Here is a 56,727-nt window from a genome sequence, read left to right on the forward strand (position 1 = left end):
TACGTGAAAAAGTAGAAACGTACATGTATTACTACAATTATTGTCGACCTTTTAAAAAACTAAACTGCCATACTCCAATTGAATTCAGAGTAATGGCAGCCTAGGTGTTTTATTGAGTCTTATTTAACTGTGTCACTCCAAAATGGCTCTGCGGCTTTTTTATTTGGGAAGGTCGTCGTTGGGGAGTGGAAAGAAGTCCCGTATGTAGCTGTAGTCTCCCGCCATTCGTCCAACAGGCTTCAGTTCGTAGGGATTCACTTTGTCTGTTTCTTCATAAACGTCGTCCTGGATATGGTAACCGACCAACCTTCCTAAAACCAGATTCCCTTCACCAATTTTTATGACTCGATCGAGCTCGCATTCCATGTGAACAGGCGATTGTTTCACCCTTGGCACAGGTATAAAATCACCGTCTTCGAAATCTGTACCTGCCCTCTCAAACTCATCAATATCAGCATCAAACCTTTTACTGCTTTCATGCATCTGGTTAGCCAACGATTCAGAAACGACATTGATAATAAACTGCTTTGTTTCCTTTATATTTTTCAGTGTGTCTTTATCTCTATCCGCTCTCCCTATCGAAAAACAAAGAGTAATTGGATTCATGGATGCGACCGTAAAAAAACTGAAAGGTGCCAGATTGCGGATGCCATCTCCACTTATAGTGGAGACCCAGGCGATCGGGCGCGGCACCACCGCCCCTTTGATTAACTTGCTCATGGAATGGTTTTGAAAATTTTCTTTACTAATATTCAATTGATCCCTCCTCTATTCCTCTAGTGTATGGCTTTTTCTCTCAAGGCTCATCTTCCCTGCTCATTATATGCGTTTAACATTTTATGTAAAGGGAATATATGGGTATCTTACAGTTTGTCGAAAGGGGATCTTTCATTGGGAGATTTATGGAATAGTATCAAAGAGGGGATCACCACGATTTCCGACTTTTTATGGACGTATCCATTAGCGATCATTTTAATTCTGGGCGGGATCTTCCTTACCATCCGAATTAAGTTTTTCCAATTCCGCTTTTTCGGTCACGTCCTCCACCAAACCATCGGACAAATCTTCAAGAAAACAGAAAAGAAAGGAACCATCACTCCATTCCAGGCTTTCACTTCAGCATTAGCCTCTACAGCGGGTGCAACGAATATCGTCGGTGTGCCTGTCGCGATTTCTCTAGGTGGACCAGGTGCTCTGTTTTGGATGTGGCTTGTCGCTTTAATCGGAATGGCTACAAAGTATAGTGAAATTTTATTAGGGATGAAGTACAGGGAAAAGAACGACAAAAACATTTGGGTCGGCGGACCACAATACTACATAAAAAAGGCCCTGGGTTGGAAGTGGGTCTCGACCGCCTTCGCATTCTTCCTAATGATTGAATTAATCCCAAGCACGATGGTGCAATCAAACTCTATCGCTACGCAGACAGAGGGGGCCTTTGGATGGCCGGTTGAGATTACGGGGATCGTCATGTGTGCAGCCATTGCCATCGTAGTTTTCGGAGGTATTAAACGGATCGCCAAGGTCACCGATAAGATGGTGCCGGGCATGGTGCTCATTTACCTCGCTGTCTGTTTGTACGTAATCTTTGCCAACATCGATCAAATCCCCAACGTATTTGGATTGATTTTCACCCACGCTTTCACACCCATTTCAGCTACTGGCGGTTTTGCCGGTGCGGCTGTTGCCCAAGCTTTACGCTGGGGGATTGCACGCGGTCTTTATTCTAACGAAGCCGGTCTTGGAACTGCATCGATCGCCCACGCGGCCGCAAAAACAGATCACCCGTCCCGCCAGGCATTATGGGGAATCTTCAGCGTTTTCGTTGATACAATTGTCATCTGTACGGTGTCCGGTTTGACCGTTCTCGTCACCGGCGCATGGCAGGAAGTCGGTGGAAGTGATGCATCGAATATGATCAACGTCGCCATCGGATCCGAATTCGGAGACGCGTTCGGAGGCAGTTTCATCACTGTATTTTTACTCTTTTTCGTAATTACTACCATCGGTGTCCTCGTCTTTTACGGAGAAAAACAAGCGGAATACCTGTTCAGCCTACGCGCAGCTAAAATCATGCGGATTGTCTACATTGTAGCCGTATTCGTAGGAGCGATCGGAGGACTTCAGTTCGTGTGGCAATTCCTCGACTTGATTTTAGCCTTCGTCCTACTTACAAACATTATTCCACTATTGTTCCTGCATAAGGAAATCGCTGCATTAACGGATGACTATGTGAACCGCGTGTACAAAAAGCGGACGAAGAAAAGGAAGGTCGAGCTGTTTCAGGAGGAAGAAGATGCAAGTTAACCCTATCGCACCGAAAAAGGAGATCCCTGTACAGGGATCTCCTTTTCATTTCTATGATCCACTTGTTCATGAACGCTCACATACAGAGCACCATCCGCTTTCGATCGCTCTAAATACCTTCTTCCACATTCACCACATCGTCCTGGATCGTATGTTCATCCGTTGATGAATGTATATTTCCACGCTCTTTCATTCATACGATCCATTGTAAAAATCCAAAAAAAACAAGCACCTATCAAAGGTGCTTGTTCAAGTGGTTTATCTCAAGAAAACGTGGTCGCCGATGACTGTTGTCACTTCTTTACTGCTCAAATAGTCACTTTGCGCTTTATCAGGATTATAGAAAAATAGAGACTCACGGTCATAGCCTTGATAAGCAATGGCTTCATTGACCGCACGTTTTGACTCAGCGCTTGCCGGCTGGTTAATCGTACCATTCAAAACAGGAGAGAACTGAATGCCGTCATAGATGACGCCATTCACGGAATCTGGGAAAAGATCACTTTCCACACGGTTTAAAACAACTGTGGCTACGGCAACCTTACCTGAATAACTTTCACCCTTCGCCTCTGCTTCAACTAGACGAGCGAGTAAATCTTTTTCAGATTCACTAAGAGCAACGGGAAGCTGCAACTGCTCCCCAGGATAAATTTCTGCGTTCGATTTATTGTTCATGGCCTGCAATTGTTGGGCAGAAACACCATGTTTCATAGCAATTTTATAAATAGAATCGCCCTTTTGGACGGTATGAGTGTTGGCGTGGGCAAAACTTTCGACAGGGAAGGAAAAAGCGAGCAAACTAACGGTAGCAATTCCTGTCAGCATCAATTTTTTGAACATTTAAAATCTACCTCCTTATCAGGTTCCCTAATAAGGTAACATAGGCGGATTAAGAGATTCATTATTAATTCTTTCCATCGTTTCCATGGAAATTTTCAGTATAAAAAAAGGCCCCCTAGAGGAGCCTCTTCCCATTTGTTAAGCTTTTTGCCAATCTACATTCAGGGTAACCCCTGCTGCTTTCAGTGTAGTGAAAACTGGGCAGCGTTGGTCAACGATTTCCTGAAGTTCTTCGATACGCTCTTGAGATTCTGACGTTTCTACTTCCGCTTTAATGTTCACCGTGTCAAAGTAAGGCTTTACATCCGCCGTCCCCATCAACCCTCGCATATCGAGAGTCCCGTTGATATCAAACGAAATACTTTGAAGGTCGAACTTCATTTCCTTCGCCACCATGTTCGCAACGACCGTTTCACAGCCTGCGAGCGAACCTAACAGCGTGGCAAGTGGGTCAGCACCTTCATCTGTTCCGCCCATTTGCTTCGGTTCATCAATCGTCAATGAATGTTTTCCTGCCTCGATTTCCGATTTCATCCCTTGAGACTTACTCGTGATCGCTACTTTATGTTCGGACATGTACAATTCCTCCTTGTTGTTGGTTACAGGGATACTATACACCCTGGCCATTTTCGGCAAACCTCATGTGCTCACCGTTGTAATCTGCCTTACAAAAGAAGCAAGGTGATTCTATTACCAGGGAACATATGCTATCGTCTAAAGGAAGACCAATTAGGGTAAAGTGGTAACAAGACGTTGATATTATTTGCTAAAGCAGGTGTTTTTTATGCTCGATACCCACGCAAGGAAATTCGTTCAACCATCCATTGAACGAACCGCTTCTTACTTTCTACAAAAAGGGCGCTCCGCCAATGAGATTACCGTGCTCGCTTTGTTTGTCGGGCTTGGTACAAGTGTGCTCTATGTGCTCGGTTTTCCGATATTAGCGGTCGTATTTTTGTGGCTTTCCGGATTTTTAGACGCCGTGGATGGGACAATGGCCAGGAATACCAAAACCTCCCCTTTCGGAACCGTCATGGATATTACATTCGATCGAATCGTTGAAATTGGGATGATCTTAGCCATTGCTTATATTCACCCCGAAGTCTTATGGCCACTTCTCCTTCTCAGTGTATCCATCATCGTGTCGATGACGATCTTCTTAGTTGTAGGAGCCGTTTCAGAAAAAGCAGGAATCAAATCCTTCTACTATCAAGCGGGACTTGCGGAGAGGACAGAAGGCTTCGTTCTGTTCAGTGTGATGCTCTTATTCCCTCCATTCCTCTTCTGGTCAACACTATTGTTCTTTACTGTAGAATTGTTTACAGGTATTCAAAGGTTCATGGAAGCCAAACGAATATTAAAATAAAACCCGTCCCGGCTTATGTCACCACTAAGCCGAGATGGGTTTTTGCTTTTTCTGCATCGATGGATAATACTTGATCCTTTTTCAAATAGCCTTCCTTGTTCAAACGACTGATTTCTGCACTCGTTGTCTCCCTAGTTGCACCGATCATCGTCGCGATGTCCTGATGGGTCAACTTCATCTCGACGGTTTGCCACTCCTGGTGACGACGGCCGCTTTTTTCACTAAGCATGAGCAGCAGATAAAGAATCCGCTCCCGCACCTCACCTAAAGCAATCTTCTCACTTCTTTTGTAAAAATCGTTCAATTTAGACGAAAGTAACTGAACGAGACGCAGCTTGATCTTCGGGTACTTTTCCATAAATCGTTCGAACTCTTCCCTGCTCATCAAACATACATATGTATCAGTCATCGCCTCTGCGTACATTTCATAATCTGTCAGAGTCAGCGTAGAGGCCTCCCCAAATAGATTTCCGTCTTTCAGTATGTCCAATGTGAACTGTTTCCCCTGCTGGTTGGTACGGTATAAACGGATCTGTCCTTTTTTCAAAATATATAAATGCTCAGCTGGATGTTCAGGCGTGAGGATTACTTCACCTTTCGCTACTTTTTTCATTTCACTGATGGCAGCTACGTCCATTAGTTCTTCTTTTGTTAATTCTTCAAACAAATTCACTTCGGATAAGAGGGTCTGTTTATCCATCATTCCACCCCTTTCAGTACCATCAATATACTTGATCCAAAGGCGGACGCAAAGTTAAACGTCCAAGGTCGCCTCCCCCACCCGTTTCACACCACGGATTTTCGAAAAATCTTCGACAAGTTTAGAAAGGGCGCGGTCCTTTTCTTTCGCTTCAATCATAAAATCTACAGGTGTGCCGAGATCCTTCAACTCTTTCAGGAGAGGGCGAATGAAATCAGCGTCCACAAAATCGGCATGACTCCTGTACGCCTTTTCCGACTTCGGCGACGAAATATGAATTTTTGGTGGAAGGCCCAGCCTGTCCCACGTTTTATAAAAGCGAGGCAGGATTTTAGAAAGAGGTTCATCTTCGGTGTGATTCGCCATGTAATGGTGGTAATCAAACATCATCGGAATGTCCTCTTTTTCACAGACATCAAGGGTTTCCGTTGTCGTATAGGTTTTGTCATCATTCTCAAGTGTCATCTGCTGTTTAATTGGACCCGGGAGCTTTTTAATATTTTCATGAAAACGAGAGACGGCTGCTTTTTTATCCCCATACGCGCCACCTACATGTAGATTGATATGTGATTCATTGTGCAGCCCCATCGCTTGAAGCATCGCATAATGGTACTCCATGTCCTGGACAGCGTTGTCCGTCACATGAGGACGGTCACTCGTGAAAAGGGTGAATTGGTTTGGGTGAAAACTCGTACGCATATTGTGCGCCTTTACCAGATCACCAATTTCCTCGAACAGATGGCGGAATGGCTCGATATAATCCCACTCCACTTCATCATGAGTAGCGAGTGGAATGATAGAAGAAGAAAACCGGTACAAATGGATTTCCCTCGCAATGTTATAGTGGATGATCCGACGTGTGCGCTCCAAGTTCATTTCCGCAATTTTATGAAGCTGCTCAATCGCAGTTTCGTGCCCCAGTTTCTTATAACGTGCAAATGTCATTGTCTTCGCTGGCGTCGCTTCCCATAAGTCGAGCGCATGCGATACGTAACCGAACCGGATGATCATACAAAAGCTCCTTTACCGAAAAAGTGATATCTTTATGTTCCCCATATTTGGTGGGAATAACATAAGGGTCGGTTTATGGAGTTTTGTTGGCGGGGCCTTCGCACTTTGCGCGCGACTCACCCTCCCTGCGCGCGACTCACCCTCCCTGCGCGCGACTCACTCTTCCTGCGCGCGACTCGCTCTTCCTGCGCGCGACTCACTCTTCCTGCGCGCGACTCACTCTTCCTGCGCGCGACTCGCTCTTCCTGCGCGCGACTCACTCTTCCTGCGCGCGACTCACTCTTCCTGCGCGCGGCTCACCCTCCCTGCGCGCGACTCGCTCTTCCTGCGCGCGACTCGCTTTTCTTGCGCGCGTAAAATGGCACTTAAGCTATTAAAACTAGAGCACATACCTTACATATCTTCCTCCACCCAAAGTACTCTCCGCATATGCAGACAAGATCCGGTAAACAACATGTCTGGAGCTTATCCTTAAAAAATCTTGCCCTTCTCTAATACTCATTGTTTTAGAAACCAGAACAGCATATTCTTTAAGGGCTAGTTCATAAGCATTTACGGAGGCACAACCGCAATGATCACACTTCCATCGCCTAGGTGTTTTCCTCATAAAATACTTGCCACACTCCGGACACCTCACACCTTTCTGCAAATCAGAGTAACTCAAATTGAACCGCTTCATATAATCAGGGACAAGCTCTTGATGGGCTTCAGCAAGCGCACGACCTATGCGCATCATATCAGCCCTAGTCAGAACTTCTTCCTTATAAAACTCCTTCTTCCTTTCAATCGCACCCACCAACGATGTGGCGCGTATGACTTTTTCATGAATGCTAGGGTCTGAAGAGTCAAATTCAAGAACGCACCTTCGATTCGTAAAAACAACTAAGAAATCTACCGGTACCTTAAGCCCCGTATGGTGAAGCAACCATTCTTCGAGTAAATCTTTTTGCCGTTCCGCCTGCTCCACGGGATCCTGAAAACCTTCCAGGTCGCGACGCATTTCCTTTTTCTCGCGGTGTATGGATATTTGACCTTTCATATTTTTTGCTTCAATGATCAGGAAGAACGAAGGGAACAGGAGAAGGGTGTCCATTTGGAAAAAGTGGTGGCCATCATGAAGGCGGATATTGTGAAGGATGATAGGAGAGTCTTTCAAGTAGTCCAGGTGAAAGTCGAGGGATTGTTCGCCGTTCCAGCCGGCCTGTTTGGTAGAGAGCATTTCTTCTACTTGAGGGGTTGCAGGGTGGTTAGGTTTGAGACGTTTCAGCAGCATACTTAAATGGTTAATATCGGGTGGGATGACGCGGGGTTTTATGATCATGTATTCGCTCCTTTCTCCTATATTAAAGTTGATCCTCTTCCTTTTGTCCACAAAAAAAGACTGCCACTTCATGCGGCAGTCTTCCTGTATTTATCTTACGTTCATTTCAGATGGTTTCGGGCCTTTGCGCTCGCCGCGGTCCAGCTTGTTGATGGCAGCCATGTCGTCTGCTGTCAGGTCAAAATCAAACACGTCGAAGTTCTCTTCGATACGGGATGGCGTGACAGACTTCGGAATGACAACCGTATCGTTTTGCAGGTGCCAGCGGATGATAACTTGTGCCGGTGTTTTGCCGTGCTTTTCAGCGATTGACTGGATCGTATCATTTTCCAATACTTCTCCACCCTGCATCAGCGGGCTCCATGCTTCAAGCAGAATGCCATTGTCGCGGCAGAAGTCTTTCAGTTCATTTTGTGCCAGGAATGGGTGGCACTCGACCTGGTTGACTGCCGGCTTCACTTCACACTCGTCAAGCAGACGCTGCAAGTGATCGATATCAAAGTTACATACGCCGATCGCTTTGACTTTGCCGTCTTTTTGCAGCTGTTCAAGCGCTTTGTATGTTTCTACGTAATCATCATATTCTGGTGTCGGCCAGTGGATCAAGTAAAGGTCCACGTAGTCTAATCCAAGTTTATCAAGGCTTGTTTCAAAAGCCTTCAATGTATTTTCATATCCTTGATCTGTGTTCCAGACCTTTGTCGTAATGAACAATTCGTCTCGAGCTACACCGCTCTGGCGGATCGCTTCACCAACCTGTTTCTCGTTTCCGTAAATCGCAGCGGTATCAATTGCACGATAGCCTGTTTCAATCGCTTTTGTAACGGCTGGAACCGCATCTTTTTCTTCAACTTGCCAAACACCAAAGCCTAGTTGTGGCATTTCGATGGTGCTATGCAGCGTAACTGTCTTCATTGATCATTCTCCTTTTCTTATAAAGGTTTTCACATGGGTAAGTGTAGCACAGCGACTCCCCGCAAGCTTTTATTCTGCTCATAGACAAAAGAAAACTCCCCACAGAAGCGGGAAGTTATTTTTCAAACTGGATGGTCCAATTCGAACCTGTGCGGATATTGTAAGCTCTGGCAAATGAGCCTTGATTGATGGCCACCGCTAAGTTATCAAGGCTGTTCACATAGACGAGTGGCTCGCCTTTGTGGGTATCTGCGAATGAGCGTCCGAAGGTCATGGAATTATGATACACCTCATCACCATTATGCAAAATGAACACGTTCAGGGTATCTCCATAATGGATCCCCATCTGCTTAAAAAACTCACGCGGAATGTTCGTCCAAAGGTTGCCGAACCGTATATCAAGGATATCGATGATGCCGGAGACCGTGGATTCGTCCACATAAGGGTCTTTCACAGAGATACGCTCAATAGATCCGGGGTCGAGGGCAGGGCCTACTTCTTCAAAAGTGATGACACCGGCCGCCAAACGCGCTCCCGTGTAGGCATAAACATCTCGACCATGGAAAGTGTAGGATTCTCCAGAGCGTGGCAAGCGGTTCACTTTTTCATCAATTTCTCTTACTTCAACGATTCCCTCCGTACGGGCGATATGAGTCAATGTTCCATTGTCCGGAGTGATGACAAAATGCCCGGATCCTGTTTTTACACCGATACTCTTGCGTGTGGATCCTACGCCTGGATCGACCACAGATACGAATACTGTTCCTTCTGCCCAGTAAGCCATCGTCTGCCACAGCCTGTAAGACCCTTCCCAAATATTGAAAGGGGGGATGTCGTGCGTCAAATCGAAGATCGACAATTGATGATTAACAGAATGTGCCACCCCATGCATGGCACTTACAGCTCCATCACTGATTCCAAAATCTGATTGCAATACTAACGCTCTCGTCATCATACCCCCACCTTTTTTATTAAATAATGAATATTCTAACATATAAAAAAGATAAATAGAAAAAGTACCCGCAAGAACTCAAGGTTTTGCGGGTACTTTTGGATAAACCGTAATCATCCGATACATGTAGTATACGAAGATCGCCATAAAAATAAGAGCGCTGAGGGCGTTGGATACGGTCATATATTTTAATAATACGCTTAGAATTAATGGCAGTGTACAAGCATAGGCGGTCAACTTCCAAAGCTGCTGGTAGGCAAGCTTCCTGGAAAGAGCTTTTCGCATAAGCAGACTTCCCCCGGCAAGAATGGATACGCCGACAAGGATAAGGAAAACGATCAGCAAAGGATAGAAAACGAGAAACTGTGCAATGTACATCCCCCGCGATACCTCTGTCAGGTTCGTCTCTAAATACAAGATCGATGCAACCATATCCGGTAAAAAGAGGAGCAGCAGCAATACGAACAAATACCCAATCGTATGAGTGATGCCTTTCCGGTTTAAATGGAACATCGCTTCTTTTTTCGGCAAACGTAAGCTGTTGATCAGTGAATCAAAAAAACCCATGGTCTTCTCCTGCCTTATTCAGCGTAAATCGCTAATTCTTCTTCGATTTTTGTACGGATTTTCTGTAAAGCTTCTTCAGGTGTTTTTCCAAACACCCGCTGGTTATTGACTAGGGCGTACGGACGGAGAGCACACATGCCACAGAAGGACAGGCATTCACTGATGAGTACCGCCACTTCCGGGTATTCGGATTCAATGATGCTCTCGATATCCATTTCATTGATTAAGTTTCCATCACAAACTTCAACAACGACAATTCCCATGGTGCTTCCCCCTTTCTAAGATGTCAGTATCGTTTATATTCCTAAAATTGCACGAGCATTCTTTTCATCCTCATGCATTTGTTCAATTAATGCATCCATACCGTCGAAATTCTCTTCATCGCGCATGTGGCGCAGGAATTGGACGGTCACTTTCTGGTCGTACAGGTCACCGGAGAAATCCAGAAGATAAGCTTCCACTTTATAGGAATCACCGTTGACCGTTGGACGATAGCCGGCGCTGATTAACGTGTAATAGTATTCCGGTGCTTCCTGGACTTTTTTCACAAGCCCGAGATAGACCCCTGGTTTAACTTTGACATATTCTTCAATATCTCCGATGTTTAATGTCGGAAAGCCTAGTTGTCGTCCAAGCTGCTCGCCTTTTTCCACGACCCCTGTGATTTCAAAAGGTCGTCCGAGCATCGCTTGAGCGGCTTCCATCCGTCCTTGAGTCACATGAGTACGGATATCTGTACTGCTTACTTTTCGGTCGTGAAGCTGGACACCCGGGACAATCGAAACATCAGCACCGATTTGCTGGCACAGCTCGGCCAGCCCTTCAGCGTCGGATCCTCTCCCTTTACCGAAACGGAAGTCCTCCCCGACGATCACATGACGGACGTTCAACCGGTTCAAATGCTGAAGCACGAATTCTTCAGGAGATGTCTTTGCATATTCTTTTGTGAAATGGACGTGATAATAACGATCGACACCGAACTGCTCCAAGCGGGTTTGGCGATCTTCAATCGTTGATAATGAATATTTGTATGATTCATCACCTCGCAGCACCCATTTTGGGTGATCAGAAAAACCATACACAGCGATTTTATCTTCCTCTGTGGCCAGCCTTTCTGCCTCCTGTAGAAGAGACTGATGCCCTAAATGCACACCATCCATTTTCCCGATGATTAGAACGACGGGCTCTGAGTTGTGAGGCGGTTGTCCTTGTACTTCAATCATTTCCATTTGCAAAGCATCCCCTTCAACCTGTTGATTAAACCTATTAATTATATAATATCCATTCTTATTTAATCAAGCTTTATCACTTTTTGCAATCATTCTGCCCCTTTATTTGTTATGATGAACAAAAAAGGGCGTGTCGTCGATGATTGAGAAAGCGAAGGCATTTGCAGCTAAAGCCCACGAGGGGCAGAAGCGTAAAAACTCCACGGAAGACTATATCATCCATCCCATTCGGGTTGCGGACCTCTTAGAACAAGCAGGATTCCGTGAAGAAGTGATTTGTGCCGGCTACCTCCATGATGTGGTCGAAGATACCAACTACACCCTCCAGGATATTGAACGTGAATTCGGAAGAGACGTGAGAGGTTTCGTCGCTGCTCATACGGAAGATAAAAGCAAGTCATGGGTGGAAAGAAAACAGCACACGATTGAAACCGTGTGGAAAGCTCCGTTTGAATTGAAAGCGTTGATTGTAGCCGATAAGCTGGATAACTTACGCTCTCTCCAAAAAGACCTCGCCACCTACGGAAATGAGGTTTGGAAAAACTTCAACGCAGGTGCTGAAGACCAAAAGTGGTACAACGAATCCATCGTTGCCGCGATGATAAACGAACGGAATCATGATGATCTTCCGAATTACTTCTATGAGTACAAACAATTAGTTGAACAAACGTTTGATTAACGAGAAAAACATCCAGTCTCAGGACCTGAGACTGGATGTTTTATTGAGCGACAGATGGAAAAAAGCTTTCGATGATCTTTTCATCCGAGTGAGGAATTTCTTCACCCTTAACAATCTGCGAATTGTTGATGCAGCCACTTGTCAGCAGGATAATATCCCCTTCCTCTCCTAACTGCATGGATTTACGAACACCTTCTTCTCTTGTAAGGGTGGGGTGAATATTCAAAGCCGTTGGATTGCTAAACCCTGTCATCACCTGATCGACGATGGTTTGCGGGTCATGATAGCCGGGGTGATCGACCGTGACGATCACTTCATCCGCTTTTCCTTCAATCGCTTTCGCCATCTTCGGCATTTTGTTGAAATCACGAATTCCAATGCCTGCGATCATGACGATCAAGCGTTTGTGGTCAAGTTTCTTAACCTCTTCCAACAACCTGTTCAAAGCTACAGGGGTATGAGCATAATCCAAAATCACTTTCTGCTTGAGAGGTGTTTCAATAACCTGGAATCTTCCTTCCGGTCCTTTCAAAGTAGGAAGCACGTCCAACACTTCCTCCCAAGAATAGTGGAGATGGAAGGCTGTAGCAATCGCGGCCAGTACGTTTGCGACATTGTAGGTGCCATAGACGGGAATGAAGACTTTCTTCGTGTCTCCCTTATAGGTAAGGTCGAAAAGGGATCCTTTTTCCATAACCTCAATGTTTTCTGCTGACAAATCAGCCTCTGGGTGACCCTCAATACTGTATGTCAGAAGACCATCCTTCCCCATCGCCAACAGTTCCGATGCCATTCCGTCATCATCAATATTAACGACACGGTGGTTCGCCTGTTTGAACAAACGCATTTTACATTCCCTGTAATGTTCAATAGTCCGGTGGTATTCCAAATGCTCTTCAGAAAAATTCGTATGAACGGCCACATCATACTGAATGCCTTCTACCCTGCACTGATCGAGAGCAATCGATGAAACCTCCATGACCGCCCCTTCATCACCCACGTTTCTCAAGTCACGAAAAATCCGGTGCAGATCCAGAGACTCAGGTGTGGTTGGGGTGCTTTTCTTATATTGTAATTTCCGTTTTGATGACCAAATGCCTGTCGTACCGATTGAGCCGGTCGGAAGGCCCAATAAGGTCAATAGAGACCGGATATAGGCCGTAACCGTCGTCTTGCCATTCGTTCCGGTAACCCCAACGGTTTTCAGTTCATCATCTGCAAAGCCGTAGAAATCCTTTGAAAAAACAGACATGACGGAACGGACATTGTCTACAAGTAAGAACGTTGTGCGGTCATAGATCGTTGAAAGCTCCTCCAATACCTCTTCATCACTGCCAATGATTGTGGCAGCTCCCAGGCCTATAGCTTCTTCGATATATTCATGACCATCAAAGTTCTCCCCTTTCAAACAAAAAAAAGCGGCTGCTGGTTCAACTCTTTTTGAATGAAAAGCAAGAGTTCTCACCTCTTGTTGAAGGGGGCCGTATATCTGTCTGATATGAAGTTTTTTTATATGTTCAAAGTGTATCTTCATAGTCATTATCCTCACTCTTTATATATGGTTTATCGTCGTCTTTTCGAAGCAAAAGTATGTATGGGAGACGGGTGGTTTTGACGGAAACACAGCCACAATTTACCGTACGTCCATAAGGTCCTTTTCCCTTTATCCCCCTGCTCACAAACCCAAAAGACACACTCGAAATCAAAATGGTTCACCCTAACTAGTTTTCTTCCAAATAAAACCACACCAAGTCATCCAGTATTTGGATAACCTGGTGTGGGAAAATTGATGGATCTATATCATCATTTATCTTTCATGAGGAGGATGGTAAGGCTGATGAGAGTGACAAGAATCGTTGCGCCCATATCAGCCAGAATGGCGAACCATAAAGTGAGCCACCCTGGAATGGTTAGAAGAAGGGCAATCACTTTCAAACCAAGGGCAATTCCGATGTTCCATTTGACTACGGCATTCACCCGTTTCGCGATACGGAAGGCATTCGGCAGTTTACCGAGGTGATCCTGCATGAGCACGATATCGGCGGTTTCAATCGCACTATCCGTTCCTTTCCCCATCGCGATCCCTAAATCAGCCATCGCGAGAGCAGGCGCGTCATTGATCCCATCTCCAATCATGGCAAGCTTGGAATTTCTTTTTAATTCGTCGACTTTTTCTACTTTCTGATCGGGGAGAAGCTGCGCATGGACATCAGTGACGCCGATTTCTGCAGCCACTTTCCCAGCCGTTTTTTCGTGGTCACCCGTTAACATGATCGTGTGCTTAATCCCCAGAGAATGGAGACGCTTCATCAGGGTACGACTTTCTTCACGCACTTCATCTGCCACTCCGAACATACCCAGTACTTCTTTTTCATCCGAAACGATGACAAGGGTGAATCCATCTTCTTTCAGCTTGTCGATGTCTGCTTTTACATCCTCTGAAGGGTTGAGATGCGTAAGCGTCTGCTCGCTTCCCACGTAGTACGTCTTTTCCTCAATGACCGCTCGAACGCCTTTCCCGGGAATCGTATCCACAGAGGAAGGCTCCAAAGAATTTGCCTGTTGAACGCGTGAATTTTCTAAGATCGCTCTCGCAATTGGGTGAGAGGAATTTCTCTCCACGGCTTGAGCCACTGAAAAGAAGCGCTTCTCCTCATAAACATTCACAGCATGAACTTTTGGCTCTCCTTTTGTCAGCGTACCCGTCTTATCAAAAGCAATACTTTCAATTTTTCCAAGCTGTTCAAGAAAAGCTCCCCCTTTAATGAGAATGCCGTTTCGGGCATTTTTCGTGATTCCGGACAATATGGCAATGGGTGAGGACAGAATCAAGGCACATGGGCAGCCGACAATGAGAACCGCCAATCCCTGGTAAAATGAACCTCCCCAGGTGGCAGAGAAAAGCAATGGTGGAATGACCATGACAAGACCGGCAATCACCATGATTAATGGGGTGTAGTATTTAGCAAATCGATTGATGAAGAGCTCTGTCGGTGTCTTTCTTTCCTGCGCTTCCTCAACCAACTGTAGGATTTTAGCGAGAGAAGAGTCATTGTAGGCCTTTGATATTTCAACTTTCATCAATCCTTCATTATTGATGCTTCCTCCAAAAAGCTTTTCGCCAGGCTTTTTGTCTACCGGCAGAGATTCTCCTGTGATTGCTGCTTCGTTCACGGAACTGTAACCGGCCATGACCACACCGTCTGATGGGATTTTCTCGCCCGCTTTAACAAGGACAAGGTCTCCCTCTTGCAGTTGTTCAATCCCTACGATTTCTTCCGTCCCATCTGCGAGCAGGCGGGTCGCTTGTTTAGGGGCGACTTTCAATAATTGTTCCATCGAACTACGTGCCTTTTCCATGCCGAGACCTTCCAAGTATTCATTCAGGCCGAACAGAATCGCGACAAGAGTCGCTTCTTTCCATTCCCCGATCGCCACAGCTCCGACGAGAGCAATCGTCATCAGCGTATCAATATTAAACTTCAAACGGACTAAGTTTTTCAAACCTTTCCAGAATGTCTGGTAACCACTGATCGCAATCGCTGCCAAATACAGGCCGATCATAACGAAAGGAGCAACCCTTCCTTCCAATAAAAACGTCGCACCAAAGATGAGTGAGGAAATAATGACGAGCTGCTTCATGTTCGGACCATGACTGTGATCGTGTCTACCCTCGTCATCGACAAGAGAAGCTCCGTCGGATTTCAGAATCCGGCGTACTTTCTCCATATCAATTCCGTCATGAACTCTCAATTTACTCGATGAAAACTGAAGTTCAGAACCTTCCCCATGATGGAGCTTACGGATTTCGTCTTCCATCTCTGCTGCGCAGTTCGCGCAGGATAATCCTTGCAGTTTGTATTCCTTCATTCTCTTTCTCCCCTTTAATGGTGAAGAGCGTGGTTGATGGTCTGTTGCAATAGATCGATGACGTGTTCATCATCGTGGGAATAAAATAATGTCGTACCTGCTCTTCGATACTTCACTAAACGTAAATTCTTTAGAAACCGCAGCTGGTGGGAAACGGTCGATTGGCGAAGTTCTAATGTATCAGCGATTTGATTCACGGACATTTCTTGTTCACATAGTAAATGCAGGATTCTGATTCGTGTCGGATCAGAAAGCGCCTTGAACGTCTGGGAAACGACGAATAACGTTTCTTCATCCAGTTCACTGGCATGCTTTTTTTTCTGATCTTCTTTTTTATTTTTATCTTCACTCATGAATTCGACACCTTCCTTATATGCACATATATTCATATATACAATTATCGTATGCGCCGCATGCCATTTTGTCAATGTGTGCTCGCCCATGTTTGATTGATTTAAAAACGGGAAAATTATTTTATGTGCGACAAAGCAGAATGTTTGGCACTGTCAATTTTCACATATTACAATGACACCCACTACCAAAAAGGAGGACAATCATGTCTAAAAAAGTACTAATGGTCGTTACGAACCACGCAAAGATTACGGATGAACAGCCGACAGGGCTTTGGTTATCCGAATTCGGCGAAGCCTATAATGAGTTCCAAAAACACGGCTATGAAGTGACAGTAGCAAGTCCGGAAGGCGGCCGTGCACCTGTCGATCCAGGTAGTGTCAGCGAAGATGAACCACAGGAGATCTTAGATACAAAACCACATTTAGAAAATACCACACCGATTGCAGACGTCGAAGCCGATGACTACGATGCAATCTTCTTACCGGGTGGTCACGGAACCATGTTCGACTTTCCGGATAATGAAAAACTTCAAAAGCTGCTTCGTAACTTCTATGAAGCGGATAAAATTGTCGCAGCCGTCTGCCATGGTCCCGCAGGTCTTGTCGGAGCTACCTTGTCTAACGGTGAACCACTAGTCAAAGGAAAACGCGTCAATGCATTCACTGACGCCGAAGAAGTAGAAACAACGCTCGATCAACACATGCCATTCCTGCTTGAAAGTAAGCTGAATGAGCTGGGAGCAACCTTTGTGAGCGGTCCAAACTGGTCCGAGCATTTTGAAGTGGACGGCAACCTGATCACCGGTCAAAATCCTCAATCCACAGAAGTCGTTGCCAAAGAAGTCGTGAAACAATTGAATTAATAGGTAAAGGGGTCCTGTGTTGCAGGACCCCTTTTTCTTATTCATCGTCGTCTTTCCAACGGCCGAACAGATACGCGTACAGCTTTTGGGCTACACACACATATGAAACGAGCCAGAGGATCAACAAGCCGATGACGATCAACCCTTTGATCCACGTCAATCCAGTAACAATAGTATAGATCGATGTTCCGAATAAAAGTAGACTGACAACCACATGAAGAGCAGCGGATGACAGGATCTTAAAACTATTGCTGATCCAGGCAGGCATATAAAATCACCTCCTGCTCTACTTTATGTGATAGAGAAAAATCAGCTTGTACGTTTTGATAGATTCTATAAAAAAGGGCACTTTACGGAGACCCACCCATAAGTGTCTGGGCTATCGTTATGTTAAAATGGTTTGGAATTTGCTATAGAGGAGAATGAACGTGGAAAAGAAACTGGATCACATTGGAGTCGCTGTCCGCAACATCGAAGACAGCATCACTTTTTACACCAACGTCCTTGGAGGCACATTAATTGATCGTTACCGTAGTGAAGCTGAAGGAGTAGAGAGTGAAATTGCGATTATTGATATTAAAGGGGACCGTACAGAATTATTGATGCCGACGAATAATACGACCTCCCCCATCGCTCGTTTCATTAAGCAAAAAGGGAAAGGGGTTCACCACATCGCCTACGATGTCGGCGATTTGGACCAGGCGCTGAAAGACTTAGAGCAGGAAGGCATCCGCACCCTGGAATGGTCGTTACGGACAAATAAACACGGCCGACGCCTCATCTACTTAAACCCGGCGGATACAGAAGGAACGATTATCGAGTACTGTGACTACCCTGACAAACCATAAAAAAACCTTGCAGCTTTATCAGGCTGCAAGGTTTTTCAGTAGAGTCATCATTCAGATCCCAGTGCTTCGGATACATCATAATCTGCAGGATCAAGCTCGGTCTCTTTTCCAAGTACCAGCCGGGCAAGCTCCGCACCCACGTATGGACCGGATGTAAGTCCAGAAGCTCCGAGGCCATTGGCGACATATAAATTCGACCACTCAGGAATACCACCAAAAACAGGGAGAGACCCTGGTGTAAACGGCCGGAAGCCGACACGCGTTTCAGCAAACGTGCTGTCGTAAAGACCTGGCGCGACTCCTAGTGCCTTATCAAACACATAATGGAGACCACCTACAGTCGATCGCCCGTCAAAACCTGCATCCGTTTCATGTGTGGCACCAATGACAACACGACCGCCCCCGAAGGAAAGCATGTACTGATTATTCGGTGGCATAATGACAGGCCAATCTTCCGTTTCTGTATCAGGAAGGTCCAAATGGACAATCTGTGCTTTTTGAGGGTGGACCAGAAAGTCAATGCCCAACGGTTTCAGAATCGGTTTCGCCCATGCACCAGCTGTCACCAGCACTTCATCCGCTTCATAGCGGACGCCGTCCACCTCGACAGCGGTAACCTGCCGACCTTCATGAATCAGGCTAGCATCTCCTTGTATCCTTTGAACCCCAAGTTTCTCAGCTACTCGAAGAAGCGCATCTCTTAACTCACGCCCATTAACGCGGGCCGCACCACTGACGTGAATCGCATCGTACCCATCCGCGAGCGGTGGGAACATTTTCTTTGCTTCTTCCGAGGAGATTCTTGTGATTTCACCGATTTCAGGAGCCCCGTCTTCTCTTCGCTTCAACGCGCGCTCCATAGTTTTTTCTAATTTAGCTTCATCTCTTTGGAGACTGATTGCCCCTACGCGGCGATAGCCCGTCCGCGTTTCTCCTTCCGCTTCCAGCTCGCGAATCAATTCTGGATAGTACCGGGCACCGCCTTTGACAAGACGGTACCATCGCTTGTTGCGCCGTTGAGCCAGCCATGGACAGACAATTCCAGCTGCTGCTTCTGTCGCCTGTCCCTCATCTTTACGGTCGATGATTTTTACGTCGACGCCTTCTTTTGCTAAGTGATAAGCAGTGGATGCGCCCAGCACTCCACCGCCGACAACGATATATTTCTTCATAGGTAAACACCTTTTCATTCGTATTTTCATTTCCATGACCATTGTATAGAAAAAGAAACCTCCACTCAAATCCCTATTCAAGTGTATGGCAGGTTTCTTGAAGACTCAGTTTCGAGATGTTTTTTGAGTGGATGGGGGCTGCAGGGAATAACTCGCTTTCCGCGGGAGCGCGGTGAGCCTCCTCGGACTGCGTCCTGTGGGGTCTCACCATGCCCTTTTTTCCCGCAGGAGTCTCGCCATTCCCCTCCGCCCCTTAACCAAGGAAGGTTCTCGAAACCACAAATTAAAAAATCAGCTCGTATGGTTATCAGAAGTGAATGATGTAAACTCTACCTCATTGACGTTTAGCAAACGCAAATGCTTGATGCAACACGCTATATGCCGGCTTAGAGGAAAAGAATTGGAACCTTACTTATGAATACAGGTGTTCTAATCGTCCACTTCCCTCAACCATTCAAGCTTACCCTTTTAGAAGTGGTTTTGAGACACTTATAAGGTAAAGGGGCGGAGGGAAACGGTGAGACTCCTATGGGACGTGTGGGACAGGTGAGACCCCGGAAGGCATAGCCTGAGGAGGCTCACCGCCCACCTCATGGAAAGTGTTCAAATGCGGAATCGTCCTGGTAGACACGACTGGCATAAGCAGAACAGCAACGGAATGTGTTTTTTATTCCTTTGCTGTTCTGCTTATGACGCGAGTGTCTGGACGATGGAGCTAGACGAACCTTTTCCCGGAGCCCCTAGAATCACATGAACATCTCGAAACTGAATCTTTAAGAAAAGGGAGCTTTAGTGGAATAGGTAAAACCCCAGAGTGTGAACTCCGGGGTTTGGATTTGAGCTTATTTATTTAAGTTACACAAATACTTATAACAGGCTTCAAGATCGCTGACGCAATCATGAACCCCATCACTTTCAATTTCGATTAAAGCAAAAGGATTCAACGTGATGGTATAGGAGGCGATGCGTATGATAGGGTTCTCCTCCGTTAAATTCTGCAGTTCTTCATAAACCGGATCCCGCTCTTTTTCAACGAAATCAAACCAACTCGCTTGCTCCATACCGCCACTCCTTCGCGAATGTTCTACATAAGAACTATTCGCCATGGAGAAGAAAAATCCTCTTATTCTGTGATCACTTCTACTTCCCACTGGTCGTTGACGTATAAACCGATGGCATCCACTTTGAATCCCCAGGATTTCACAAGCTCTACAGATTCCTTGATTTGGCCGGCTTTGACATCACGGTCTACAGGGTTACCGGCGCAATTGTAGTGGCCGACAACAGCGACAACGCCGGATCCGTGCTTGTCTACGGAAATGCCAATTTTCGTTTTGACAGCGGCCAGCTGATCTTCAGAGCCTTCTAACAAGAACTTGGTCGGGCCTGCTTCTGTAATCATGTCGATATATTCCGTGCCGTAACGTTCCTGCATCCAGTGGATAACGGGAAGCTGCACACGTCCATCCATACAATTGATTGCTGTTGCAAATGTTTTTTCTGCCATTAAAAATCCCTCCAACTAGTAAATTCTATATATATTTTATCATAACAAAAAAGCAGCAGGAGCGGGTGTCCTGCTGCTTCTCATTAATTGATGCCCTGAATCTGCATCTCTTCTACTGTGGCTGTGCCATTCTCGCGGATACGTGCCTGAATATTCACTTGGTCTCCCTCTTTCAGGAAAATAGCGAGAGGGGCTTTGCTGGTGTTGACCGTATAGATGGTCGTTTCCCCTTCTAATAAAAATTGAACAGACTGCCTGGAGTCGGTGGAAGTCACAAGAACCCGGTTGATCGTTCCTGCCTTTTCGGTCAAGTCGACACCCTGGCTTCCCTCTACGCTGCTCGGATCCTGGGCAATTTGCAGTCGGTAGGCGTTCAACGTCTGCTTGGCTGTATCTCCGAAAACGGCAAAGTCTGAATCTGCTGCCTTAATGTATGCATATTGCTTGAACAATCCGTTTGGATCAAGGACGTTTACGATCCATGTCGGGTGGCCATCCACGTTATAGAGCACCGGCATCGTTCCTGTCCAGTTCTTCTCAGGATACTGTTTGTTGACGATCTGCACAGCTCCTTTACTATCCATAATTCCCTGATTCTGCTGGCCGTTGTAATAGGTAAGGTCGCCTGTCCGGGCATGGATTAACGTATAACCAAGGGCAGAATCGATATTTTCTTTCGGCGAAGCCATATCTGTGAAGTAGAACATTTCCCCTGCTTCATTGAAAATCGGTGTGACACTGCTCTCAGTGCCTGACTCATTCGGGATCTTCACATCTTTCTTCCCAAAGATCGAATTCAGCCAACCATTGACATATTTACCGAAGTACTCGTTTTCAATGGCGGCTAGTTCAGAGCTTACCGATCCTTCAACGAAATCGGGAGCATTGGCAGAGTCGAAGGTTTCGATGTCACCAGAGACCGGATCGACAATTGCCACTTTAATATCGTTCATGTCAGGGCGGTTGGAAAACAGTAGTGGCTTATAAATCGTTTGAACGTACCACGGTTTCCCTTCATCATCGACTTCAATCTGTGCGTCTCCACTCTGGATATAACCCGGATGCTTCCCATAAACGACCCGCTGCACATTATGATTGAAGAAGCTTGAGTTCGTGTATCTCATTTTGCTTTGAACAAACTCCGGCTGTGCATTGATGTTCGTAGCTGCAATCGTAAAGTACCCTTCCGTCTCTTTTCCTCGCAAATAACGCCAGAAGCTTGAAAACTCGACGGGCGCTACATAAGTGATCTCCCCATCAATTTGCTGGGCTTGCAGTTTTCCTAAATCATAGAATTGTGTATTCGGAACAACACTCATCGCTTTTTGCACTTTGTTCCTTGCTGACTCAGGTGCAACAGAGATCGGTGTATTTTCCTCATTCAAAGGACGGGCTTCCTCTTCCTCTGATTTCGAAATGCTGTCATAGCTATCCTGTAAAGCTAAAATGCTGTAAATGAAAACACCAATGACGGCGACCGCTACGCCTAAAATAACGATTCCTGACAGTGAGCGGTGCATCGTTTGATATTGCACCGGCACTTTGGCTCCTCCGTACACTAACGGTACAAAAAGAACAGCGACAATCACATTGAGAATCAACATATTCGGCACTGTAATCGTCGGCATGAATGCGTAAACGACGAAGAACATGACGATGACACCGAATACCAGGGCCCCCACTGTGGTTTTCATGATTTTCTTTCTTCTCATTCGATTTTTCACATAAACGATGATCGACAACGTCAAAAATAACAGAAAAGATAAGACCGTTGTCATAAGTATTCCAATCATTATGTATCCCCCTTCTTTCTCCATATTCCATACGTTTGAATACAGCGTTATGTTTCAATTATATGTGTAACCATGAGAAAAAGCAGAACAATTACGTTCTGCTTTTTCTTTTCAAATAGTCAGCGAGACCCATGGAACAAACTTCTATATCCAGTTTCAGAATGTCATAGACCTTGTGGGTCTGTGGAATTCCTTTTTCCTCTAAATAAGACGCCACTCGTTCATGAAGACGCTGTTGAACGCCCTCAAGCCCTTGGCCTTGTTCTAAAGCATCCTTCGCTACACTCACAAAAACAGGAATCCAGGCACTAACTTGGTCAAACGTTTGATCAGGAGCTTCTGTCTTCCCAAAATGACCGAAATAGAGACAAGAAGGATTCATATCTCGAAAACGATCGATGCATTCAAGCATCGCATCCGGATCGAACTGGTTGGGTGAAGTCGTTGGTAAGTAAAACGTCAATCCATGATCTTCTGTCTGATCATACCGAATCCCTGCCGTGTCCCCTGTGAAAATTCCGTTGCTGAGCGAATCATAAATGCCAAGATGGTGCTTGGCATGACCGGGAGTATCATAAAACGTGAGTGTACGTTTTTCTGAAAGCGTAAGCGTGTCTCCCTCTGTTTTTGCCTCCAGGCGATCTTCCGGTATAGGGAGAATGGGGTCAAACAATTCATCAAACGTTTCTCCATAAACCGCCTTCGCTCCTTGAATCAAACGCGAAGGATCGGCGAGATGCCCCTTGCCTTTTTCATGGACGATGACCTGTGCGTTCGGGCATTCCTGTAAAAGCAGTCCCGCTCCACCCGCATGATCCAAATGGATATGTGTCAAAATGACGTACGCTACTTTTTCTTTTGGAATCTTCAACTCTTCCAAACCAGCCAGGACTCTAGGAACCGAAGGACTCGGTCCTGTTTCTACTAGCGTAATGTCATCCCCTAACAACACATATGTACCTGTCCGTCCTTCAAACCCCATATCATACCCATCAATCAAAAACACATCATTTCCTAAATCCATCGGCGCTCTCTTTTTCAATTCCTTCACCTCACCTTATGAATTATCTCTAGTGTACTAGAATTTAACAAATAATGATAACGCTTTCTTGAACGGGCATGTTTCTTTTTGTTGATTCACATTAGCTTCCAATTGCGGAAGACTCAGTTTCGATACATTTTTAAGTGGATAGGGGCTGTGAGCATTAGCTCGCTTTCCCCGGGAGCACGGTGAGCTTCTCCGGCGCTCCCCACAGGAAAGTATTCAAATGCGGAAATCGCTTTGGCAGACACGACTGGCATACCCTTTAACAACTCATTTGAAATGGATGGTCACACTTTTGGGCTGGGTGAATATCATGGATTTTGAGGAGTTGGTTAAAATGACAGAAGAACGAAACATGCAACAAGGTCATATGCAGCCTTCCTATGAGCAGTGCAATAAAATGAAGTACTACCATGTTATGGTCCAAACTAAGGATGGACGCCGTTTTGATGGAATCATCACTGACGTGAATCATGATAAGATGACGATCTTAATAAGTGAAGACGTTATGGTCGATGAGGATGGCAATGCTATGGAGGAACGCCAATACGGATATGGACGCCGCCGGGCACGCCGTTTCCGTCGTGAAGTCCTTCCAATAGCGGGACTAACTACATTGGCGTTATTCCCCTACTTCGCACGCCCGTACCCCTATTACTACCCTTACGGATACGGATACCCTTACTACTACTAAGCGATCCATACTCCCATCGCAACCGGATGTTCACTTATCTCAATTACATGGAAAAAATCACCGTACCAGGTCATCCATATTATGGAATGTCCGGTACGGCATTTTTTATATGTGGAAAATATTTTTTTCGATTTGTTTCATTTCGTAGAAGTGTCCCCGCATTTGTATGAGTTCATCATAAGAACCCGCTTCTACGACTTTCCCTTCGGCCATGACGATGATCTGGTCCATCTTTTCCAATCCGCTCAAGCGGTGGCTGATGAGCACCACTGTATCTTGTGACGCGCGTTCATACAGGTGATCGAAAATCATTCGTTCGGTCAGAGCATCGACAGAAGATGTCGGTTCATCTAGCAACCAGAGACGTTTGCCTTTCAGAAAAGCTCTTGCTATGGACAGGCGTTGACGCTCCCCACCTGAAAGGTTCTCTCCTTTTTCAAAAACCGGTTGATCCAGGTCAAATTCCAATCCGACTTCTTTCAGCACGAGCTCCATCTCTTCATCTGAGAGATCTTCTCCAGCAAGTTTGAGGTTTTCACGTATGGTCCCATAAAAATAATGGTTTTCCTGAAGTACGACGTTGCTGTTCTCCCAAATGCTCTCTTCTGATAGATCCCGAATATCCATATCATTGACCATCAGCTCACCCGCAGACGGAAGTTGGAATTTCATGAACAGTTGCAAGAGTGTTGATTTTCCCGATCCACTGGCTCCGACGATGGCGGTCTTACTGCCTGCTGGAATCGACACGTTCACATCTGTCAGAGCCTCTCTTTCTTCGTCTGGAAAACGGTAACTGACATGAGATACTTCCATGCCAGGGGCAAGATTCGGATCTAGGTTACAGGATCCTGATCCATCATCTTCTTCCTCCACAATGGAAAAAAGACGCTCCGATGCCCGTTTGCTATCATCCAGGTAGCTTGGTAGAACAGCCATTGGTGCTGCGTTTTCAAAGACGGTCAAAGAAATCATCACGAGCATGGCAAGAAACAACCCGTTCAAATCTCCTTCCGCCACAAGAACAGCCCCAAGACCTGTAACAATCCATGAGACGAGGAGTGTCGCAAATGTGTTCCAGGAGTGACTGGAAAGCATCTGACGACTATCCCGCTCATCCTCTCGAATATACTCTTCGGACGATTGCTGCAGCTTTTCTTTCTTCTCTTCAAGCTGTTGATAGATTTTCAGATCGCGAAAACCGTACAGCCATTCCGCCGCTTCGGTCGATAACTCCCCGCGTGCCTGTCTTACACGACTGGCTAGTTTCCGCTGTTTCACCGTGTACCAGGCTGGAATCAGCAGCCCTGTAACGATGAGACCCAAAAGAAGAACGATGGCTATAGAAATAGAGAAGATGGATGTGAAAACAATTGTCCCAAGGAAGATGATGACAAGGACGACCGGTGGATAATACACACGCAAAAAGAAGTTTTGCAGACTCTCGACATCGCCCACAATACGTGAAAGCAAGTCCCCACTCCGGTACTTCTGAAAAATCCTAGGTGCATGCGGTTCTAATTTTTTATAAAAAGCAAGCCGCAGGTTACTTAAAATCGTAAAGGTAGCTCGGTGTGAGAAATACCTTTCCGCATAACGCCCGAGTGCTCTCGCAAATCCGAACAGCTTTAAAAAGGCGATGAGCACCGTCAAAGCATACAACGGAGGGATGAGTGCCGCTCTGGATATTAAATATCCGCTGGCACCAAACAGTCCGACCGCTGACATTCCGGCAAGAAAACCGAAGACGACGGATAGCACAATGTCCCTTTTTTCCAATACAACTAAACGGATGACTTCCTTCATTTCTTTCATGCGGAGTCCCCTCCTTGCTGTACAGTCACCATATCCCTGTACTCTTTCACCGTAGACAGCAGTTCTTCGTGTGTTCCTTTTCCGATAACGTGACCACGATCGAGCAGCAGAATCTGATCGGCCTTTTTGATTGTATGCAGACGGTGAGCAACAGTGATAATCGTCGCTGTCTTCGCAAGCTCTTCCATAGAAGCTTGGAGAACCCGTTCTGTTTTCAAATCCAGACCTGTCGTCGGTTCATCAAACAGAATGACGGAAGGCTTTTTCAGAAATGTACGCGCAAGAGCGAGGCGCTGTTTCTCACCTCCAGAAAGTCCACGTCCCGCTTCTCCCACCGGAGTGTCGTAGCCTTTTTCCAATGAAGCAATTAAATCAGCAATTCCCGCTTTCCGGGCGGCCTCGATAATTTCTTCCTTGGAATGATTCCCTCGTCCGCCAATGGCAATGTTCTCAGCAATCGTTCCGGAAAATAAATACGGATGCTGAGAAATGTAACTTACCTGAGAAAACCATTCTCTTTCCTCATAGTCAAAGAGAGAACGATTATTGATTTCGATAGCTCCTGAGGACGGTTTAGCAAGGCCTGCTAAAAGGTGGAGAAGCGTTGATTTTCCCGATCCGCTTTTACCGACGATGGCGACTTGATGATAAGGCGGGATGGTTGCTGCCAATCCCTCCATCGAAAAACCTTTATCGTAGGAAAAGCTCACTTGATCGAGCTTGATCTCAGGAGGCTGGCCCTCTTCAAGCTTTCTTCTTCCCCACTGAATCTGCTCTTCTTCTTTTTCAAGCTCTTCTGAAAGCAGGTTAGCCGCACCCGAAGCACCTCTCCCCGTATGAAAGGCGCTACCGAAGTCTTTCAACGTCAAATAAAATTCCGGCGCGAGAATGAGAATAAAAAAGGCAGTGAAAAAGGAAACACTCTCATAAACGACGAGTCGGATCGCAATTTCTAATGCGATCAGACCGATACTGAGCATGGAAATGAACTCAAGCATCAAGGAGGAGACAAAGGCGACTTTCAAGACTTCCATGGTGGCATCACGGAAGCCCAGGCTGCTCGATTCAATCTCTTCTTTTTGCTGCTTGGAACGTCCGAAAAGCTTTAATGTCGTCAAGCCTTGAAGTGTATCAAGAAACTTCCCGGAGAACGTGTTCAACTTCTCCATCTGTTCTTCTGATTTCTTTTTTGTCATCACACCGATAATCGCCATAAATAACGGGATGAACGGTGCGGTGATGACCATAATCAGTCCTGAATAGATATGCTGGGTGAAAACCACGACAAGAATCATCATTGGAATGATCATGGTCTGGATCATTTGTGGAATATAACTGCTGAAATACCCATCAATCTCGTCCACGGAATCCATCAGCACACTGACTTTCCGTCCCGACTGTCCTTGTAGAGAAGCTTGAACGGGATTGCGGGCGTACTTTTCAATAATCGATTGACGGAAATAACGCTTCGCTTTGGAAGCAAGCTTTACGCCGGTCCGGCCGTTCAGCCATGTAAACAGCGTCCTTCCAGCCAGCACAAAAAGCAATCCTCCAAGAAGGGGAAGGATATCCTGAAAACGTTCCTCACCAAGAAAAATCCGGTCGACGATCGCGACAAAAAAATAGGATTGACCAATGATCGCAGCACCAATCAACACGGACGTGAGGACCAACAGCATGAAAACTTTTCGATCTGAGAAAGCTAGTCTGCTGAGGTGCTTCATTTATTTAAAAACTCCTTAAAAGCCATTTTGTGAATTCATTCACATTATCATCATTATAATTCATGAAGCGGATCATTGCTAAAAATAAATCTGATGATTCTATGACAATTCTATATCATCGTCCCCTTAATAAACAGCTATCATACTAACCGGATGGGCACATTACCTCTATCTTTTCCCTCTATGTAATGATGGAGACATTTCAATGTGTGCGAAGGAATAGCCGCAGCTCTTTTCCTCTTTTGATCATCATCAAAAGTCCACATATTCGAATCTTTCGATGCCAGCGGAGAAAGTGGTCCTATTCCATACATTTTCACAAGAATTGATGATATAAAAAACTGCAGGAGGCTTGTCCTGAAGGGGTGGGGGTGTTGGATCGTGTGTAAGTGGGGCTTGTGCGTTTCGTTTCCTGCTCATGTTTCCATATGTGCTGCGGCCATAGGAAATGTAATGGACTCCAGGTCAGCCAGAGAGTTGTTTAATAAGGGAAGAAATTCTTAAATGAAGATGGATGCGGGGAGCGCTGAGCATTACTCTGCAGCGTTTAAGACGTATGGAGAATATCCTGTATTTTTCCAATGTTATCATTTTTCTTTTCACATTTACTTTCATAACTTTTGTGTTTAGAAATAATTTTGCGATGCAGAACGGGGCAAAATTTATCTGTTATACATTTTGTTTTTTGCGGTCGCTTGACCAGTGAGAACAAGCCAGACCATATATAATAGAGTGAGCAAGTAAGGCGTCCTCCTCTTTATTTTGATTGTTCGAATCCTTAAGGCAAGATCTGCAGATTCTTCCGGGAAGTGTTAGTGATCCCTTATATTTATAAAGTTGTTCCTCGTTTCTCCCTTTCCATGGCATCTGAGTCTTCCAATTACGCCACTAAACATTATCAGCCCACATTAGATATAGTTGAATTCAAAATCCCTCCAATAACCCACCCTTAATTTATTCTCCACTACGGTATCGTTAATTTTGTTAATAAAAAATTTAACTTTTTGAATACTTTTTACGTTAACAAGCCTTTGCAAGCTTGTCAAAGCGAAATTTTTTTTAAATCGCCTATAACCTATGAGATGATAGGGCTTAAGGCGATTTTTTTCTAAAATGGATTTTGACAAGCGATTTTTATTCGTTAAGATAAAGTCTGTAAAGAAAAAATTTAATAAAGTTAATTGCTTTTACGCCTGTGAGGAGGTTTTTAATGACAAATCATCATGAAGAAAGCTCCCGACAGACCATTGAGCACGCGAAAGGACTTGTGATCGATTCCATTGCGGAAACGATGGATTTGTATGGAGTGACCCGAAGTGCAGGAACCTTATATGGGACGATGTACTTTGAGGATGATATGACGTTGGATGAAATGCGTGAAAAGCTCGGAATGAGTAAGCCAAGCATGAGTACAGGAGTCAAGAAGCTCCAAAATTACAATATTGTGAAGCAGACATTTCGAAAAGGAACACGCCGACAGACTTTTGTCGCAGAGAAAGACTTCTTTAATTTCTTCTCGAACTTTTTTACGAAAAAGTGGCTGAGAGAAGCGAAAACCAACTTGGACGCGATCAAAGATGCCCAGAAGGAATTGAATCATGTCATTGAGAATTCCGAAGCGGACGAAGTTGTAAAACAAGAAGCAGAACAAGTCTATCAGCAACTCGAAGCATCTAAACCTTATTACCATTGGTTGCAGAAACTCGTCGATGCTATTGAGAGCGGAGAAATTTTCGATTTTCTTCCTGTCGACCAAGAAAAATAAGATACTGCCTCTCTAAATAACATTTCAACTGATTGTTATTCTAGGGAGACGTATGGACTTTATAATTTACAGAATATTCAGATAATAAAAAGGAGTGATGTCATTGCAATCGAATCAACATACATCTTTTTTCGCTAAAAACAAAGCCGCCATCATGCTCGGGACACTTTTAGGTGTTTTCGTCCTCTATATGGCCCTCACTAATGAAAACATTCAATGGGGCGGATTTATCGCCATGATTGTTTTCTATGCCCTCGTCTATTACATCGGTGCAGTCTTCGCTACAAACAAATCCGGATCTCTAGCAGACATGATGGTCGCAAACCGCAGTTTACCCCTTGGGATCGCCATGTTCACAATGGCCGCTACATGGGTCGGCGGCGGTTATGTCAATGGTACAGCAGAGTTCACTTACAGCGACGGTCTCGTTTGGGCACAAGCTCCATGGGGATACGCATTAAGCCTGATTATCGGTGGAATTTTCTATGCACGTAAAATGCGCCGCTATGAATTCTTCACCATCATCGATCCACTGGAACAACGTTTCGGTAAAAAAATGGCCGGTGTCCTGTACATTCCTGCCCTTCTTGGAGAAATGTTCTGGAGTGCTGCGATTCTAACGGCTCTCGGCACAACATTCGGTACCATTCTGAACATTGACTTTACTACATCCATCATCCTTTCTGGAGTCATTGCCATCGCCTATACCGTAGCCGGAGGCATGTGGGCAGTCGCCTATACGGACGTTTTCCAAATGGCCATTCTATTAATCGGTCTTATATTAGTCGTGCCCTTTACTTTAGGTCATGTTGGCGGCCTTGAAAACGCATGGAGCAACTATTCCGTAGAATTCGGATCTTACGCCAATCTATTTCCACCTTTGAATGGATGGCAGGATCCCGCCTGGGGCAACTGGTTCTGGAACTGGATCGACTATGCCCTCCTTCTTATCTTTGGTGGTATTGCGTGGCAAGTATATTTCCAGCGTGTTCTTTCTGCCAAAAATGAAAAAACAGCGATGTGGTTATCCATCACCGCAGGAATCATCTGCATCATTGCAGCTATCCCTGCTGTACTAATTGGAATTGTCGGTGTCAATATGGACTGGGCAAGCATGGGACTTCCAACTCCTGAGAACCCAGCAGTTATTCTGCCGCACATCCTTAGATATCTAACACCTGAACTCGTGTCCGCAATCGGACTCGGAGCGCTAGCGGCAGCAGTCATGTCTTCCATGGACTCTTCCATTCTTTCAGCCTCTTCCATGGCATCCTGGAATGTGTATCGTCCATTAATCAAACCGAACGCAAGCTCTGAGCAATTGAAAAAAGTGATCAAGCGCACAATCATCATCGTCGGTGTTGGAGCTATGATCATCGCATTAAATGTCAAAAGTGTTTATACGCTGTGGTATTTAGCATCCGATCTTGTGTACACCATTCTTTTCCCACAGCTTACAATGGCTCTCTTTTATAAGAATGCGAACCTTTATGGATCGATCGCCGGCTTCTCTGTTGCTTTATTCCTTCGTTTAGGTGGCGGTGAACCTGCGATGGGACTACCGGCATTCCTGCCGTATCCAATGATCAATGCTGACGGGATCGTCCTGTTCCCCTTCCGTACACTTGCCTGTATCGCAGCATTCGTCATGATTTTCGTAGTATCTGAATTAACAAAGAAAAAATGTCAGCCTATGCCTCTTCTCATGCCAGAGGAGAGAGATCAGGAGAAAAAGGCTTCCTAAAACCAAAAGCGCACCCATTCAGCAATGGGTGCGCTTTTTTATCTGAACTTTCCATCTGACACTCTAATCAGAAAACGCGTGATCAAGAAACTTCTGTATATCTTTTTTCGATCTTAATTGAATGACACGCTTCTCACGACCAATCTCTTGAAAAGACAGGAGTCTTTCCTGCATGTTCTTTTTCCGTTTTCGATAGGTTGTCACAATGAATTTCAGAAAGGCTGCTTCCATTCTTTCACTGCACCCTTCACCAAGGTCCGGGCGTGTGCTTCCACGGTGGGTCCACCAGCGCTTCAAGACCCGAAATAGACAGATCATTAGAGGCAGTTCCAAGTAGATGATCGTGTCTGCCCTCTCTGCGCGTATTTCGTACGTAGGTCTATAATTCCCTTCTATAATCCACTGGTCTTTTTCTACGACTTCCCTCTGCCTAGCCGAGAAATCCTCCAATGTCGCTTCCTGCCAGCCCGGCTCCCAATAAAAACGATCGAGATGATACACGTCAATATCAAGCTTCTCCCCTAGTCTTTTGGCGAATGTGGATTTGCCCACACCTGCCGAAACCCCAAGCACCATGATTCTCTTCATTGCCCTACCTCCTTTTTCCAATCGAAAAACCTTCGAATAAACGACCTTCATATGGATTCAGCACCTCATCCACCAGCTCAACGACGCCTTGCCTCTCCCCGTTTTTGTAAAATCGGTCAAAGCGCTGGATCAACCGTTCTGCAAAAACAGAATCATAGATTCGCAGGGACCGAGCCATCCACTTCGATGATCCGCTCCACTGTCCATTCGCACGCAAATAAAAATCGCCTAATTGCTCTGATAGTTTTGCTGCTATGAAAAGAGCTTCCCCCTGATCTGTGCAGCCAATAAAATCGTCCAAGGCATCCGTAAGGAAATAGCGCTTATGTATGAGAGTTTCCTCTGACCATGGGTCCGGACCCTTCTTCAGTAGGTCAGCTGCTTCATCTCTGACACTTTCCAAACGATCATCCCACTTAAGGATCTGTCCCTCTGTCACCATTCGTGGCATCGAAGGTTGACCTCTTTGGCAATCACTATCGAAAAAACCACGATAAGTAGACCAATTATGTACAAAAACCTCGACCGGCCACCGGCTCGTATAAAAAGACTCACGAAAAGAAGACGTTACCTTCGAATCAAAAACCACGACGTCCAAATCCGATGTGCTTGTTGCCTCTCCCCTTACGACGCTTCCGGCAAGAAGTGCGGCATCACAATTCACATACCGCTCTTCGATCACATCTTTTGCTGCTTCAAAAGCTTTCATTCACTCATCCTCTCCAGAATGATCTGCGCTCTCTTGTCGATATTCTCAGGAAGAGAATCACTATTGAAATATCTCAAATCCAACGTTTCTTCATGATCTACTCTAAGTTCACCACGTATATCGGAAGCTATAAAACAAGCAATGACATTATAGACCTCATCCCCATTCGGGTACCTGTAAAAAAAATCTCCCCCCGAAAACGTGGTGACCTGCTGCACACCTTCTGCTATAAGTCCCGTTTCTTCCTCCAGTTCCCTGACAGCCGTTTGCTCGAGAGTCTCTCCTGGTTCCATCGCCCCGCCAGGAAGTCCCCATTCTTTCGTATCCTTCCGATACTGAAATAGCAGATCTCCCCGCTCATTCTTAACAAGTACCGTAGATCCTGCAATTACCAGAGGCTGTGTCCCTATCAATCTCCTCATTCTTTGTACGTAGTCCATTTCACGCCCCCTATCTCTGAATATTCAGTATATCAAACAAACCACCAAATCTTGCTAACAAACTCACCAATATTGATGAAGAACCTGAACAAGCTGGTGAGATAAGATTCAAGTATATGGCAGGATTGTGGAAGACTCAGTTTCGAGACGCTGATATAGCAAAGGGGCGGAGGGGGATGGCGAGACTCCTGCGGGAAAAAAGTGCTTGGTGAGAACCCACAGGACGCAGTCCGAGGAGGCTCACCAAGCTTCCGTGGAAAGCGAGTCATCCCCCGTATCCCCAACCACTGCACGAACATCTCGAAACTGAATCTTCAAGAAAAGGGAGCTTTAGTAGAGAAGGAGGAATGTTGATGTATCGATCTTTATGGAAGCAGAAGAATATACGATTTTATTTATTGGGAGGTGGTGTTTCGAGACTCGGGGATGTGCTGTCTGCGATGGCTTTTCTTTTCCTTGCTTATGACATGACAGGCTCCAATGTCCATACGACTGGAGTGGCGCTGGCAGAAACGGTGCCGTATTTGCTCTTCGGTTTGATCGGCGGAGTGGTGGCAGATTCTTTCCCTCGAAAAAAGCTGCTCATCCGGCTGGATTTGCTTCGTGTACCTCTCATGTTATCGATCAGCCTCTTACATGGAGTCCATCTGCTTACCTATCCAGTGCTGATCCTCGTCAGTTTTTTAGTACAGACGATTGGATGCTTTTTCAATCCTGCACACCGCGCTGTTCTGCCAATGGTGACGACAGAAGACGAACGCTCAGCCGCTAATAGTCTTTATGACACGATTACACGCGGGGTGACGATTTTGACTCCACTCATCGCTATTACTCTGTTGAATACGGTCGGGGTCCTTCACTTTTTCACTTTGGATGCATTAACGTATATTATTAGCGTCTACTGCTTGACTCAACTTACCCTGGAGGAACCATTGAAGAAATCACAGACGATCCGATCCATCTTTCTGTCCATCAAAGATTTCTTCGTATGGATGGTTAGGCAAACTACGATTCGGAATCTTTTTTTCTTCACATTTTATACGGTTTTTCTCAATACATGGGTATGGCAGGTGGGGTTGCTGTTAGCTCTGGAAGAAATGACTACAAAAAGTGAAGAATGGTACAGCGGGATTCAGGGTGTTTTTGGAGCAACGGTTATTATCACGAACATGGTGCTTCCTTTTTTCATTAAACGATTCTCCCTCCACCATTATGTAGCGGGGGCAGCGATATGGGGATTTGGCATCGCTTATTACGGGTTCTTTTATGGAGTGGGGCACTTTTTCATTGGCTGCATAATTGTGGGAGTGGGCATGCCGGTGGCCAGTCTTGCACGTGTTTTCCTCATACAGTCTGAGGTTCCGGAAGAAAAAATGGGAAGAGCGTTCAGCACGAATGCGGTTCTTTTATATGCTTCCAATACGCTCTCTTTGATGCTTTACGGCGTCTTATCCGCCTACATGCCCATCCGGTGGCTGATGTTTACGAGCGGAGGGATGATTGTCGCGGGCTGTCTCATTTTAACGACGATTCATGTTATAAAACTCTCGAAATTGCGAGGGCGTTTTCTGGTAGATTCTTTTAAATAGATGATTGTATGTCGTCATACTGGAAAATCCATGATCGAAAGCAATGGATAAAATGGAATCCTCCGTATCCATCAGAGAAGACTGACTTCGAAAAAGTCGATAAACCTGCAGCCATGAGTAAGGAGAGAAGCCGGTTTCTTTTTTAAAAGCGTGGGAAAATTGATACTTGTTCATACGGGCTACGGCAGCCATGGCATCTAAAGACCAAGCTTCTCTATAGCTTTCTTTCATCGCATTCATTGCCCTGTGAACAGGTTCCTCCCCGTGAACATCCGGCCATTCTGCCTGATGAGAGCCTGGACCATACTCCATCAATAGAACAGCGAGCTGCATGAGACTATGATCCAAAAAGAGATCCACTCCCTCTCCCTTTTGATAGAAAAAGAAGTCCCTCACGAAATGAGCCCACTGATTTAAGTGGGGATGCTTATAACTTAGAGTAGCGAATTCGACTGGCGAACGTGTGGCAGCGCGCTGCATACCCGCTTCCATCAACAATTCGGGACGAATTTCCACAAGGAACTTCTCCTTCGTCGCCTGGAGCTGTTTATGTTTATGGCCCGGATTGAAAAGTAGAAAACCTTCCTTCTCTATCGAAACATCACCCTGTGGCGTCTGATAGAGACCTTTCCCATAAGGAGAAAAGATCAGCTTATAACAATCATCCATCCGCCAATCCCTCTCTCCAAGAAAGTCCGTCCGCTTTAATATTAATCCTTGATCATGATTCCAAATCAAAGGGCTCCCTCCTCTGTATCTACGTTTTTTAATGAAGGGTGTAAATAAATAAAAGAGGCGATGATAGAAACGGTCCCTCCAACAGCGATGGTCATAGATGTACTTATGTATTCACCGATGATTCCAGCGACCAACGCACCTAAGGGCATCAGCGCCCACGTCATGAACCGGCTCGTCGCCTGCACCCTTGCGAGTAAATACTCCGGCGTCAGCTTTTGTCTTAACGTTACAATACATGGGCTGCTGATGGAAGCACAAATTGTTCCGACAGCATTTAAAAGGGCGAGAGCAACAAACGTGTGGTAGAAACTAAACAGGAGGATGGAAAGGCCTCCGACAGCGCCACACCCGAATAATAGAGTACGGTAAGTGACCCTGCTCCTCAGAACAGGAGAAATCAGTGCTCCCCCGATAGCCCCTAACCCGCCAATGGATAGTAGCCAGCCGATCGAAACCGCTGAAAAGCCGATCTCAGCTTTTAAATGAACAATCAACATCGTCAAAAAAAGTGTGGTTCCGAATACCGAAAAGAACATGGCGATGTTTGTATAGAGCAAAGGTTTCTGATGGATCACAAAACGGAATCCCTCGCTCACGTCATGGATGAACGAACGCTTTTCCCCTTGCATCCGCTCACTCTCCACCCGCAAACTCCAAACGACTAGGAAGCCGATAAAGAATGAAAAGCTATTGATGATCATCCCGACTCCAGGATTATAAAGGGTCACAATCCAACCACCAAGGCCCGGGGCCAGAAAGACAGCCGTATGAAACACCCCCGTGTTCCAGGCATTCACAAGATCTAGATCCTGCTCCCTTACGAGTTTCGGAATCGATGCAAACTGAGAGGTTTGGTATAGCTGGCCAAGCACACCAATAACGAAGGCAGCTGCGTAGAGAACATAGATAGTGATTATTTCAAACAAGAACAATACCCCTATGCTCCCAAGTAAAAGGAAACGGAAAAAATCACAAAACAACAGGATCCGCTTCCGATTCAATCGGTCCGCAAGTACACCTGCGAGCGGCTGTAACAAAACAGGCACACGCTCGATAGCAGCAACGATGCCCATACTGAGCGGTGAACCTGTGAGAGCCAGCACCATCAAAGGGAACGCTATCAAATAAATCTGATCCCCGAAGAAGGATACTAGATTCCCTCCGATAAAACGCAAGGCTTGATGATTGGACTTGAATGCCGGTTTCTCCTCGCCCTCCCATGCATCCGCATTGCTCATTTTTCCTCTCCTAAAAAGATCTCCAGCTCCTTCGGCAACATTTCCCATGCCCGTGGGCTTACATGATAACGCGGACCATAAGCGACGATAAGTCGTGCAGATTTCAACAACTTCAAATGGTGATAGACGGTCGTTTTACCCATCCCGATCTCCTCGGTCATCTCTTTCAGGGTACGCCCTCCACCCATTAAAATTTTCAGCATACGCAGGCGATTCTCATCTCCAAGTGCCTTGAACTTCTGAACGAGCATCTGATCTGGAACATTCGGGTCATGGGGGTGGATACTTTCATTGGCTACAGGATAATAGAAGATTTTCGCCCCTTCTATATCGGCTTCCACATTCCACGGGCGATAAATAAAGTGGGGAATCAGAATAACCTTATAGACGCTAGGCTCAGGGATGTACCGAATTCCATGTGTCGCCCACTCTACAAAATCCTCCGCTTCCAGCTTTTCCAGTCGTTTGTTCTTGGAAAGAGCGTCGCGTTCCAGTATACCTTTGAACTTCGCCTGATCCGGCTTGATCACCGATTCATACCAGCCTGACATTACCTCTTGGATATGCTTTTTTAATTGATGCAAATCCCTCTGACTTATGTAAGAGATGTAACGTGGAAAGAAGGCATGATCCCTGGATGCTTCCTGAAGCCGCGCCACGGCCTCCCGGTCCCCTTGCGAAGCAAGCCTTCGATCTTCTTGATGGTTTTTTCCTAGATAAGGAATAGCCATGTAACGCAGCTCTTCTTCACCTAATTCATTTACAAAATCATTAAATTCCTGGAGTGAATCCATGTCCTTTTCATGAAGCAAAAGCAAGATCGTTTTCCATGTATTCTGTTCCTGGACCGTTTCCAAATGAACGAGCATGTCCGCAGACAACGATTGCTTAATCGCCTGCCACTGATTTTCTGTATAGTCCAACGTGTCCAACAATCGTTCGTTTGTAATTGCAGCGGTGCCTAGTGCCGCTTCCCACAGAAGGGAATGCTTCACTTCCACTTGATACGTCTCTCTTTTTCTCGAACCCATAGAAAATACTTCCATTTCATCACCTCTTGCAATTATTCTAAACTTATAGAACAAAAAATACAATATATATTGAATAAATTTTCAGATTATTACATTAAAACACTTCCATTAAAAAAAACCACCAGGAGAGGTGGTTTTTCCATTATCTGTATGACCTGGTACACCATTATTTAGGAGACAGCATTCCATACGTGTAGGCAAGGAGCTGGAAGTTGAGTCTTTCTAATATGGGACGGCTCATTGGTCTCGCATCAACAGTGAGGAATGAATAGTCGTATTCGGAAGCTTTCTTCGCTCTGGCCGCTACAAGATCTTTGTAGTAGCCTCTTCCACGGTAGGCTGGCTGTGTGGCGCCCCCCCCATAAAGAAGCAAAGGAGGATTCTTTCTCTAAGTACATCCATGCTCCGGAGACTAGCTGATTTCCATCATAAATCCCATATAAAAACAAATCATCCGGGTGTTGTTGCTTATCTTGCCACAACCTTTTACCAAGGGAGTCATGCTTCTCCTGCCAAATCTCATCCATCAAGCGAACGATATCTTTCACACCGTTTTCGTCCGTAATCTCTTTAAGCTCAGCAGGGATTTGCCTATCTAATAAATCCTTATCTATAGTCAGATCCAAGACAAGCAGAGCTTCTTCTTCATCCTCTTTAAAACCCTCTGCCAATAATAGCTCCTTTAAATTAGAAGGAGAATCGTAACTGAACAGCTTCCATTCAAAAGGCTGACCTATTTGCTTGAAATACTCCTTCTCTGCCTGAATGACGGACCTTGCATTCTGTTCTGTCAATAAAGAGGCAAGAATAAACCCCCGGTCATCATATTCAGAGATGTGACGCACCACATGAGACGTTGCCTCTCTTCTAAAACCAGTCGTTTGGGCATTTACTCGGAGCTCCTTGTGGTACTTGTTCAACAATTCGCGATTCATTTCCATCCCCCTTGTGGTTCAATCACTCACGATTATATTGTATCACCTGCCCACACTTCAGGGATTAACCTTTGGGAAAGTGCCCTAACCTGAGGGTATAGTGACCGTTCTTTCGTCGAAAGTGACCTAATTTTAGTGAAAGTGACTTAACGCAAGGCGAAAGTGCCCTAACGCCCGCCTAAAGTGACCTAACGTATTCCTGGCACAAAAAAGCACCAACCTGTAAGAACAGATCGGTGCTCAATCTAAGAATCAGGATAAGTTTTCGCTCCAGTCAATTGTCGCTTCTCCCTCAAGGAAACGCTCCGTATCCATAGCTGCCATGCAGCCTGTGCCTGCAGCTGTAATCGCCTGGCGATATTTCTGATCCTGTACATCTCCACAAGCGAAAATGCCTGGAATATTCGTGTTGGTCGTGCCGGGATCAACGAGAATATAGCCTTTTTCATCCATATTCAGTTTTCCTTTCACAAAATCCGTGTTCGGGTTGTGACCGATCGCAACAAATATTCCATCGGTTTCAATGACTTCCTCTTCGCCAGATTCGTTGTCACGAACCTTGATGCCATTGATCTTCATACCATCGGACACCATTTCAACCGGTGTTTTGTTCAACGCCCACGTAACTTTTTCATTCTCCTGCGCTCGTGTCTGCATGATTTTCGATGCTCGGAGCTCATGGCGACGGTGGATGACCTGCACTTCGCTCGCGAATTTCGTAAGGAAGGTCGCTTCTTCCATTGCAGAGTCTCCTCCACCGATGATGACAACTTTCTTCCCTCTGAAAAAGAATCCATCACAAGTCGCACATGTGCTGACGCCTTTTCCGAGGTTTTCTTTTTCACCTGGAATGCCGAGCATTTTAGCAGAGGCTCCTGTAGAAATGATCAACGTTTCCGTCTCCAATTCACCCAAGCCATCGACTTGAAGTTTGAATGGACGATCTGCCACCTCTACGTCGGTCACCCATCCACGCTTGAAAGTCGCGCCAAAGCGTTCCGCCTGCTTTTTCATGTTATCCATGAGCTCAGGCCCCATAATTCCATCAGGGAACCCTGGAAAATTTTCGACTTCCGTCGTAAGCGTCAATTGCCCGCCTGGTTCCGGTCCCTCTATGACGAGAGGTTCCATATCCGCTCTGGCTAAATAAACAGCTGCCGTTAATCCGGCAGGGCCTGTGCCTAAAATAATGGATTTATAAGCCATCCAAACTCCTCCTTCAGCAAAAGATCTTCTCCTTAAAGGTATAACCTTATTTCACGCGAGTCATGCCTATTTCCACTATATTCAGTTTAGCCCGCTTTGTTTTTCTTACTCTCCTGTTTCAGCGAACTTCTGTATGCGTGCCTCAATTTCGTCACGTACACGCTGGAAGAATGCCCATTTTTCTTCTTCCGTTCCTTCCGCTTTCGCCGGGTCATCGAATCCCCAGTGGAAACGAGTAACTTGAGAAGGCGTCACCGGGCACTTGTCGTTCGCATCACCACAAAGAGTAATTGCAAATTCAGCATTGTTCAGAATATCCGGATCGATAACATCAGATGTTTGATCTGTAATATCCACATCGACTTCCTTCATCGCCTTAACAGCATTCGGATTCAATCCGTGCGCTTCAATCCCTGCTGATTTCACCTCATACTGATCGCTCAAATATTTCTTTCCGAACCCTTCTGCCATTTGGCTCCTGCAAGAGTTTCCTGTGCATAGAAAATAGATGACTGGTTTGTTAGACATGTAGCATTTCTCCTTCTTGTGAAAAAATTATAGAATTAATAACCATAGATAAAGTCCGACGAGCGTAATGAATAAGGTCGGAACGGTTAAGATGATTCCCACTTTAAAATAGTATCCCCATGAAATCTTGAAGCCTTTCATGGATAAAACATGAAGCCATAGCAAGGTCGCTAGAGACCCAATTGGCGTAATCTTTGGCCCAAGGTCTGATCCGATAACATTTGCGTAAATAAGGGCTTCCCTCATCGTTCCTGACGTATTCGTGTCAGCAATGGCAAGAGCATCAATCATTACGGTCGGCATATTATTCATGATGGAAGAGAGAATGGCCGCAATGAATCCCATTGAAACTGTCGCTGTGAACAGGCCTTGATCAGCTGTATATTGAATGACATTCGCAAGGATATCGGTCAAGCCGACATTTCGAAGTCCGTAAACGACCACATACATCCCGACAGAGAAGAAGACAATCGCCCATGGAGCACCTTTGATCACTTCTCCTGTCTGGACGGCCGCACTCCTTCTCGCCATCAATAGGAAAAAGATCGCGACAATACCGGCAATGATGGATACAGGTATTCCCAAAGGCTCACTTGCGAAATATCCGATCAACAGTACAGCAAGAACGCCCCACGACATGCGGAACATTTTATCGTCCTGGATCGCTGCTTTCGGCTTTTTCAACTGAGATAAATCGTAATTGTCCGGAATACTCTTACGGAAAAATAAGAACAAAACAAGAATACTTGCAGCAAGTGAAAATAAGTTCGGAACAATCATGCGTGACGCATACTCTACAAATCCGATATCGAAGAAGTCTGCAGAGACAATGTTCACCAGGTTACTGACGACCAACGGCAAGGAAGTTGTATCCGCAATGAAACCACTTGCCATAATAAATGGCAGAATCATCGCTTCCTTGAACTTCAAATTCCTAACCATCGCAAGAACAATCGGTGTCAAAATCAATGCCGCTCCATCATTTGCGAATAGTGCAGCAACGACAGCCCCTAGCAAGGTCACATAAATGAACATCCGCTTCCCATCACCTTTAGCCACACGGGCCATGTGAAGGGCCGCCCATTCGAAAAATCCAATCTCATCTAGAATCAATGAAATAATGATAATGGCGATGAACGCTAATGTTGCGTTCCAGACAATGTCTGTAACGGCGAGCACATCTTGAAAATCAACGACACCAAAAATCAAAGCGAGAATGGCACCCGCACAAGCGGACCAGCCGATTCCAAGATTCTTTGGCTGCCAGATGACAAAGATGAGCGTAAGTACAAAAATAATCGTAGCAATCAGTGCTAAATTCAACAACAATCCCCCTAGCTATCGCATTGGATGCGTAGTCCCGCTTCTTCCAATGCTGTCAATTTCTCTTTTTGGTCCGGGATCTGTTCCAGAACCTGTTGAATGATGGGGTATGTGGCGTGTTCTCTGTTCAAAGAATAAAAAATCCACTGCCCTCTTCGTTGTTCTTTTACAAGACCAGCATCACGCAGCTTTCTTAGATGCTGACTAATGGAAGGCTGGCTCATTTGCAGTACTTCCACAAACTCGCATACACAACATTCACTATCTTTCACCAAACCAAGAATGGTCAGTCGCGTTTTATCTCCTAAGAGCTTCAACGTATGTGCAGCTTGTTCCAATTCAATCATTGTCTCTTTCATCAGAATCACCTCACCTTTTATTATGATATAAGCATATAATTATATATGCAAGAGAAAAACTCAAAATAAAAAGCCCCTTCGACCTCGGACTCCTTATCCAGTCAATCATGATATTGGTTTGGTTTAGTATGTAAACCAAAATAAAGTATGATAAACCTGGTAAGGGTACGAGACCAAACCAATTTCACATTCTGATCATACAATAGTTGTAGCCAATCTTTTTGATGGAGGAGAACCACATGTATAGAAGAAGAGAACCGATGCGCAGGCCGGGGTTCTGTGTATTTCCTGGCTATAAGTACTGTGGACCAGGGTGCAGTGAGCCGGGTGAACCCGTCAACGCCGTAGACGCCGCCTGCAAAGCCCATGATGAATGCTATCGTTATTACAGAGATTACTGCGATTGTGACCTTGCTTTCATCAATAAACTTGAAAGATTACAAAACCCTTATACCCTTGAAGGTCGTCACGCAAGAACTTTATATAAATACATGAGAATCCAGCGAATCTTCACATGTTTCTAAATAGACATCAATTCAATCACCGTACTTTTGGTGATTTTTTATTTGAATTTAAATGATGTTGTATACGAGTTATTAAAGTATATGGCAGGATTGTGGAAGACTCAGTTTCGAGACGTTTGTTGAGTGCATGGGGGCTGCGGGGAATGACTCGCTTTCCGCGGGAGCGCGGTGAGCCTCCTCGGACTACGTCCTGTGGGGTCTCACCAAGCACTTTTTTCCCGCAGGAGTCTCGCCATTCCCCTCCGCCCCTTAACCAAGTATGGTTCTCGAAACCACTACTTAAAAATCAGCTTGTATGGATATGAGAAGTGAATGATGTAAACTCTACCCATTGCCGTTTAGCATACGCAAATGCTTGATAGAACGCACTATTTGCCCGCATAGGGGAGAAGATTTGGAACCTTATTTATGAATAAAGGTGTTCGAATTATCCACTTCCCTCAACCATTCAAGCTGACCCTTTAGAAGTGGTTTCGAGACACTTATATGGTCAATGGGCGGAGGGAAACGGTGAGACTCCTATGGGACGTGTGGGACAGGTGAGACTCCGGAAGGCGTAGCCTGAGGAGGCTCATCGCCCGCCCCATGGAAAGCGAACCTTTTCCCGGAGCCCCTAGAACCACACAATCGTCTCGAAACCGAGTCTTCAAGAAAAGGGAGCTTTAGTGTTATAAAAGAGGATAAAAAAAGCCCCCTTTTGAATGGGCAAAAGGGGGCGATGGTATATGTCTTTTCATTGAAGGAAGACAGACCATGAAATCTACAGGTTATTTTTCCTGGCGGGGAAAAATAATAGGGTGATTCGACGTAAGAGACAAAAGAGAGTACTCTAGAAAGAAATGAATTCTATTGAACAAATAAACCATGTGCTTCGTCGTGGACAACCAGCACGACCGCGCACTGCACGATTCAGTATCTCTTTTGCTATTCTTTATTGTATCACCTTTTCCCTGGTTGCTGCTTTGGGAAAAAAGCGTTCAAAAAGGATAACTGAATAGAGGTTTAGAGAAAAAATTTTCTCAAGTTTTGACTACTATTGGTAAATTGTAAAATATATTCAAAAGAATAATTGTTGAAAAAGCAGGAATCTTGTACACTTGAACTATCAACTATATGGAGTGGAGTACATGGATGTCAGTAAAATCCAATTAATGATTCAAATGCAGGCCATGTCTATGATAGGAAATCGTAACTCGGACACTTTTTCAGGTGGGATGCAGGACATGACGTTTCAAAGTCTGCTGAATGCAGCGATGGAGCAGTCATTTTTTGCGAGTGAGCCTTCTTCAGCAAAGCGCCTTTCACCACCCGTTAACACATTTATGGAACAGCAGGCCCCCGTTTCTGTGAAGGAAAGCCAGGAAGGGATGGGCATTGCCAATGTAACCAGTGGAAATGAAGATTTAGATCAGCTCATAAAGAAAGCATCCACGCGCTATGGGGTCGATGAAAAATTAGTGCGGTCTGTGGTGAAGGCTGAATCGAACTTTGATGCTGGTGTAGTCAGTCACGCAGGAGCTCAAGGGTTAATGCAGCTGATGCCAGCAACAGCAAAGGGTCTTGGCGTTACAGATCCATTTGATCCGGAGCAGAACTTGATGGGCGGGACAAAGTATTTGAAGCAGATGCTTGATCGTTATGAGGGCGATACGGAATTAGCACTTGCTGCTTATAATGCTGGTCCTGGCAATGTAGACAAGTATGAGGGGGTCCCCCCTTTCAGGGAAACGCAGAATTACATAACTAAAATAATGGGAAGAGCATAAATATGCGCGGGCGTCTTAACAAAGACCCCGCGCTTTTTGATCCTAGATGGGTTTACAATGTCTTAGTTTTGAAAACGAGCAGTGACCTATTTATCTGGTTCAAGTTCCCGGCTCATCTGCATGTATTGATCAAAAACGACGGTCATTTCTTTTAAGCGGTTGCGGACGTCTTCGTCAATCAGCTCTCCTTGAGTGGAAAAGTGATTCGTGTGTGTGTACACGTAATTTGGTGTAACCATGCACCGGAAGTAGTTGAGGATTGGCTTCAATTGATTCTCTACGACGAGGTGATGCTGCAAGGTCCCCCCATTGGCGACAATCGACACGGGTTTATAACGCATGGCCAGAGGTGACACGGCATCGAATACGTTTTTTAAAGTGCCTGGGATTGATCCTTGAAAAACGGGCGTAGCGATGACATAAGCATCGGCTTCCTCGATCTCATTGATCAATCTTTTCATATCATCATTGTACTCTTCAGCTGGGCGGCCATCTACGAATTGAAGTTCGTAATTCTCGAGGGCAACGACTTTGGTGGTGTGTTCCGTTGGCAGCTGTTGTATATATTTTTCGATTTCATCAAGGAGCGTCCGGGTCTTTTTCCCGACGATCGTTCCGTTCAATAGTAGGATCTTCATGACAACTTTCTCCCCTTCAATTTTCTTTGAGCTATGATATCCTATGCAGAACTTAAAAAAATGGGCTATGTAGCTAAGGGTAGTATGTGTTTGGAACGCCCGAATATCTTATGAAATTCTGAATTATAGTGCGGCACAGCATTCAACCGTTTTCCGACACGTGGAGTAGGTGTAAATCACCGTAACGGTTGCAATTATGTGGTATAGTCTCTTTTCTTTTTATGGTAAAGTATACGTCTTATTTAAGCAATTGTGAGGATTGTGCTTGCTTCCTGTCAGAATAAGAAGGTTATAATAGAGGAGAGGAGGGAAGCTGATGATCCGTTTATGGCGAAGAATTAAGTTTCTTTTCAATGTCAGAAAATCTGTGCCGTTTCTTGTACAATTTTTCAAATCAAAAGATGTGAGTGCCGGGAAGAAATGGTTTTCCGTTGTACTCTTAGTGGCATACCTTTTATTCCCTTGGGACATCATCCCGGACTTCCTCGTATTCTTCGGTCTTGTCGATGACCTTGCTGTTTTTACTTACATCATGCAATGGATGGTGAAGATGGCTCCTGTGGATCTGCAAAAGGAGTACCGGGTCTATGATGAATAGAAATGTTTAATCAACGGCAAGATGAGGAATGTAACTGTAGTAGATTCAATAATTAGTCAAGGAGTGATGGATAATGAGTAAAGTAATGTTTACCGCACATGCAACAGCACAAGGTGGAAGAAATGGCCACGTTAAGTCAGATGACGGTTTAATTGATTTGAACCTTTCCATGCCTGGTGAAGGTGATGAAAAAGGATCGAACCCAGAGCAATTGTTTGCTGCTGGTTATTCCGCTTGCTACGATGGAGCATTGAACCTGGTTGCAAGTAAACAGAAGAAAGACATCGAATCTGAAATCACTGCTGACGTCAGCCTTATGAAAGATGAAGCAGACAATGGTTTTAAAGTAGGCGTTGTCCTTAATGTGAAAGTCAAAGGCGTTTCTCAGGAAGAAGCGGAATCACTTGCTGAAGAAGCCCACAAAGTATGTCCTTACTCTAAAGCAACGAGCGGGAACATCGACGTTGAAATCAATGCGAGCGCTGTATAAAAATAACCCCTTGATCCCTGGTGGAAACTCCACCAGGGATTTTTATTTGAAGGAAGGGAAGAATAGTTACAGCGCATAAGATGCGATTCATATCATTACCAGGAGTGCTGGCAATTATGGTATTTTATAGTCGAAGGGGTGAAGGCGATGAAGATCACCGACCAAGCGAGAGATTTGTTAAATCAAATCTTAGAGGATGAAGATGCAGGATGCCTGCGCTTATTTTTTGCTGGTTACGGGTGTGGGGAACCGGATATCGGTATGACGATTGGTGAACCGGAAGGGGATGATGAGCTTCATCACATCAACTCTATTCCTGTAGCCATAGACAGTAGAATTGCCCATATGACGGAAGCCTTGACGATTGAAGGGAAACAGACTATGGAAGGGCCGAAGTTTCAGATGCTTGGGCTTCCTGAAAAAGACTGTTGAAACAATACCCACGGTTTTGTGGGTTTATTTTTTTAGGAAACGTTCCACGTGCAGGCTTCTTCCTAATGAAACGTATATAGTAGAAAAGAGGGGATCGCTACACACCATGATGGCATCAGGACACCAGGTTGTGGGTTTCACATTCGGGGTGGGAGCCATGACCTTACTCCCTACATTCGAGTGGATGCCTGAACAGCCTCTTCAAACGGTTTTATTTTTTGTGTTCGTCCTTTTCGGCTCACTTTTGCCGGACATCGACACACCAACATCCACCCTTGGCCACAAGTTTTGGCGAGGACTTATGACGGTCTTTACCGTCGCCTTTCTCTGTTACTTGTTTGTACCAGAGTATTTGGACACCTATCGAGAACAACTGAAAATTTTCGTCATGCTGCTTTTACCCATCCTCATCATGATTCGCGGACATAGAAAAATGACCCATTCCGTGTTGTTTGTCGGTTTACTTATCGGTTACGGTATTATCCTTGAACAAGCCTTCTCCATCCCCCGTATGTATATCGGAGGATTGATCATAGGCGTGGTTTCGCATTTATTTGGTGATTACATAACGAAAAAAGGTATCCCGTTGGTTTATCCTTTTTCAAAGAAGCACATACAATTCATCTTCACCTTTCGAACAGGCTCCAATAGTGAGCGTCTCATTGTCTACAGCCTGCTTTTATGGAACGTATGGTACCTCACCTCAAACATTTTCTGACACTACATTCAAGTAGTGTCTTTTTTTATATCCAAACCTTATCAAGCTTTTATGTGCTGCGGAGTGGCCCACTTCTCTCAATCATATGAGCCGAAATTTTAGAAGTGGCTTCGAGCAACTTACCCGGTAAAGGGGCGATGGGCATGACGAATCTTTTCCCGGAGCCCCTAGAATCACACAGAAATATCGAAGCTGAGTCTTCAAGAAAAGGAACTGTTGATTAAAAGGAAATATAATCCATAAATATTTCATTATCTTTAAATATTTATGGACATATTTTCGAAAATTCAATAAAATAGAGGAAAGATAGATAAGGAGGGCGAACGTTGTGCCAGAATACCAACTAATTGAACCAAGCCCCTTGCGAAAGCTCCAAATGGGTCGCGCTTCCTCTTTATATGATGTTTACCTCGATTACTTAAGGAAGTACCCTAGAAGAGATGCTGTCTTGAAGACGAAAGACTATATCCTCTCCCACTTCCCCTCTGCTATTGATGAACAAATCGTCTGCATGGAATTTTTTTATATGAATGATTTTTTTGAGGAGCTCTCTGTCATTACAGATTCTCCGTACATAAATAAAGAGGCGGGTCATTTATATCGGGTGATTCTGTCTCAGAATGAAAGAGATAATAACAAGAATTATTTAGATGAACTAAAAGATCTTCAATTCACGCATCCATCGTTACGTTGCCTGCATTTGTTCACCCTCGTTTATTCTTATCAGGATTTAAAAGTGTTTACAGCCTTGGATAAGTACTTGGATGAATGCGATCAGACGCTTCAGCAGGTAGACGAACCTTTGATGTACTATTATTTGAACCAACGTTATCAAGAGCTCCTTTTCTATCACTACTGGAAGACCAATAACTCTATTCTTGCGAGTCGTTATGCCTATAAAATGATCAACACAGAAGTTTCATCACGAAGAAAGAGCCGTATGCATCATGATTTGGCATTATGCCAGCTCTTTAATGGCTATGAATCTTCTATGGAATCATTACAAAAGTCTATGGAAATCGCTGAAAAGGATGGGCATTTTCGGTTTTTGCAAATGGTGAAAAATCACTCGCTTCCTTTCATATCCTCCTTCCATCAAAGAACAGAAGGGATCACCTCTACAGACCCAGTAGAGCAGGCCCACCTTGCTCTTGCTAGGGGGGATTATAAAAAAACACAGGAGATTCTGGATTCCTTTTCGTCACTCACGCCTTTTCAAGAAAGTTATCTGGGACTGGCTACAGGAGACAGGGAAATGCTCAGGAATTCCTATCACCGTTTCATCCAGGAACAGGGAGATTATTTTTTTGCTCAACTGCCACTCGCTTATTTAGAAAGAATATAAAAATAAATGGAGGTTTTCTACTATGAAAAGGTTAGCCGGGTTGTTTGTTGTTCTTTTGCTGACGCTCGCAGGGTCATGGGGGATAGGGGAGAGTAAGACTGCCCAAGATCCGATTGATGGAGGATATTGGAGTATAGATGATCCAGAGATCTAGAAGTATGAAGAAGAAAAGGTGTCACTCCAATTATTGGAATGACACCTTTTTTCTCTCTCACTCGTTCTTTCTTTTGCGTCTTTCCGGTAGAGGCTCTTTTCGTATCATCTTTGTAAAAGCATAGACGAAGAGGATGATAATCACTGTAAATGGAAGAGCAGAGACGAGGGACGCCGTCTGCAATGCATCCAGTCCGCCGGCAACCAGCAGCACACCAGCAATGGCTGCCATCAATACACCCCAAATTACTTTAATAGCAAGGGCAGGGGTTAGACTGCCATTCGTCGTCATACTCGCCAGAATATACGTGGCGGAGTCTGCAGATGTTATTAAGAACGTTGCAATTAGTAGAATGGACAAGAAAGACAGAATACCTGTAAGAGGCAGATATTCATAGGCTTTAAAGAGTGCCACCGTCACATCATTGTTGACGGCTTCAGCAATCTTCGTTCCATTATTCAAGTCACTGTTCAAGGCCGTTCCACCGAAAACCGCGATCCATAAACATGCAATCAAAGGTGGGACGACAAGGACACCGAATATGAACTCTCTGATCGTACGGCCCCGTGAAACGCGCGCAACGAAAGCCCCCACAAATGGAGACCAAGCAATAACCCATGCCCAATAGAATATGGTCCAGTCCCGGAGCCAGCTCCCCCCTTCATAAGGAGTCAGCCTTAGACTATACCCCACAAAGTTGGAAATATAATCGCCGATCCCTAAGGTGAAACTATTTAAAATAAAGACAGTCGGGCCGGCAAAGAAAACGAATAGAAGTAAAACCAAGCAAAGGGCCAGGTTCAGGTTACTGAGCCATTTAATTCCTTTTTCTAATCCAGTACTGGATGAAGTTAAGTATAAGACGAGCAGTACGCCTGTTATGATAAGCTGGATCGATGTACTATTCGGTATGCCGAACACCGCGTTTAAACCACCGTTCATTTGCAGGATTCCCAGTCCAAGGGACGTGGCGATTCCCATAACAGTAGCGATAACGGCTAATGAGTCGATGGTGTACTTCACAGGCTTTGATTTCCCGAGCACAGGTTCAAGAGCTGTCGATACGAGACCATTCTTATCTTTTCTGAACTGCAGGAAGCCTATGAGCAGGCCCACAATGGCGAAAACGGACCATTGGTTAATTCCCCAGTGGAAAAAAGAATACCCCATGGCAACACGTGCGGCATCTTCGGTTTGGGCATCCAAATCTGAGAATGGCGTTTCAAAGAAGTGGCTCATCGGTTCTGCGACTCCCCAGAATACGAGTCCTACACCGAATCCGGCAGAGAAGAGCATGCCGATCCACGTGAAGAAAGGGAATTCAGGCTTTGAATCTTGTGGTCCGATCTTAATTTTTCCGTATTTACTTAGTCCGAGAGCGGCTAGGAAAATGACAAAGCCGAAGACAGAGATGAGATAAAACCAGCCGAAATTAACCGTAGTAAACTCGAATAAGGTACCAGCGACAGTACCGAAGCCTTCAGGGTTGACGGCTCCTACGATGACGAGGACAGTGATGACGGTTGCAGAAATGAGGAAAACAGGGTTTTTGAGTTGATCTTTCATCGTGGACTCCTTTCATGAATCATAGATTATAGATGAACATGAATATGATGATCGATTTGTTTATTCCCTACATTTTCCTGCGAAAAACATTCAACCCTGGAATTCAGAGCGAAGCATCCCCATGAGGATGGTGTCATGATAGGCACCATCCACATATTCATTTTTCCTAAGTCGCCCTTCTGTCTGGAAACCTGTTTTTTCATAGAGTCTCAGCGCTTGTGTATTGCCGCTCCATGTATCCAGTTGAACCCGTTCAAGGTTCAAGGTGTGAAAGAGATGTTTCAACAATGTTTGAATGATATCTCTGCCATATCCATGGCCCCAATACTCTCTTTCCCCGATGCTTAAGCCGATTTCTGCAGCCCTTGTCACTGGATTAAGGCTGCTGTAACTGCATTTACCTATAGGCGCTTTGGTGCTGATCGTATAAACCATAAACACACGGCCAGTTTCCCAAAGCGGTTGTGCAGTGAGGTTCTTTTCATAAAAAGCTTCAATGTCTTCCTGCGGATTGTTATTTTGATAGGCGGAACCACTTCCGTGTGCAAGGTTCGCTATTTCTTCATCATTCGCCCACTTAAACAAGTGTTTCAAGTCCTCCTTTGAAACAGGACGTAGTTCAACAAGATTTCCTTTCAGCATATCCATTCCCCCATGTGAAGATCTATCTTCCATCCTATAAGAAAACTTTTCCAAAAGAAAGAGTGGAAGAATGATTGGGATAAGCGTTTTTAAACTCGGACAAAATGATAAAGAGGGGGTTCGCATGTTTGAAAAATGTAGAGAAGTCCGCCAGTGGTTAAGTGGATTTGAGGGTGAGTGGATGTTTGCAGGGGGATGGGCTATTGATCTTCATATCGGTGAAGAAACGAGACATCACGAAGATGTAGAAGTCGCCATTTTCCGTGAAGATCAACACGCGTTATACAGAACATTGAAAACGTGGGATTTGCATGTCGCAAAAGAGAAGGAACTCAAGCGCTGGGAAGGGGAAAACCTTATACTACCTGTCCATGAGATCCATGCTTCTTCTCAGGAGGGTCATCATTTTGAAATTCTTCTCAATGAACAGAACAGACGTCGCTGGCAGTTCAGAAGAGATCCTTCCATCACCTTTGAAACCAGCCGTATGCAACTGCAATCAGAACAAGGGTACGCGTACTTGAACCCAGAGATCGTGCTCCTCTATAAATCCACTCATACAACAGAGAAAGATGAACAGGACTTCGTCCATGTCTTCCCATATTTGAATGAACATCAGAAAGAGTGGTTGAAGCAGGCACTGATGCATCATCAGCCAGAACATCCGTGGCTGGAAGCTTTACTCTATTAATCACGCAAAAAACTTATAAATGGATAAAGCCCAGAAGACACCCGTCTTTTGGGCTATATTTTTGTCGGAATAATTCGACGAATTGTTTACTTTTTCTTGGTTTGGGTATTCGATAAACATACATCAGTCATTTCCCCCTCGAATGAACATCCCTCTGTATCGAAAATACGCAAAGGTTTTGGAAAGGAGTTTACAATGAAAAAAGTCACTTCCGTTTTTTGGGTTACATTAGCTATTGCATTATTCTCAGTCGTTTGGGGTTCGGTTGCCCCGAAGAATCTTGAAAGCATCACAGGTAGTATTCAATCTTACATCTCTGTTCACTTTGGATGGTATTACTTGCTGATCGTTACTGGTTTTGTGATTTTCTGTCTTTATATGATTTTCAGTCCTTATGGAAAAATGAAACTCGGAAAGCCTACGGACAAGCCTGATTACAATTACGCCACATGGTTCGCGATGCTTTTCAGTGCCGGGATGGGAATCGGTCTCGTCTTCTGGGGAGCGGCAGAACCGATTTACTTCTACTCCAATAACGCTCCGACCACAGAGACGGGTACAGCCGCCGCTCTGAATGAATCCATGCGTTTCGTGTACTTCCACTGGGGGGTTCATGCATGGGGAATCTACGCCATCGTTGCTCTAGTCCTCGCTTATTTCAAATTCCGTCGAGGGGCCCCAGCCTTAATCAGCTCCACACTCGAGCCTTTATTCGGGGATAAAATGAATGGTCCATGGGGGAAAGTTGTCGATATCATCGCTGTATTTGCGACTATTGTCGGTGTGGCCACGACTCTTGGCTTTGGTGCGGCACAAATCAATGGTGGATTGACGTTCCTCACACCGCTGGAAGATTCCTTCGGTATTCAGTTGCTCATCATAGGTGTGGTGACTGTTCTGTTCATGATCTCCGCTTATACCGGATTGAGCAAAGGAATCCGGTATTTAAGTAACACCAATATGATTCTAGCTATTGCTCTGTTAGCCATTACGCTGGTCGTAGGTCCTACGCTGTTCATCATGAATATGTTTACAGACACGATTGGCGCCTACTTACAAAACCTGCCGTCCATGAGTTTCCGACTTGCACCGAACAATGAAGAGAACCGTACCTGGATCAACAACTGGACAGTATTTTACTGGGCATGGTGGATTGCATGGTCTCCATTTGTAGGAATCTTTATCGCTCGAGTGTCCAAAGGACGTACGATTCGTGAATTTCTGTCCGGTGTCCTACTTGTACCTTCTGCTATAGGTTTTCTATGGTTTTCTACTTTCGGATCATCTGCAATTAAAGTTCAGCAGGATCAGGGAGGACTTTCCGATCTAGCTACAGAGCAGGTGATGTTCGGGACATTCGATAATTACCCGTTGGGATTAGTTCTTTCAATTATTGCAATGGTATTGATCGGGACATTCTTCATTACATCCGCAGACTCTGCGACCTTTGTATTAGGAATGCAGACGACAAATGGATCCCTGACACCGCCTACTATGGTTAAGTTCGTATGGGGGATTGTCCAGTCGTCCATGGCCGCTGTGCTGTTATACTCCGGTGGATTGCAGGCGCTTCAGAACGCGCTTATATCAGCAGCCTTTCCATTTTCTTTCATCATGATTTTAATGGTCGTTTCCTTATATAAAGCCCTTCGTGCAGATAAAATCGCACTTGATCGAGGGAAAGATAAACAAGAAAAAACATCAGCTTGATTACAGAAGGAACTTTCACTTTATGTTGTGGGAGTTCCTTCTTCCATCAATTTTTCTATTCTCAAAAGGTGCTTGTTATTGAAAGAGTGATAGAGTCTTGGGGGATGATTTCTAATCGTAGGAACCGAAATCACAGGGAAGTGGGCTTTCATTTTGTACAGATTGTATTTCTTTTCATGAAAATGTATCATAAAAGCTTAGAGAAATCTGATAGAATAATAAGGAAAAGGGTTAGATATAAAAGGAGCCAAAGATATGTGGGAATGGAGAAATATTTACCGAGGCATGCTGATGGGAGCGAGTGACGTCGTTCCGGGTGTGAGCGGAGGGACAATTGCTGTCGTTCTCGGCATTTACGACCGCCTGATCGAAGCCATTAACGGTTTTTTTAGTAAGGAATGGAAAAGACATTTAAAATTCCTGCTGCCACTAGGAATTGGAGTGGTCATTGCTATCGGTTTGATGGCAAATTTAATTGAGTGGTTGTTTGAACACTACCCGGGCCCTACACAGTTTTTCTTTCTGGGTCTGATCATCGGCGTGCTGCCGTATTTAACACATAAAGCAGATGTGAAGCATAATTTTAAAGCGAAACATTTTTTGTTATTGCTGATCGGAGCTGTCCTCGTTGCCTCGATGGCATTTTTCCAGACAGCGGAATCCGAACCGATGCAAAATCTCTCATTCGCTGGATACATTTTATTGTTTTTCTCTGGATGGATTGCAAGCAGTGCGATGATTTTGCCTGGGATTAGTGGTTCATTCATTTTGTTGATTATCGGAGTTTATACAACCGTCACTTCAGGGATCTCTGACTTTCGCATTGATATCATTGCTGTCGTAGGGGCAGGAATTGTTTGTGGAATCGTGGTAATGAGTAAGATTGTTAAGTTTTTCCTTGAAAATTATACGTCTGGAACCTTTGCGGTCATCATCGGTCTAGTCATCGGTTCTGTATTCGTTATTTTCCCGGGATTGCCCGGCACAGGTGTGATGATGCTTGTAAGCATTGTTGCTTTCCTTGGAGGGTTGCTTGCCGCATGGCTATTGGGCCGGGTGGAGTATAAGTAAGCCTGAGGAAAGACAAATGCATACATTTTGGGTATGATAATAGTAGTTATAAATAAAGGAGATTGAGTTTGATGGAAGCCATTCATACAACGGATAAATTCAACGAGACAATTGCAAGCGATCGTCCGGTCATCGTAAAATTCGAAGCAGACTGGTGTCCAGATTGCCGACGAATGGAGATGTTTATCGGAGATATCCTGGAGGAATACAGTGGGTACGATTGGTATAATGTCAATCGCGATGAACTACCGGAAATCGCGGAAAAGTATGAAGTGATGGGGATCCCAAGCATCCTGATTTTTAAAGATGGCAACAAAAAAGCCCACCTTCATAGTGCGAATGCTAAAACTCCAGAGGAAGTAGAGGAGTTTTTACAGGCAAGTCTTTAAAGTACACGTCCACATGGTTCTGCCATGTGGACGTTTTCTGTAAGGAGGTGCTCTCTTGTCAAAAAGGTTATTGCTCGTTGGTGCAGGTCATGCCCACTTGGAAATAGTAAGTCGACTGCGGAATGAAAATTGGAGACAGGTCGATGTTTGTATGATTACACCTTCCCCCTATCAGTATTATTCAGGAATGTTTTCAGGTTTCACTGAAGGGCTTTATTCGGAAGAGGATATTCGTGTAGATATTCGACAGTTAGCAAATTCAGCCAACGTCCATTGGATCCCTAAAAAAGCAGCCTTTATCAAACCGAAGCAAAAAAAAGTCGTTTGTGAAGATGGGTCTGTATATCCCTTTGATGTTGTCAGTTTTGATATAGGATCTAAAAGTTTACCCTTAGCATTTGAGGATTCAGCTGCTCGGACAATTAAGCCGAATTACGAATTTACAGATGAGATGAGAGATTTGAGAGAGACGACTAAGCCCCTCATTGTCGGAGGAGGTGCTGCCGGCACAGAGCTTGCGATGTCTATTCAAGCCTATAAGGACAAACACAAGATTCCGGGGCAGGTCCGTTTAATTACATCTGACCGAATACTTGCTGATGGACCGAAATGGGTCTCTGCAAGATTGAAAAATTTACTGGAGAAAAAAGGCGTGCGTGTCTGGCAGAATGAACGAGTGGAAGAGGTTTTTGAGGAATTCGTCAAAACGGACAAAGGCAATCGAGTACGTCATACGGGTGTGCTATGGCTGGGGGGTGCCATTGGAGATACGATTTTTGAAAACTCGTCACTCGCCATAGATGAACGCTCTTTCGCACTTATACGATCTACTCTCCAATTCCGTGACTTTGATTACATGTTTGGTTCCGGGGATTGTGTGACAATGATTGATTATCCGGACCTGCCAAAAAGTGGGGTGTATGCGGTAAGACAAGGGCCGGTCCTTTGGCAGAACTTGAAAAATTATCTTTCGGGCTTATCATTGGATTCGTTCGTCCCACAGAAGAATGCCCTATATATTTTATCAACAGGCGGAAAGAAGGGGTTTCTTGTGTATGGACTTGTCAGTTCACATAACAAGAAGGCATGGCAGTTGAAAAATAAAATTGATCGTGAGTTCATGGCTAAATATAAGTAAAAAGAGTCTTTGATGCGTCCTCTTCGACGCGATCAAAGACTCTTTTTTTTCCAGAAACATTTCAAAAGTGAGTCTTTTGGAATCCTGCTGGATCATGGAATACCGTTTAGAGTTTGAGCCAGGTTCTTACTTTGTTGCGGAAGAGGTAGGTGGTGACGAGGAGAAGGATGAAAACACTGAAGGCGATGAGAATCAGTGTGCGGTCTCCACTCGCGAGACTGGTGCCCACCAGGCTGTAGGCAAACGTTCCGGGAAGCATCCCAATCACCGTCGCCAGAACAAAAGAGAGGAACTTCACTCTCGTCATTCCTGCCAAATAACTCAAAATGTCGAAACCGACGAGTGGAATAAGACGCAGGACGAACACATAAAGGAATCCCTGGCCCTGCATCCGTTCATAGATGTTCCCGGCCCATTTCGACTGGTGGAATTTAAGTACAGAGTCTCCGAAAAACCTTCCCATGATATACCCAGTCACTCCAGCTCCTGTTGCTCCGATGACGATATACAGCATACCGGGCCAGATTCCATAAGCGAAAGCCGCAGCGAGTGAAAGGACGGAGGTAGGAAATACGACGATCGGGCCGATGATATACAGCGCCATGAAAATAAGTGGTCCCAATGCTCCGAAAGATAGAATATAGGAGCGGATGTTATCCGCACTTACGTCAAAACGGGAGCGGACAAACCAGGCAAGAGCAATAAATAGGCCAAGGAACAAAGCCGTCCGTACTATGTTTTTTTTGTTCATAGGGTCTCTCCGCTGAAGGTCCTTATGGAATCAGTCGGAATCGTAACCTGGACTTCCCGCGAGGGGAACGTTCCGTCGAACGGAAGAGATACTTTTTTCTTAAGATCGATGACATATAAATGGGCAATCGGCCGTCCGTGCTGGTAAGTGATATGCTCGACAGTAGCCTGGAAGTTCACCCCATCTTCCACTGTTTTTTTAGTCCCTACTTGAACATCATGTAAAGGAGCGAATTCGTGATCATTTAAAATCAAATGGCCCCCTAAAAAGGAAGCAACCCTCAAGTTGGCTGGAGACTTGTGTAACGTCTCAGCTGTGCCGATTTGTTGAAAGTTCCCGT

Annotated in this window: 62 protein-coding genes (1 of these 62 only partly in view); 24 read left to right on the forward strand and 38 right to left on the reverse strand. The window is 45.0% G+C overall.

The window, feature by feature from the left end:
* On the forward strand, positions 1-104 hold a 104-nt coding region (locus VKA52_RS07740; protein WP_326313771.1), incomplete at its 5' end, for an IS3 family transposase.
* A 55-nt stretch (positions 105-159) separates the two neighbouring features.
* Here the strand turns inward: VKA52_RS07740 and VKA52_RS07745 are convergent.
* Entirely contained in the window at positions 160-756 is a 597-nt protein-coding gene (locus tag VKA52_RS07745; protein ID WP_326314916.1) for a flavin reductase family protein, read from the reverse strand.
* A gap of 135 nt (positions 757-891) precedes the next feature.
* Here VKA52_RS07745 and VKA52_RS07750 point away from each other — a divergent pair, with 135 nt between their 5' ends.
* Together VKA52_RS07750 and VKA52_RS07755 are read left to right on the forward strand one after the other, a co-directional pair.
* Positions 892-2,307: an alanine/glycine:cation symporter family protein gene (locus VKA52_RS07750; protein ID WP_160916125.1), complete on the forward strand. Its 1,416-nt coding sequence runs from the start codon at positions 892-894 to the stop codon at positions 2,305-2,307.
* The gene (locus VKA52_RS07755; protein WP_160916123.1) at positions 2,297-2,473 is read left to right on the forward strand and encodes a hypothetical protein; all 177 of its coding nucleotides are present in this window, start codon (positions 2,297-2,299) and stop codon (positions 2,471-2,473) included. Before VKA52_RS07750 ends, VKA52_RS07755 begins: the two co-directional genes overlap by 11 nt.
* 92 nt (positions 2,474-2,565) lie before the next feature.
* Here VKA52_RS07755 and VKA52_RS07760 read toward each other — a convergent pair whose 3' ends face one another.
* The gene (locus tag VKA52_RS07760) at positions 2,566-3,147 is read right to left on the reverse strand and encodes a cell wall hydrolase (RefSeq protein ID WP_160916121.1); all 582 of its coding nucleotides are present in this window, start codon (positions 3,145-3,147) and stop codon (positions 2,566-2,568) included.
* Between the two features lie 138 nt (positions 3,148-3,285).
* Positions 3,286-3,723 carry an OsmC family protein gene (locus VKA52_RS07765; protein ID WP_160916119.1) on the reverse strand — a complete coding sequence of 146 codons (438 nt, stop codon included), beginning with the start codon at positions 3,721-3,723 and terminating at the stop codon, positions 3,286-3,288.
* A 208-nt stretch (positions 3,724-3,931) separates the two neighbouring features.
* Between VKA52_RS07765 and VKA52_RS07770 the strand changes: the two genes are divergently transcribed.
* Positions 3,932-4,513 carry a CDP-alcohol phosphatidyltransferase family protein gene (locus tag VKA52_RS07770; protein WP_326314920.1) on the forward strand — a complete coding sequence of 194 codons (582 nt, stop codon included), beginning with the start codon at positions 3,932-3,934 and terminating at the stop codon, positions 4,511-4,513.
* Positions 4,514-4,526: 13 nt separating this feature from the next.
* Here VKA52_RS07770 and VKA52_RS07775 read toward each other — a convergent pair whose 3' ends face one another.
* The 8 genes from VKA52_RS07775 to VKA52_RS07810 form a co-directional block, all read right to left on the reverse strand.
* Positions 4,527-5,213 carry a Crp/Fnr family transcriptional regulator gene (locus VKA52_RS07775; RefSeq protein ID WP_326314922.1) on the reverse strand — a complete coding sequence of 229 codons (687 nt, stop codon included), beginning with the start codon at positions 5,211-5,213 and terminating at the stop codon, positions 4,527-4,529.
* Between the two features lie 54 nt (positions 5,214-5,267).
* Positions 5,268-6,224 carry a UV DNA damage repair endonuclease UvsE gene (uvsE, locus tag VKA52_RS07780; RefSeq protein ID WP_326314924.1) on the reverse strand — a complete coding sequence of 319 codons (957 nt, stop codon included), beginning with the start codon at positions 6,222-6,224 and terminating at the stop codon, positions 5,268-5,270.
* 379 nt (positions 6,225-6,603) lie between these two features.
* A complete protein-coding gene (locus tag VKA52_RS07785; RefSeq protein WP_326314926.1) occupies positions 6,604-7,545 on the reverse strand; it encodes an NERD domain-containing protein in 942 nt (313 codons plus the stop codon).
* A gap of 90 nt (positions 7,546-7,635) precedes the next feature.
* Positions 7,636-8,460 (reverse strand): aldo/keto reductase, encoded by an 825-nt coding sequence (locus VKA52_RS07790; protein ID WP_326314928.1) that lies wholly within the window; start codon positions 8,458-8,460, stop codon positions 7,636-7,638.
* A gap of 115 nt (positions 8,461-8,575) precedes the next feature.
* Positions 8,576-9,415, reverse strand: coding sequence for an SAM hydrolase/SAM-dependent halogenase family protein (locus VKA52_RS07795; RefSeq protein WP_326314929.1), 840 nt, complete (start codon positions 9,413-9,415; stop codon positions 8,576-8,578).
* 75 nt (positions 9,416-9,490) lie between these two features.
* Positions 9,491-9,979 carry a DUF1189 family protein gene (locus VKA52_RS07800; RefSeq protein ID WP_160916105.1) on the reverse strand — a complete coding sequence of 163 codons (489 nt, stop codon included), beginning with the start codon at positions 9,977-9,979 and terminating at the stop codon, positions 9,491-9,493.
* A gap of 14 nt (positions 9,980-9,993) precedes the next feature.
* Positions 9,994-10,242 carry a DUF1450 domain-containing protein gene (locus VKA52_RS07805; protein WP_146818124.1) on the reverse strand — a complete coding sequence of 83 codons (249 nt, stop codon included), beginning with the start codon at positions 10,240-10,242 and terminating at the stop codon, positions 9,994-9,996.
* Between the two features lie 33 nt (positions 10,243-10,275).
* Positions 10,276-11,208 carry a bifunctional riboflavin kinase/FAD synthetase gene (locus VKA52_RS07810; RefSeq protein WP_160916103.1) on the reverse strand — a complete coding sequence of 311 codons (933 nt, stop codon included), beginning with the start codon at positions 11,206-11,208 and terminating at the stop codon, positions 10,276-10,278.
* Positions 11,209-11,347: 139 nt separating this feature from the next.
* Here VKA52_RS07810 and VKA52_RS07815 point away from each other — a divergent pair, with 139 nt between their 5' ends.
* Positions 11,348-11,887, forward strand: a complete 540-nt coding sequence (locus VKA52_RS07815; RefSeq protein ID WP_326314934.1) for an HD domain-containing protein — start codon at positions 11,348-11,350, stop codon at positions 11,885-11,887.
* A gap of 40 nt (positions 11,888-11,927) precedes the next feature.
* On the opposite strand, the gene VKA52_RS07820 is transcribed toward VKA52_RS07815, so the two are convergent.
* The 3 genes from VKA52_RS07820 to VKA52_RS07830 all read right to left on the reverse strand — a co-directional run bounded on the left by VKA52_RS07820 (position 11,928) and on the right by VKA52_RS07830 (position 16,110).
* Entirely contained in the window at positions 11,928-13,421 is a 1,494-nt protein-coding gene (locus VKA52_RS07820; RefSeq protein ID WP_442788830.1) for a UDP-N-acetylmuramoyl-L-alanyl-D-glutamate--2,6-diaminopimelate ligase, read from the reverse strand.
* 269 nt (positions 13,422-13,690) lie between these two features.
* Complete coding sequence (locus VKA52_RS07825) at positions 13,691-15,757, reverse strand: heavy metal translocating P-type ATPase (RefSeq protein WP_326314938.1); 2,067 nt, start codon at positions 15,755-15,757, stop codon at positions 13,691-13,693.
* Between the two features lie 14 nt (positions 15,758-15,771).
* Positions 15,772-16,110: an ArsR/SmtB family transcription factor gene (locus VKA52_RS07830; protein ID WP_326314940.1), complete on the reverse strand. Its 339-nt coding sequence runs from the start codon at positions 16,108-16,110 to the stop codon at positions 15,772-15,774.
* A gap of 203 nt (positions 16,111-16,313) precedes the next feature.
* On the opposite strand from VKA52_RS07830, the gene VKA52_RS07835 reads away from it, so the two are divergent.
* The gene (locus tag VKA52_RS07835; protein ID WP_326314942.1) at positions 16,314-16,973 is read left to right on the forward strand and encodes a type 1 glutamine amidotransferase domain-containing protein; all 660 of its coding nucleotides are present in this window, start codon (positions 16,314-16,316) and stop codon (positions 16,971-16,973) included.
* Positions 16,974-17,010: 37 nt separating this feature from the next.
* Here the strand turns inward: VKA52_RS07835 and VKA52_RS07840 are convergent, their stop codons facing one another.
* Positions 17,011-17,241: a hypothetical protein gene (locus VKA52_RS07840; protein WP_160916094.1), complete on the reverse strand. Its 231-nt coding sequence runs from the start codon at positions 17,239-17,241 to the stop codon at positions 17,011-17,013.
* A 160-nt stretch (positions 17,242-17,401) separates the two neighbouring features.
* Here VKA52_RS07840 and VKA52_RS07845 point away from each other — a divergent pair, with 160 nt between their 5' ends.
* The gene (locus tag VKA52_RS07845; protein WP_160916093.1) at positions 17,402-17,821 is read left to right on the forward strand and encodes a VOC family protein; all 420 of its coding nucleotides are present in this window, start codon (positions 17,402-17,404) and stop codon (positions 17,819-17,821) included.
* Between the two features lie 47 nt (positions 17,822-17,868).
* On the opposite strand, the gene VKA52_RS07850 is transcribed toward VKA52_RS07845, so the two are convergent.
* The 5 genes from VKA52_RS07850 to VKA52_RS07870 all read right to left on the reverse strand — a co-directional run bounded on the left by VKA52_RS07850 (position 17,869) and on the right by VKA52_RS07870 (position 23,317).
* Positions 17,869-18,993, reverse strand: a complete 1,125-nt coding sequence (locus tag VKA52_RS07850; protein WP_326314944.1) for an NAD(P)/FAD-dependent oxidoreductase — start codon at positions 18,991-18,993, stop codon at positions 17,869-17,871.
* An 842-nt stretch (positions 18,994-19,835) separates the two neighbouring features.
* The gene (locus tag VKA52_RS07855; protein WP_160916089.1) at positions 19,836-20,054 is read right to left on the reverse strand and encodes a hypothetical protein; all 219 of its coding nucleotides are present in this window, start codon (positions 20,052-20,054) and stop codon (positions 19,836-19,838) included.
* 62 nt (positions 20,055-20,116) lie between these two features.
* Positions 20,117-20,500: a carbonic anhydrase gene (locus tag VKA52_RS07860; RefSeq protein WP_326314946.1), complete on the reverse strand. Its 384-nt coding sequence runs from the start codon at positions 20,498-20,500 to the stop codon at positions 20,117-20,119.
* 83 nt (positions 20,501-20,583) lie between these two features.
* Positions 20,584-22,293 carry a DNA-binding protein gene (locus VKA52_RS07865; RefSeq protein ID WP_326314948.1) on the reverse strand — a complete coding sequence of 570 codons (1,710 nt, stop codon included), beginning with the start codon at positions 22,291-22,293 and terminating at the stop codon, positions 20,584-20,586.
* 91 nt (positions 22,294-22,384) lie between these two features.
* Positions 22,385-23,317, reverse strand: a complete 933-nt coding sequence (locus VKA52_RS07870) for an MBL fold metallo-hydrolase (RefSeq protein WP_326314950.1) — start codon at positions 23,315-23,317, stop codon at positions 22,385-22,387.
* Positions 23,318-23,675: 358 nt separating this feature from the next.
* Here VKA52_RS07870 and VKA52_RS07875 point away from each other — a divergent pair, with 358 nt between their 5' ends.
* The gene (locus tag VKA52_RS07875; RefSeq protein ID WP_326314952.1) at positions 23,676-24,032 is read left to right on the forward strand and encodes a hypothetical protein; all 357 of its coding nucleotides are present in this window, start codon (positions 23,676-23,678) and stop codon (positions 24,030-24,032) included.
* 105 nt (positions 24,033-24,137) lie between these two features.
* On the opposite strand, the gene cydC is transcribed toward VKA52_RS07875, so the two are convergent.
* Complete coding sequence (gene cydC, locus VKA52_RS07880; protein ID WP_326314954.1) at positions 24,138-25,847, reverse strand: thiol reductant ABC exporter subunit CydC; 1,710 nt, start codon at positions 25,845-25,847, stop codon at positions 24,138-24,140.
* Positions 25,844-27,571 (reverse strand): thiol reductant ABC exporter subunit CydD, encoded by a 1,728-nt coding sequence (gene cydD, locus VKA52_RS07885; protein ID WP_326314957.1) that lies wholly within the window; start codon positions 27,569-27,571, stop codon positions 25,844-25,846. The genes cydC and cydD overlap by 4 nt, the downstream gene beginning before the upstream one ends.
* A gap of 1,210 nt (positions 27,572-28,781) precedes the next feature.
* On the opposite strand from cydD, the gene cudC reads away from it, so the two are divergent.
* Together cudC and VKA52_RS07895 are read left to right on the forward strand one after the other, a co-directional pair.
* Positions 28,782-29,336 (forward strand): choline uptake/conversion transcriptional regulator CudC, encoded by a 555-nt coding sequence (gene cudC, locus VKA52_RS07890; RefSeq protein WP_326314959.1) that lies wholly within the window; start codon positions 28,782-28,784, stop codon positions 29,334-29,336.
* A gap of 154 nt (positions 29,337-29,490) precedes the next feature.
* Complete coding sequence (locus tag VKA52_RS07895; protein ID WP_206947832.1) at positions 29,491-31,080, forward strand: sodium:solute symporter family protein; 1,590 nt, start codon at positions 29,491-29,493, stop codon at positions 31,078-31,080.
* A 63-nt stretch (positions 31,081-31,143) separates the two neighbouring features.
* On the opposite strand, the gene VKA52_RS07900 is transcribed toward VKA52_RS07895, so the two are convergent.
* Genes VKA52_RS07900 through VKA52_RS07910 form a run of 3 tightly spaced genes read right to left on the reverse strand, consistent with a single transcriptional unit; the run spans position 31,144 to position 32,817 of the window.
* Positions 31,144-31,668 carry a topology modulation protein gene (locus tag VKA52_RS07900; RefSeq protein ID WP_326314961.1) on the reverse strand — a complete coding sequence of 175 codons (525 nt, stop codon included), beginning with the start codon at positions 31,666-31,668 and terminating at the stop codon, positions 31,144-31,146.
* Between the two features lie 4 nt (positions 31,669-31,672).
* Positions 31,673-32,377 carry a nucleotidyltransferase domain-containing protein gene (locus VKA52_RS07905; protein WP_326314963.1) on the reverse strand — a complete coding sequence of 235 codons (705 nt, stop codon included), beginning with the start codon at positions 32,375-32,377 and terminating at the stop codon, positions 31,673-31,675.
* Entirely contained in the window at positions 32,374-32,817 is a 444-nt protein-coding gene (locus VKA52_RS07910; protein WP_326314964.1) for an NUDIX hydrolase, read from the reverse strand. Before VKA52_RS07910 ends, VKA52_RS07905 begins: the two co-directional genes overlap by 4 nt.
* A gap of 353 nt (positions 32,818-33,170) precedes the next feature.
* Here VKA52_RS07910 and VKA52_RS07915 point away from each other — a divergent pair, with 353 nt between their 5' ends.
* Positions 33,171-34,406 carry an MFS transporter gene (locus tag VKA52_RS07915; RefSeq protein WP_326314965.1) on the forward strand — a complete coding sequence of 412 codons (1,236 nt, stop codon included), beginning with the start codon at positions 33,171-33,173 and terminating at the stop codon, positions 34,404-34,406.
* Here VKA52_RS07915 and VKA52_RS07920 read toward each other — a convergent pair.
* The 8 genes from VKA52_RS07920 to VKA52_RS07955 form a co-directional block, all read right to left on the reverse strand.
* The gene (locus VKA52_RS07920; protein ID WP_326314966.1) at positions 34,338-35,144 is read right to left on the reverse strand and encodes an AraC family transcriptional regulator; all 807 of its coding nucleotides are present in this window, start codon (positions 35,142-35,144) and stop codon (positions 34,338-34,340) included. The two genes, VKA52_RS07915 and VKA52_RS07920, sit on opposite strands and share 69 nt — an antisense overlap.
* Positions 35,141-36,382 carry an MFS transporter gene (locus VKA52_RS07925; RefSeq protein ID WP_326314968.1) on the reverse strand — a complete coding sequence of 414 codons (1,242 nt, stop codon included), beginning with the start codon at positions 36,380-36,382 and terminating at the stop codon, positions 35,141-35,143. The genes VKA52_RS07920 and VKA52_RS07925 overlap by 4 nt, the downstream gene beginning before the upstream one ends.
* Positions 36,379-37,428, reverse strand: coding sequence for an ArsR/SmtB family transcription factor (locus VKA52_RS07930; protein ID WP_326314969.1), 1,050 nt, complete (start codon positions 37,426-37,428; stop codon positions 36,379-36,381). Before VKA52_RS07930 ends, VKA52_RS07925 begins: the two co-directional genes overlap by 4 nt.
* Before the next feature lie 236 nt (positions 37,429-37,664).
* Positions 37,665-38,348, reverse strand: a complete 684-nt coding sequence (locus VKA52_RS07935; protein ID WP_326314971.1) for an N-acetyltransferase — start codon at positions 38,346-38,348, stop codon at positions 37,665-37,667.
* 252 nt (positions 38,349-38,600) lie between these two features.
* Positions 38,601-39,554 (reverse strand): thioredoxin-disulfide reductase, encoded by a 954-nt coding sequence (gene trxB / locus VKA52_RS07940; protein WP_160916057.1) that lies wholly within the window; start codon positions 39,552-39,554, stop codon positions 38,601-38,603.
* Between the two features lie 105 nt (positions 39,555-39,659).
* Positions 39,660-40,082: an arsenate reductase (thioredoxin) gene (gene arsC / locus VKA52_RS07945; protein ID WP_326314974.1), complete on the reverse strand. Its 423-nt coding sequence runs from the start codon at positions 40,080-40,082 to the stop codon at positions 39,660-39,662.
* A 27-nt stretch (positions 40,083-40,109) separates the two neighbouring features.
* The gene (locus tag VKA52_RS07950) at positions 40,110-41,405 is read right to left on the reverse strand and encodes an arsenic transporter (RefSeq protein WP_326314976.1); all 1,296 of its coding nucleotides are present in this window, start codon (positions 41,403-41,405) and stop codon (positions 40,110-40,112) included.
* 11 nt (positions 41,406-41,416) lie between these two features.
* Positions 41,417-41,764 carry an ArsR/SmtB family transcription factor gene (locus VKA52_RS07955; protein ID WP_160916051.1) on the reverse strand — a complete coding sequence of 116 codons (348 nt, stop codon included), beginning with the start codon at positions 41,762-41,764 and terminating at the stop codon, positions 41,417-41,419.
* Positions 41,765-42,003: 239 nt separating this feature from the next.
* Between VKA52_RS07955 and VKA52_RS07960 the strand changes: the two genes are divergently transcribed.
* Positions 42,004-42,288, forward strand: a complete 285-nt coding sequence (locus VKA52_RS07960; RefSeq protein ID WP_326314978.1) for a phospholipase — start codon at positions 42,004-42,006, stop codon at positions 42,286-42,288.
* A 1,097-nt stretch (positions 42,289-43,385) separates the two neighbouring features.
* Positions 43,386-44,054, forward strand: a complete 669-nt coding sequence (locus VKA52_RS07965; protein ID WP_442788829.1) for a lytic transglycosylase domain-containing protein — start codon at positions 43,386-43,388, stop codon at positions 44,052-44,054.
* Between the two features lie 86 nt (positions 44,055-44,140).
* Here the strand turns inward: VKA52_RS07965 and VKA52_RS07970 are convergent, their stop codons facing one another.
* A complete protein-coding gene (locus VKA52_RS07970) occupies positions 44,141-44,692 on the reverse strand; it encodes an NADPH-dependent FMN reductase (RefSeq protein ID WP_326314980.1) in 552 nt (183 codons plus the stop codon).
* Positions 44,693-45,008: 316 nt separating this feature from the next.
* On the opposite strand from VKA52_RS07970, the gene VKA52_RS07975 reads away from it, so the two are divergent.
* The 6 genes from VKA52_RS07975 to VKA52_RS08000 all read left to right on the forward strand — a co-directional run bounded on the left by VKA52_RS07975 (position 45,009) and on the right by VKA52_RS08000 (position 48,429).
* A complete protein-coding gene (locus tag VKA52_RS07975; protein ID WP_160916551.1) occupies positions 45,009-45,290 on the forward strand; it encodes a YkvA family protein in 282 nt (93 codons plus the stop codon).
* Between the two features lie 73 nt (positions 45,291-45,363).
* Positions 45,364-45,780 (forward strand): organic hydroperoxide resistance protein, encoded by a 417-nt coding sequence (locus VKA52_RS07980; protein ID WP_160916549.1) that lies wholly within the window; start codon positions 45,364-45,366, stop codon positions 45,778-45,780.
* A 147-nt stretch (positions 45,781-45,927) separates the two neighbouring features.
* The gene (locus VKA52_RS07985; RefSeq protein ID WP_160916547.1) at positions 45,928-46,212 is read left to right on the forward strand and encodes a hypothetical protein; all 285 of its coding nucleotides are present in this window, start codon (positions 45,928-45,930) and stop codon (positions 46,210-46,212) included.
* Between the two features lie 109 nt (positions 46,213-46,321).
* On the forward strand, positions 46,322-46,930 hold the full coding sequence (locus tag VKA52_RS07990) for a metal-dependent hydrolase (RefSeq protein ID WP_326314983.1): 609 nt from the start codon (positions 46,322-46,324) through the stop codon (positions 46,928-46,930).
* Between the two features lie 328 nt (positions 46,931-47,258).
* Positions 47,259-48,275, forward strand: coding sequence for an AimR family lysis-lysogeny pheromone receptor (locus VKA52_RS07995; RefSeq protein WP_326314985.1), 1,017 nt, complete (start codon positions 47,259-47,261; stop codon positions 48,273-48,275).
* 22 nt (positions 48,276-48,297) lie between these two features.
* Positions 48,298-48,429, forward strand: coding sequence for a hypothetical protein (locus tag VKA52_RS08000; protein ID WP_326314987.1), 132 nt, complete (start codon positions 48,298-48,300; stop codon positions 48,427-48,429).
* 57 nt (positions 48,430-48,486) lie between these two features.
* Here VKA52_RS08000 and VKA52_RS08005 read toward each other — a convergent pair whose 3' ends face one another.
* Both VKA52_RS08005 and VKA52_RS08010 read right to left on the reverse strand, forming a co-directional pair.
* The gene (locus tag VKA52_RS08005) at positions 48,487-49,995 is read right to left on the reverse strand and encodes a BCCT family transporter (protein WP_160916541.1); all 1,509 of its coding nucleotides are present in this window, start codon (positions 49,993-49,995) and stop codon (positions 48,487-48,489) included.
* A gap of 90 nt (positions 49,996-50,085) precedes the next feature.
* The gene (locus tag VKA52_RS08010) at positions 50,086-50,637 is read right to left on the reverse strand and encodes a GNAT family N-acetyltransferase (RefSeq protein ID WP_160916539.1); all 552 of its coding nucleotides are present in this window, start codon (positions 50,635-50,637) and stop codon (positions 50,086-50,088) included.
* Positions 50,638-50,761: 124 nt separating this feature from the next.
* On the opposite strand from VKA52_RS08010, the gene VKA52_RS08015 reads away from it, so the two are divergent.
* The 5 genes from VKA52_RS08015 (at position 50,762) to VKA52_RS08035 (ending at position 55,636) form a co-directional block, all read left to right on the forward strand.
* The gene (locus VKA52_RS08015; protein ID WP_326314993.1) at positions 50,762-51,328 is read left to right on the forward strand and encodes a nucleotidyltransferase domain-containing protein; all 567 of its coding nucleotides are present in this window, start codon (positions 50,762-50,764) and stop codon (positions 51,326-51,328) included.
* A 195-nt stretch (positions 51,329-51,523) separates the two neighbouring features.
* Positions 51,524-53,038 (forward strand): glycine betaine uptake BCCT transporter, encoded by a 1,515-nt coding sequence (locus VKA52_RS08020; RefSeq protein WP_326314994.1) that lies wholly within the window; start codon positions 51,524-51,526, stop codon positions 53,036-53,038.
* A gap of 255 nt (positions 53,039-53,293) precedes the next feature.
* A complete protein-coding gene (locus tag VKA52_RS08025; protein WP_160916533.1) occupies positions 53,294-54,109 on the forward strand; it encodes a DUF368 domain-containing protein in 816 nt (271 codons plus the stop codon).
* Between the two features lie 71 nt (positions 54,110-54,180).
* Positions 54,181-54,498, forward strand: coding sequence for a thioredoxin family protein (locus tag VKA52_RS08030; protein ID WP_160916531.1), 318 nt, complete (start codon positions 54,181-54,183; stop codon positions 54,496-54,498).
* A gap of 55 nt (positions 54,499-54,553) precedes the next feature.
* A complete protein-coding gene (locus VKA52_RS08035; RefSeq protein WP_326314997.1) occupies positions 54,554-55,636 on the forward strand; it encodes an FAD-dependent oxidoreductase in 1,083 nt (360 codons plus the stop codon).
* A 106-nt stretch (positions 55,637-55,742) separates the two neighbouring features.
* Here VKA52_RS08035 and VKA52_RS08040 read toward each other — a convergent pair whose 3' ends face one another.
* Positions 55,743-56,387: a TVP38/TMEM64 family protein gene (locus VKA52_RS08040; protein ID WP_326314999.1), complete on the reverse strand. Its 645-nt coding sequence runs from the start codon at positions 56,385-56,387 to the stop codon at positions 55,743-55,745.
* A protein-coding gene (locus VKA52_RS08045) for an ABC transporter ATP-binding protein (protein WP_326315001.1) crosses the window boundary here: on the reverse strand, positions 56,384-56,727 show its end. It continues 622 nt past the right edge of the window; 344 of the gene's 966 nt are visible here — the last part of the coding sequence; its start codon lies off the right edge, out of view — the gene reads right to left on this strand; its stop codon occupies positions 56,384-56,386. Before VKA52_RS08045 ends, VKA52_RS08040 begins: the two co-directional genes overlap by 4 nt.

Origin of the sequence: Halobacillus sp. HZG1, from assembly GCF_035818575.1 — a bacterium.
In the GTDB taxonomy this organism is placed as follows: domain Bacteria; phylum Bacillota; class Bacilli; order Bacillales; family Halobacillaceae; genus Halobacillus; species Halobacillus litoralis.

Coding starts and splice junctions, on each gene's coding strand:
- VKA52_RS07755 (WP_160916123.1), top strand. CDS start 2,297: ATGCAAGTTAACCCTATCGCACCGAAAAAGGAGATCCCTGTACAGGGA.
- VKA52_RS07760 (WP_160916121.1), bottom strand. CDS start 3,147: ATGTTCAAAAAATTGATGCTGACAGGAATTGCTACCGTTAGTTTGCTC.
- VKA52_RS07765 (WP_160916119.1), bottom strand. CDS start 3,723: ATGTCCGAACATAAAGTAGCGATCACGAGTAAGTCTCAAGGGATGAAA.
- VKA52_RS07770 (WP_326314920.1), top strand. CDS start 3,932: ATGCTCGATACCCACGCAAGGAAATTCGTTCAACCATCCATTGAACGA.
- VKA52_RS07775 (WP_326314922.1), bottom strand. CDS start 5,213: ATGGATAAACAGACCCTCTTATCCGAAGTGAATTTGTTTGAAGAATTA.
- uvsE (WP_326314924.1), bottom strand. CDS start 6,224: ATGATCATCCGGTTCGGTTACGTATCGCATGCGCTCGACTTATGGGAA.
- VKA52_RS07785 (WP_326314926.1), bottom strand. CDS start 7,545: ATGATCATAAAACCCCGCGTCATCCCACCCGATATTAACCATTTAAGT.
- VKA52_RS07790 (WP_326314928.1), bottom strand. CDS start 8,460: ATGAAGACAGTTACGCTGCATAGCACCATCGAAATGCCACAACTAGGC.
- VKA52_RS07795 (WP_326314929.1), bottom strand. CDS start 9,415: ATGATGACGAGAGCGTTAGTATTGCAATCAGATTTTGGAATCAGTGAT.
- VKA52_RS07800 (WP_160916105.1), bottom strand. CDS start 9,979: ATGGGTTTTTTTGATTCACTGATCAACAGCTTACGTTTGCCGAAAAAA.
- VKA52_RS07805 (WP_146818124.1), bottom strand. CDS start 10,242: ATGGGAATTGTCGTTGTTGAAGTTTGTGATGGAAACTTAATCAATGAA.
- VKA52_RS07810 (WP_160916103.1), bottom strand. CDS start 11,208: ATGGAAATGATTGAAGTACAAGGACAACCGCCTCACAACTCAGAGCCC.
- VKA52_RS07815 (WP_326314934.1), top strand. CDS start 11,348: ATGATTGAGAAAGCGAAGGCATTTGCAGCTAAAGCCCACGAGGGGCAG.
- VKA52_RS07820 (WP_442788830.1), bottom strand. CDS start 13,421: ATGAAGATACACTTTGAACATATAAAAAAACTTCATATCAGACAGATA.
- VKA52_RS07825 (WP_326314938.1), bottom strand. CDS start 15,757: ATGAAGGAATACAAACTGCAAGGATTATCCTGCGCGAACTGCGCAGCA.
- VKA52_RS07830 (WP_326314940.1), bottom strand. CDS start 16,110: ATGAGTGAAGATAAAAATAAAAAAGAAGATCAGAAAAAAAAGCATGCC.
- VKA52_RS07835 (WP_326314942.1), top strand. CDS start 16,314: ATGTCTAAAAAAGTACTAATGGTCGTTACGAACCACGCAAAGATTACG.
- VKA52_RS07840 (WP_160916094.1), bottom strand. CDS start 17,241: ATGCCTGCCTGGATCAGCAATAGTTTTAAGATCCTGTCATCCGCTGCT.
- VKA52_RS07850 (WP_326314944.1), bottom strand. CDS start 18,993: ATGAAGAAATATATCGTTGTCGGCGGTGGAGTGCTGGGCGCATCCACT.
- VKA52_RS07855 (WP_160916089.1), bottom strand. CDS start 20,054: ATGGAGCAAGCGAGTTGGTTTGATTTCGTTGAAAAAGAGCGGGATCCG.
- VKA52_RS07860 (WP_326314946.1), bottom strand. CDS start 20,500: ATGGCAGAAAAAACATTTGCAACAGCAATCAATTGTATGGATGGACGT.
- VKA52_RS07865 (WP_326314948.1), bottom strand. CDS start 22,293: ATGATTGGAATACTTATGACAACGGTCTTATCTTTTCTGTTATTTTTG.
- VKA52_RS07870 (WP_326314950.1), bottom strand. CDS start 23,317: ATGGATTTAGGAAATGATGTGTTTTTGATTGATGGGTATGATATGGGG.
- VKA52_RS07875 (WP_326314952.1), top strand. CDS start 23,676: ATGACAGAAGAACGAAACATGCAACAAGGTCATATGCAGCCTTCCTAT.
- cydC (WP_326314954.1), bottom strand. CDS start 25,847: ATGAAAGAAATGAAGGAAGTCATCCGTTTAGTTGTATTGGAAAAAAGG.
- cydD (WP_326314957.1), bottom strand. CDS start 27,571: ATGAAGCACCTCAGCAGACTAGCTTTCTCAGATCGAAAAGTTTTCATG.
- cudC (WP_326314959.1), top strand. CDS start 28,782: ATGACAAATCATCATGAAGAAAGCTCCCGACAGACCATTGAGCACGCG.
- VKA52_RS07895 (WP_206947832.1), top strand. CDS start 29,491: ATGCTCGGGACACTTTTAGGTGTTTTCGTCCTCTATATGGCCCTCACT.
- VKA52_RS07900 (WP_326314961.1), bottom strand. CDS start 31,668: ATGAAGAGAATCATGGTGCTTGGGGTTTCGGCAGGTGTGGGCAAATCC.
- VKA52_RS07905 (WP_326314963.1), bottom strand. CDS start 32,377: ATGAAAGCTTTTGAAGCAGCAAAAGATGTGATCGAAGAGCGGTATGTG.
- VKA52_RS07910 (WP_326314964.1), bottom strand. CDS start 32,817: ATGGACTACGTACAAAGAATGAGGAGATTGATAGGGACACAGCCTCTG.
- VKA52_RS07915 (WP_326314965.1), top strand. CDS start 33,171: ATGTATCGATCTTTATGGAAGCAGAAGAATATACGATTTTATTTATTG.
- VKA52_RS07925 (WP_326314968.1), bottom strand. CDS start 36,382: ATGAGCAATGCGGATGCATGGGAGGGCGAGGAGAAACCGGCATTCAAG.
- VKA52_RS07930 (WP_326314969.1), bottom strand. CDS start 37,428: ATGGAAGTATTTTCTATGGGTTCGAGAAAAAGAGAGACGTATCAAGTG.
- VKA52_RS07935 (WP_326314971.1), bottom strand. CDS start 38,348: ATGAATCGCGAATTGTTGAACAAGTACCACAAGGAGCTCCGAGTAAAT.
- trxB (WP_160916057.1), bottom strand. CDS start 39,554: ATGGCTTATAAATCCATTATTTTAGGCACAGGCCCTGCCGGATTAACG.
- arsC (WP_326314974.1), bottom strand. CDS start 40,082: ATGTCTAACAAACCAGTCATCTATTTTCTATGCACAGGAAACTCTTGC.
- VKA52_RS07955 (WP_160916051.1), bottom strand. CDS start 41,764: ATGAAAGAGACAATGATTGAATTGGAACAAGCTGCACATACGTTGAAG.
- VKA52_RS07960 (WP_326314978.1), top strand. CDS start 42,004: ATGTATAGAAGAAGAGAACCGATGCGCAGGCCGGGGTTCTGTGTATTT.
- VKA52_RS07970 (WP_326314980.1), bottom strand. CDS start 44,692: ATGAAGATCCTACTATTGAACGGAACGATCGTCGGGAAAAAGACCCGG.
- VKA52_RS07975 (WP_160916551.1), top strand. CDS start 45,009: ATGATCCGTTTATGGCGAAGAATTAAGTTTCTTTTCAATGTCAGAAAA.
- VKA52_RS07980 (WP_160916549.1), top strand. CDS start 45,364: ATGAGTAAAGTAATGTTTACCGCACATGCAACAGCACAAGGTGGAAGA.
- VKA52_RS07985 (WP_160916547.1), top strand. CDS start 45,928: ATGAAGATCACCGACCAAGCGAGAGATTTGTTAAATCAAATCTTAGAG.
- VKA52_RS07990 (WP_326314983.1), top strand. CDS start 46,322: ATGGCATCAGGACACCAGGTTGTGGGTTTCACATTCGGGGTGGGAGCC.
- VKA52_RS08000 (WP_326314987.1), top strand. CDS start 48,298: ATGAAAAGGTTAGCCGGGTTGTTTGTTGTTCTTTTGCTGACGCTCGCA.
- VKA52_RS08005 (WP_160916541.1), bottom strand. CDS start 49,995: ATGAAAGATCAACTCAAAAACCCTGTTTTCCTCATTTCTGCAACCGTC.
- VKA52_RS08010 (WP_160916539.1), bottom strand. CDS start 50,637: ATGCTGAAAGGAAATCTTGTTGAACTACGTCCTGTTTCAAAGGAGGAC.
- VKA52_RS08015 (WP_326314993.1), top strand. CDS start 50,762: ATGTTTGAAAAATGTAGAGAAGTCCGCCAGTGGTTAAGTGGATTTGAG.
- VKA52_RS08020 (WP_326314994.1), top strand. CDS start 51,524: ATGAAAAAAGTCACTTCCGTTTTTTGGGTTACATTAGCTATTGCATTA.
- VKA52_RS08025 (WP_160916533.1), top strand. CDS start 53,294: ATGTGGGAATGGAGAAATATTTACCGAGGCATGCTGATGGGAGCGAGT.
- VKA52_RS08030 (WP_160916531.1), top strand. CDS start 54,181: ATGGAAGCCATTCATACAACGGATAAATTCAACGAGACAATTGCAAGC.
- VKA52_RS08040 (WP_326314999.1), bottom strand. CDS start 56,387: ATGAACAAAAAAAACATAGTACGGACGGCTTTGTTCCTTGGCCTATTT.